45 protein-coding genes and 1 tRNA gene (2 of these 46 cut by a window edge) are annotated in these 57,671 nt (G+C 64.5%); 23 read left to right on the plus strand and 23 right to left on the minus strand.

Translation table 11 applies throughout. The features are described 5' to 3' along the window. The 3 genes from fahA to AB6724_RS02075 all read right to left on the minus strand — a co-directional run. Positions 1–1,195, minus strand: partial view of a fumarylacetoacetase gene (gene fahA / locus AB6724_RS02065; protein WP_369336837.1) — the 5' portion only. 140 nt of this gene lie to the left of the window's left edge; only the first 1,195 of its 1,335 coding nucleotides appear in the window; it begins with the start codon at positions 1,193–1,195; its stop codon lies off the left edge, out of view. Positions 1,196–1,277: 82 nt separating this feature from the next. Further along, positions 1,278–2,096, minus strand: coding sequence for a 3-hydroxybutyrate dehydrogenase (locus AB6724_RS02070; RefSeq protein ID WP_369336838.1), 819 nt, complete (start codon positions 2,094–2,096; stop codon positions 1,278–1,280). Then, positions 2,093–2,824, minus strand: a complete 732-nt coding sequence (locus tag AB6724_RS02075) for a GntR family transcriptional regulator (RefSeq protein WP_369336839.1) — start codon at positions 2,822–2,824, stop codon at positions 2,093–2,095. The genes AB6724_RS02070 and AB6724_RS02075 overlap by 4 nt, the downstream gene beginning before the upstream one ends. Before the next feature lie 233 nt (positions 2,825–3,057). Between AB6724_RS02075 and AB6724_RS02080 the strand changes: the two genes are divergently transcribed. The 4 genes from AB6724_RS02080 (at position 3,058) to AB6724_RS02095 (ending at position 7,495) form a co-directional block, all read left to right on the plus strand. Further along, positions 3,058–5,259 (plus strand): hypothetical protein, encoded by a 2,202-nt coding sequence (locus AB6724_RS02080; RefSeq protein ID WP_369336840.1) that lies wholly within the window; start codon positions 3,058–3,060, stop codon positions 5,257–5,259. Positions 5,260–5,463: 204 nt separating this feature from the next. Beyond that, positions 5,464–6,693, plus strand: coding sequence for a selenium metabolism membrane protein YedE/FdhT (gene yedE / locus AB6724_RS02085; protein ID WP_369336841.1), 1,230 nt, complete (start codon positions 5,464–5,466; stop codon positions 6,691–6,693). A gap of 24 nt (positions 6,694–6,717) precedes the next feature. After that, positions 6,718–6,957 carry a sulfurtransferase-like selenium metabolism protein YedF gene (gene yedF, locus AB6724_RS02090; protein WP_369336842.1) on the plus strand — a complete coding sequence of 80 codons (240 nt, stop codon included), beginning with the start codon at positions 6,718–6,720 and terminating at the stop codon, positions 6,955–6,957. Between the two features lie 181 nt (positions 6,958–7,138). Further along, positions 7,139–7,495: a DsrE/DsrF/TusD sulfur relay family protein gene (locus AB6724_RS02095; RefSeq protein WP_369336843.1), complete on the plus strand. Its 357-nt coding sequence runs from the start codon at positions 7,139–7,141 to the stop codon at positions 7,493–7,495. A gap of 80 nt (positions 7,496–7,575) precedes the next feature. Here the strand turns inward: AB6724_RS02095 and AB6724_RS02100 are convergent, their stop codons facing one another. The 10 genes from AB6724_RS02100 to AB6724_RS02145 all read right to left on the minus strand — a co-directional run bounded on the left by AB6724_RS02100 (position 7,576) and on the right by AB6724_RS02145 (position 24,203). Continuing rightward, the gene (locus tag AB6724_RS02100) at positions 7,576–8,559 is read right to left on the minus strand and encodes a DNA/RNA non-specific endonuclease (RefSeq protein ID WP_369336844.1); all 984 of its coding nucleotides are present in this window, start codon (positions 8,557–8,559) and stop codon (positions 7,576–7,578) included. Positions 8,560–8,652: 93 nt separating this feature from the next. Then, on the minus strand, positions 8,653–9,735 hold the full coding sequence (locus tag AB6724_RS02105) for an XdhC family protein (RefSeq protein ID WP_369336845.1): 1,083 nt from the start codon (positions 9,733–9,735) through the stop codon (positions 8,653–8,655). Positions 9,736–9,976: 241 nt separating this feature from the next. Next, positions 9,977–11,278 (minus strand): c-type cytochrome, encoded by a 1,302-nt coding sequence (locus tag AB6724_RS02110; protein WP_369336846.1) that lies wholly within the window; start codon positions 11,276–11,278, stop codon positions 9,977–9,979. Between the two features lie 23 nt (positions 11,279–11,301). After that, positions 11,302–13,596 carry a xanthine dehydrogenase family protein molybdopterin-binding subunit gene (locus tag AB6724_RS02115; protein WP_369336847.1) on the minus strand — a complete coding sequence of 765 codons (2,295 nt, stop codon included), beginning with the start codon at positions 13,594–13,596 and terminating at the stop codon, positions 11,302–11,304. A 2-nt stretch (positions 13,597–13,598) separates the two neighbouring features. Beyond that, entirely contained in the window at positions 13,599–14,207 is a 609-nt protein-coding gene (locus AB6724_RS02120) for a (2Fe-2S)-binding protein (RefSeq protein WP_369336848.1), read from the minus strand. 320 nt (positions 14,208–14,527) lie between these two features. Further along, positions 14,528–17,107 (minus strand): sensor domain-containing protein, encoded by a 2,580-nt coding sequence (locus AB6724_RS02125; protein WP_369336849.1) that lies wholly within the window; start codon positions 17,105–17,107, stop codon positions 14,528–14,530. A 932-nt stretch (positions 17,108–18,039) separates the two neighbouring features. Further along, positions 18,040–18,129, minus strand: a tRNA-Ser gene (locus AB6724_RS02130). A 439-nt stretch (positions 18,130–18,568) separates the two neighbouring features. Continuing rightward, a complete protein-coding gene (locus AB6724_RS02135) occupies positions 18,569–20,866 on the minus strand; it encodes an NADP-dependent malic enzyme (protein WP_369336850.1) in 2,298 nt (765 codons plus the stop codon). Positions 20,867–21,029: 163 nt separating this feature from the next. After that, a complete protein-coding gene (locus AB6724_RS02140; RefSeq protein ID WP_369336851.1) occupies positions 21,030–22,517 on the minus strand; it encodes a nucleobase:cation symporter-2 family protein in 1,488 nt (495 codons plus the stop codon). Between the two features lie 507 nt (positions 22,518–23,024). Next, positions 23,025–24,203 (minus strand): MFS transporter, encoded by a 1,179-nt coding sequence (locus AB6724_RS02145; RefSeq protein ID WP_369336852.1) that lies wholly within the window; start codon positions 24,201–24,203, stop codon positions 23,025–23,027. 127 nt (positions 24,204–24,330) lie between these two features. On the opposite strand from AB6724_RS02145, the gene AB6724_RS02150 reads away from it, so the two are divergent. Then, positions 24,331–25,308 (plus strand): LysR family transcriptional regulator, encoded by a 978-nt coding sequence (locus AB6724_RS02150; RefSeq protein WP_369337017.1) that lies wholly within the window; start codon positions 24,331–24,333, stop codon positions 25,306–25,308. 85 nt (positions 25,309–25,393) lie between these two features. Here AB6724_RS02150 and AB6724_RS02155 read toward each other — a convergent pair whose 3' ends face one another. From AB6724_RS02155 to AB6724_RS02170, 4 genes are read right to left on the minus strand one after another with little or no spacing between them, the layout of a single operon-like run. After that, positions 25,394–26,671, minus strand: coding sequence for a M20 family metallopeptidase (locus AB6724_RS02155; protein WP_369336853.1), 1,278 nt, complete (start codon positions 26,669–26,671; stop codon positions 25,394–25,396). Further along, the gene (uraD, locus tag AB6724_RS02160; protein ID WP_369336854.1) at positions 26,668–28,443 is read right to left on the minus strand and encodes a 2-oxo-4-hydroxy-4-carboxy-5-ureidoimidazoline decarboxylase; all 1,776 of its coding nucleotides are present in this window, start codon (positions 28,441–28,443) and stop codon (positions 26,668–26,670) included. The genes AB6724_RS02155 and uraD overlap by 4 nt, the downstream gene beginning before the upstream one ends. A 7-nt stretch (positions 28,444–28,450) precedes the next feature. After that, positions 28,451–29,407 carry an allantoinase PuuE gene (gene puuE, locus AB6724_RS02165; protein ID WP_369336855.1) on the minus strand — a complete coding sequence of 319 codons (957 nt, stop codon included), beginning with the start codon at positions 29,405–29,407 and terminating at the stop codon, positions 28,451–28,453. Beyond that, complete coding sequence (locus tag AB6724_RS02170) at positions 29,404–30,081, minus strand: GntR family transcriptional regulator (protein WP_369336856.1); 678 nt, start codon at positions 30,079–30,081, stop codon at positions 29,404–29,406. Before AB6724_RS02170 ends, puuE begins: the two co-directional genes overlap by 4 nt. Before the next feature lie 213 nt (positions 30,082–30,294). Here AB6724_RS02170 and AB6724_RS02175 point away from each other — a divergent pair, with 213 nt between their 5' ends. Beyond that, the gene (locus AB6724_RS02175; protein ID WP_369336857.1) at positions 30,295–31,647 is read left to right on the plus strand and encodes a glycerate kinase type-2 family protein; all 1,353 of its coding nucleotides are present in this window, start codon (positions 30,295–30,297) and stop codon (positions 31,645–31,647) included. Between the two features lie 258 nt (positions 31,648–31,905). Here AB6724_RS02175 and AB6724_RS02180 read toward each other — a convergent pair whose 3' ends face one another. Beyond that, complete coding sequence (locus AB6724_RS02180) at positions 31,906–32,823, minus strand: LysR family transcriptional regulator (RefSeq protein ID WP_369336858.1); 918 nt, start codon at positions 32,821–32,823, stop codon at positions 31,906–31,908. A gap of 108 nt (positions 32,824–32,931) precedes the next feature. On the opposite strand from AB6724_RS02180, the gene gcl reads away from it, so the two are divergent. From gcl to glxR, 3 genes are all read left to right on the plus strand, one after another. Continuing rightward, the gene (gene gcl / locus AB6724_RS02185) at positions 32,932–34,722 is read left to right on the plus strand and encodes a glyoxylate carboligase (RefSeq protein WP_369336859.1); all 1,791 of its coding nucleotides are present in this window, start codon (positions 32,932–32,934) and stop codon (positions 34,720–34,722) included. A gap of 132 nt (positions 34,723–34,854) precedes the next feature. Then, positions 34,855–35,658 (plus strand): hydroxypyruvate isomerase, encoded by an 804-nt coding sequence (hyi, locus tag AB6724_RS02190; RefSeq protein WP_369336860.1) that lies wholly within the window; start codon positions 34,855–34,857, stop codon positions 35,656–35,658. Positions 35,659–35,722: 64 nt separating this feature from the next. Beyond that, positions 35,723–36,637 carry a 2-hydroxy-3-oxopropionate reductase gene (glxR, locus tag AB6724_RS02195; protein ID WP_369336861.1) on the plus strand — a complete coding sequence of 305 codons (915 nt, stop codon included), beginning with the start codon at positions 35,723–35,725 and terminating at the stop codon, positions 36,635–36,637. A gap of 169 nt (positions 36,638–36,806) precedes the next feature. Here the strand turns inward: glxR and ggt are convergent, their stop codons facing one another. Further along, positions 36,807–38,639 carry a gamma-glutamyltransferase gene (gene ggt, locus AB6724_RS02200; RefSeq protein ID WP_369336862.1) on the minus strand — a complete coding sequence of 611 codons (1,833 nt, stop codon included), beginning with the start codon at positions 38,637–38,639 and terminating at the stop codon, positions 36,807–36,809. Positions 38,640–38,924: 285 nt separating this feature from the next. Here ggt and uraH point away from each other — a divergent pair, with 285 nt between their 5' ends. Next, positions 38,925–39,275 (plus strand): hydroxyisourate hydrolase, encoded by a 351-nt coding sequence (gene uraH / locus AB6724_RS02205; RefSeq protein WP_369336863.1) that lies wholly within the window; start codon positions 38,925–38,927, stop codon positions 39,273–39,275. Positions 39,276–39,439: 164 nt separating this feature from the next. On the opposite strand, the gene AB6724_RS02210 is transcribed toward uraH, so the two are convergent. Further along, entirely contained in the window at positions 39,440–39,829 is a 390-nt protein-coding gene (locus AB6724_RS02210) for a DoxX family protein (RefSeq protein ID WP_369336864.1), read from the minus strand. 368 nt (positions 39,830–40,197) lie between these two features. Here AB6724_RS02210 and AB6724_RS02215 point away from each other — a divergent pair, with 368 nt between their 5' ends. Then, positions 40,198–40,782, plus strand: coding sequence for a BPSL1445 family SYLF domain-containing lipoprotein (locus tag AB6724_RS02215; protein ID WP_369336865.1), 585 nt, complete (start codon positions 40,198–40,200; stop codon positions 40,780–40,782). 87 nt (positions 40,783–40,869) lie between these two features. Here the strand turns inward: AB6724_RS02215 and AB6724_RS02220 are convergent, their stop codons facing one another. Next, positions 40,870–41,349: an energy transducer TonB gene (locus AB6724_RS02220; protein ID WP_439329816.1), complete on the minus strand. Its 480-nt coding sequence runs from the start codon at positions 41,347–41,349 to the stop codon at positions 40,870–40,872. A gap of 194 nt (positions 41,350–41,543) precedes the next feature. Here AB6724_RS02220 and xdhC point away from each other — a divergent pair, with 194 nt between their 5' ends. From xdhC to AB6724_RS02280, 12 genes are all read left to right on the plus strand, one after another. Then, positions 41,544–42,383 carry a xanthine dehydrogenase accessory protein XdhC gene (gene xdhC / locus AB6724_RS02225; RefSeq protein WP_369337019.1) on the plus strand — a complete coding sequence of 280 codons (840 nt, stop codon included), beginning with the start codon at positions 41,544–41,546 and terminating at the stop codon, positions 42,381–42,383. Between the two features lie 301 nt (positions 42,384–42,684). Further along, positions 42,685–43,974 (plus strand): urate hydroxylase PuuD, encoded by a 1,290-nt coding sequence (locus AB6724_RS02230; RefSeq protein ID WP_369336866.1) that lies wholly within the window; start codon positions 42,685–42,687, stop codon positions 43,972–43,974. 128 nt (positions 43,975–44,102) lie between these two features. Then, a complete protein-coding gene (locus AB6724_RS02235) occupies positions 44,103–44,738 on the plus strand; it encodes a Crp/Fnr family transcriptional regulator (RefSeq protein WP_439329817.1) in 636 nt (211 codons plus the stop codon). 124 nt (positions 44,739–44,862) lie between these two features. Beyond that, positions 44,863–47,049, plus strand: a complete 2,187-nt coding sequence (locus AB6724_RS02240; RefSeq protein ID WP_369336868.1) for a sensor domain-containing diguanylate cyclase — start codon at positions 44,863–44,865, stop codon at positions 47,047–47,049. A 159-nt stretch (positions 47,050–47,208) separates the two neighbouring features. Beyond that, positions 47,209–48,141 carry a LysR family transcriptional regulator gene (locus tag AB6724_RS02245; RefSeq protein ID WP_369336869.1) on the plus strand — a complete coding sequence of 311 codons (933 nt, stop codon included), beginning with the start codon at positions 47,209–47,211 and terminating at the stop codon, positions 48,139–48,141. A 76-nt stretch (positions 48,142–48,217) separates the two neighbouring features. Further along, complete coding sequence (locus AB6724_RS02250; RefSeq protein ID WP_369336870.1) at positions 48,218–49,771, plus strand: ABC transporter ATP-binding protein; 1,554 nt, start codon at positions 48,218–48,220, stop codon at positions 49,769–49,771. Beyond that, on the plus strand, positions 49,764–50,858 hold the full coding sequence (locus tag AB6724_RS02255) for an ABC transporter permease (protein WP_369336871.1): 1,095 nt from the start codon (positions 49,764–49,766) through the stop codon (positions 50,856–50,858). Before AB6724_RS02250 ends, AB6724_RS02255 begins: the two co-directional genes overlap by 8 nt. 2 nt (positions 50,859–50,860) lie before the next feature. After that, a complete protein-coding gene (locus AB6724_RS02260; protein WP_369336872.1) occupies positions 50,861–51,781 on the plus strand; it encodes an ABC transporter permease in 921 nt (306 codons plus the stop codon). Between the two features lie 56 nt (positions 51,782–51,837). Then, entirely contained in the window at positions 51,838–52,983 is a 1,146-nt protein-coding gene (locus AB6724_RS02265; protein WP_369336873.1) for a BMP family ABC transporter substrate-binding protein, read from the plus strand. Between the two features lie 197 nt (positions 52,984–53,180). Further along, positions 53,181–54,338 carry a BMP family ABC transporter substrate-binding protein gene (locus AB6724_RS02270; RefSeq protein ID WP_369336874.1) on the plus strand — a complete coding sequence of 386 codons (1,158 nt, stop codon included), beginning with the start codon at positions 53,181–53,183 and terminating at the stop codon, positions 54,336–54,338. A gap of 69 nt (positions 54,339–54,407) precedes the next feature. After that, complete coding sequence (locus AB6724_RS02275; RefSeq protein WP_369336875.1) at positions 54,408–55,382, plus strand: aromatic ring-hydroxylating dioxygenase subunit alpha; 975 nt, start codon at positions 54,408–54,410, stop codon at positions 55,380–55,382. Further along, positions 55,382–56,428 (plus strand): adenosine deaminase, encoded by a 1,047-nt coding sequence (locus tag AB6724_RS02280; RefSeq protein WP_369336876.1) that lies wholly within the window; start codon positions 55,382–55,384, stop codon positions 56,426–56,428. Before AB6724_RS02275 ends, AB6724_RS02280 begins: the two co-directional genes overlap by 1 nt. Before the next feature lie 108 nt (positions 56,429–56,536). Here the strand turns inward: AB6724_RS02280 and AB6724_RS02285 are convergent, their stop codons facing one another. Further along, positions 56,537–56,986, minus strand: a complete 450-nt coding sequence (locus tag AB6724_RS02285) for an HIT family protein (RefSeq protein WP_369336877.1) — start codon at positions 56,984–56,986, stop codon at positions 56,537–56,539. A 50-nt stretch (positions 56,987–57,036) separates the two neighbouring features. Continuing rightward, positions 57,037–57,671: the 3' portion of an alpha-hydroxy acid oxidase gene (locus AB6724_RS02290; RefSeq protein ID WP_369336878.1), read on the minus strand. Its footprint extends 604 nt past the window's final position; only the last 635 of its 1,239 coding nucleotides appear in the window; its start codon lies off the right edge, out of view — the gene reads right to left on this strand; its stop codon occupies positions 57,037–57,039.

The raw sequence follows: 57,671 nt of genomic DNA on the forward strand, positions 1-57,671 counted from the left end.
TCAAGGGCTTCTTGCCGCCTTCGGTGATCTCCAGCAGCGCGCCGGCTTCGGCCATGGTGGGGCCGGACAGCGTGCCCGTGCCCATCAGGTCGCCGGGCTGCAGATCGCAGCCGTTGACGGTGTGGTGGGCCACGAGCTGGGCCATGGTCCAGTAGGCATGACGGTAGCTGGTCTGGGTGATCTGCTCGGCGGCCTGGCCGGCGGCGCGCATCTTCTCGGTCTGGATGGCCACGCTCAGCTGCACATCGAGCGCGCCGCGCTGCGAGTTGGCGGCGGAGCTCAGATAGGGCAGGGGCTGGGGATCTTCGGCGGGGCGGGTGAAGGCCGTGCGATAGGGTTCCAGCGCCTCCAGCGTCACGATCCAGGGCGAGATGCTGGTGGCGAAGTTCTTGGACAGGAAGGGGCCCAGGGGCTGGTATTCCCAGGCCTGCACATCGCGGGCCGACCAGTCGTTGAGCAGGCACAGGCCGAAGATATGGTTTTCGGCGTCCTCGATGCCGATGGCATCGCCCCAGGGATTGCCGGCACCCGCGTAAATGCCCATCTCCAGCTCATAGTCGAGGCGGTTGCAGGGCTTGAGCACGGGGTCGGCATCGGGAGTCTTGAGCTGGCCGTTGGGGCGCTTGAAGTCCACGCCCGAGATGCGGATGCTCGACGCACGGCCGTGGTAGCCGATGGGCACCCACTTGTAGTTTTCCATCAGCGGGTTGGTGGGGCGGAACAGCTTGCCCACATTGGTCGCGTGATGCACGGAGGTGTAGAAGTCCGTGTAGTCGCCCACCTGCACGGGCACGGTGTATTCGACTTCGGACTGGGGCACCAGGCAGGCCTTGAGCGCCGCTTCTTCCGCGGCGCCGGCGCGCAGCGCGCGCGACAGGGCCAGACGCAGGGCCGACCATTGCGCGGGGCTCATGGCCATCAGCGCGTTGAGCTGGCTTGCCGCCGCGGCTTCGACCTGGGCCTGCACATCGCCGCCCAGCACCTTGGCCGTACCCAGTTGATGCACGGCCGCCATGTCCAGCACCTGGTCGCCAATGGCCACGCCGCCGCGGAAGGACTCGCTACCGTTCTGTTCGTTGCTCTTGCGGCGGAAGACCGCGAACGGCAGGTTCTGGATGGGAAAGTCGCTCTTGCCCGTATTGGCCGAGGCGACCCAGCTTTGCAGGCCGGCGTCATGGGTTTCGTTCAGTGCCATGTTGATCTCCTTGGATTGATTTGCATGAAACAAGCTGTCAGCGCTTTATCCATCAGCGCTATAAGCTCTTGATTTAATAGCTTCAGGCCGCCGTGAAGCCGCCGTCCATATTCCACTGCGCTCCGCGCACCTGGGCCGCGTGGTCGCTGGCCAGGTAGCTGGCCAGCGAGGCCACCTGCTCCACCGTCACAAAAGCCTGAGACGGCTGCTTGGCGCCCAGCAGCTTGGCGCGGGCCGCAGTTGGGTCCAGGCCTTCGCGGCTGGCCAGCGCATCGATCTGCGCCTGCACCAGGGGCGTGAGCACCCAGCCCGGGCAGATGGCGTTGCAGGTCACGGGCGTGGTCGCCAGCTCCAGCGCTACGGACTTGGTCAGGCCCAGCAGCCCGTGCTTGCTGGCCACATAGGCGGGCTTGCGGGCCACGCCCACCAGGCCGCTGACCGAGGCCATATTGATGATGCGGCCCCAGCCGCGCTCCAGCATGGCGGGCGTGCAGGCCTGGATGGTGCGGAACGGCGCCGAGAGATTGACGGCCAGCATGGCCTCCCATTTGGCTGGCGGAAACTGCAGCACCGACTCCACATGCTGCATGCCCGCGTTGTTGACGAGTATGTCCACCGCGCCCAGCTCGGCCTCGATGCGCGCGGCCAGCGGCGCAATCGCCTCGCCCTCGGCCAGGTCCAGCGCGTAGTAGCGGGCGGCCACGCCCAGGGCGTGCAGCTCGGCCAACTGGGCCTCGGTTCTGGCCGAGGCGGCTTCGCGTCCATGCAGGGCGATGGCCGCGCCTTCGGAGGCCAGCTGCCGGGCTATGGCCCAGCCTATGCCGCTGGTCGAGCCTGTGACCCAGGCCACGCGGCCGGCATGCGGGCGGCCCGCAGAGGATGGGAGGACGGCGGTGGTCATTTGAGCAAATCCATTTCCATATGCACGTACTCGCTGATAAAGCGCACCTTGGCCCAGTAGACGATCAGCCCCTGGGGGTTGCAGGCCCAGCGCAGCGCCTGCATCAGCGGCGTGCCCAGCGCCACGCCCAGATGCTCGGCGATCAGCTCGTCGGCCGGCACCACGCTCAGGTACTGGCGCGCGGTGGCGATGCGCGAAGGGTCGCTGCCCAGCGCCTGGGCCAGGGTGGCGCGTTCCAGCTGCGCCTGCAGCTGCGGGTAGAGCTGCTGCTCCAGGTACAGCTCGGACAGGCAAAAGCGTGCCTTGCCATGAGTATGCACGCGCAGAAAATGCACATAGGCGGCCGCCAGCTCTCCGGGCAGCGGAAAGCCGGCGGGAATCGGCGGCACGCAGTCATCGGCCGTGTGCAGCGTGAGCTGCCGGATCTGCTCGCCAAACGCCACCAGTTCCTGCCAGCTGGTAGGCAGCAGAAACGAGGGCGGCCGGTAGGGCTGGCCCATGACCCGGGTGCCGCCGCGCTTGCGGGTCTCCAGCAGGCCTTCATCGACCAGGGCATGCACTGCCATGCGCACCGTGGTGCGCGAGACGCCGTGCAGGGTCTCAAGCTCCTCGACGGTGGGAATGCTCTGCCCCACAGTCCATTCGCCGGTCGCGATCTTGTTGCGGAACAGCCGGGCCAGCTGCAGATGCAGCTTGTCGCGGGTTTGGGCTGCGGCGCTGGTGCTCATGGCCTGGTTAAATAAAGTATCTAAACAATAACTTTATTTTTGCACAAATTGCGGAGCCGGGGCACAAAACCCCGGGACGGCAAGGCCTGGCGTTCGCCAAGAGTTCACAAATGTCACCAATTCCGGGGTCGGAATGACTTTTAAACTCCTGGTTTTGATAGCGCTCGGTACCGGCAGCAAAAGCTGCCGACCGCGTCGACAGAGGCCGAGAACGCCTGGGAGTTGGTAGTTTCATGCAGCAGCAGTACGCGTGGCAGTTTTTCCGTGCCGGAGATGTGGACCAGGTGGTCATACGCACGGGCCAGGACATTGCCCACATTGGTGAGTTGGATCAGAAACTGTGGGTGGCCCTGGCCTGTCCCACCAGAGGCATCGAATTTGACGGCGCGACGCTGGATTTGATCGACGAGAGCAAGGACGGGCGCATCCGTCCGCCCGAGCTGGTGGCCGCCTGTGCCTGGGCGGTGGCGCGGGTGCGCGACCCCCAGGTGCTGGCCGATGGCGGCGATGTGCTGCAGCTGGCCAGCATCAACGACCAGAGCGAGGACGGCGCGTTGCTGCTGGCCGAGGCCAGGCGCGTGCTGGCGCTGGCGGGGATGCCGGAGGCGAACTCCATCACTCTGGCGCAGGTGCAGCAGCGCCTGGCTTCGCTGCAGGCGCTGCGCTTCAACGGCGACGGCGTGGTGTCGGCGGCCACGGCCGCGGACGATGCGGCGTTGGCCGCGCTGATCGCGCGCATCCAGGAAACCTATGGCGCCGTGGACGGCTGCGACGGTGTGCCCGGCATAGACCGGGCCAAGGCCGAGGCCTTCTGGGCCGATGTCCAAAGCCTGCGGACCTGGTTTGCCCAGGCGGCCGAGCTGGGCTGCCATCTGCAGCCGCGCGCGCTGGCGCTGGCGGCGGCCGAGGCGGTGAACGCCGTGCAGGCCAAGGTCGACGACTTCTTTGCGCGCACGCGGCTGGTGGAGTTCGATGCCGGCGCCAGGGCGCCGCTCAACCCCACCGAGCAAGGCTATGCGGCGCTGGGCGCCCAGGTGCTGAGCCAGGCCTCCGAAGCCATTGCCGCGCTGCCGCTGGCCGCGGTGACGGGCGAGCGCAGCCTGCCCCTGGTCTATGGCGTCAACCCCGCCTGGGCTGCAGCCCTGCAGACGCTGCGCGAACAGGCGGTGCTGCCGGTGTTCGGCGAGGCGCTGACGGCGCTGAGCGAGACGCAGTGGGAACAGCTCAAGACCATGCTGGCCAACTGCCAGCAGTGGCTGGCGGCCTGCCCGGCCACACCGCTGGGCACGCCGACCGAGGCCGAGGTGCAGCAGCTGCTGGCCAGCGGCCAGCAGGCCGCGCTGACGGCGCTGCTCGATCATGACGATGCCGAGAAGGAGCATGGCCGGCAGGCCGTGGCGCTGGAAAAGCTGATCCGCCTGCAGCGCGACCTGCTGCCGCTGCTCAACAATTTCGTCTCGTTTTCCAGCTTCTACCGCCGCGAGGGTGCGGCCTTCCAAGCGGGGACTCTATTCCTGGACGGGCGCAGCTGCGACCTGACCGTGGAGGTGGCCGATGCGGCCGCGCACTCGGCGCTGGCGGCCATGGCCAAGACCTATCTCGCCTATTGCGAATGCAGGCGCCAGGGCGAGAAGAAGACCATAGTCGCGGCCTTCACGGCCGGCGATGTGGACTTTCTGTTCGTGGGCCGCAACGGCGTGTTCTACGACCGCGCGGGCAAGGACTGGGATGCGACCATCGTCAAGCTCATAGACAACCCGACCAGCATCGGCCAGGCCTTCTTCTCGCCCTACAAGAAGTTTGTGCGCATGGTCGAGGAGCAGGTGGCCAAGCATGCGGCCGCCAAGAACGATCTGGTCAACGCCAGCCTCAGCGACAGCGCTGGCAAGCTGGTGTCGGCGCCCAAGGATCTGGCGCCCGCCGCGGCCTCGACCCCGCGCAAGACCGATGTGGGCACGGTGGCCGCGATCGGCGTGGCCCTGGGTTCCCTGAGTGCCGTGGCGGTGGGCATTTTCGGCAAGTTCATCGAACTCGGCCCCTGGATTCCCGTGGCCATTCTGGGCATCATCCTGGCCATCTCGGGACCCAGCATGCTGATCGCCTGGCTCAAGCTGCGCCAGCGCAGCCTGGGCCCCATCCTCGACGCCAGCGGCTGGGCCATCAACGGCCGCATGAACATCAACCAGGGCCTGGGCCGCAGCCTGTCGCAGACGGCCAAGGTGCCGCTCAATGCCAAGCGCAATCTGGCCGACCCGTTTGCCGAGACCCATGGCTGGCGCAACACGCTGTGGCTGCTGGCGTTGCTGATGCTGGGCACGCTGCTGGCCTGGCGCCTGCATTGGCTGGATGCCGCGCTGCCCGCCGGCTGGCAGCCTGCCGCCACGGCGCAGGCGGCCCCCGCGGCGCCGGCGGCCGGTGGCGCAGCAGTCCAGTAAGGTAAGTCCGGAGCCGGCACGCTGGCCGGCCTGCAGGTGGATAATTGTTAGCTTATGTGAATCGTTGGGCCCTAGGGCCCGGATTCTCGGCCCATGGACGGGCCACTTTTTGTAGCCGTCCACCAGAACCCTGAAAACGCAAAGACCCGGCGGGTGTTTGCGTTTTTTGTCTGGTGCGATCGGAAATAGCCCACGCAGACCCGCGTGGCAAGAAAGCAAGGCATGAGCTGGCAAGACTTCAAGCACCAATACCTGGTGCGCTTCTGGTCGCCCGTACCCGCAGTGATTGCGGCCGGCGTCCTATCCGCGTATTACTTCGGCATCACCGGCACCTTCTGGGCCGTGACCGGCGAATTCACCCGCTGGGGCGGCCATCTGCTGCAGTTTGCCGGTGTGGATCTGAGCGACTGGGGCTACTTCAAGATCATAGGCCTGCAGGGCACGCCCTTGAGCCGCGTCGACGGCCTGATGATCATAGGCATGTTCGCGGGCTGTTTCTCGGCCGCGCTATGGGCCAACAACGTCAAGCTGCGCCTGCCCAACCACCGCATACGCGTGTTCCAGGCCATAGTCGGCGGCATCATCGCGGGCTTTGGCGCGCGTCTGGCCATGGGCTGCAATCTGGCGGCCTTCTTCACGGGCATTCCCCAGTTCTCGCTGCACGCCTGGTTCTTCGCCATCGCCACGGCCATAGGTTCGCTGGCCGGCGCCAAGGTCAGCCTGCTGCCCATCTTTCGCATTCCCGTCAAGCTGCAGAAGGTCAGCGCCCCCAAGCCGCTGGAGCAGCGCGAGGCCCAGGCCAAGCGGCGGTTCCGCATCGGCATGGCACTGTTCCTGGCCTGTGTGGCCTGGGGCATCTGCAAGGCCGCCGAAGCGCCCAAGCTGGGCATGGCGATACTGTTCGGCCTGGCCTTCGGCCTGATCATCGAGCGGGCCCAGGTCTGCTTCACCTCGGCCTTCCGCGACCTCTGGATCACGGGCCGCACGCAGATGGCCAAGGCCATCATCGCGGGCATGGCCGTGGGCACCATAGGCATCTACAGCTATGTGCAGCTGGGCATGGACCCCAAGATCTTCTGGGCCGGCCCCAATGCCGTGATCGGCGGCCTGCTGTTCGGCTTCGGCATCGTGCTGGCCGGCGGCTGCGAGACCGGCTGGATGTACCGCGCCGTCGAAGGCCAGGTGCACTACTGGCTGGTGGGCCTGGGCAATGTGATCGGCTCCACGCTGCTGGCCCTGGTCTGGGACGACATCGCGCCCGTGATCGCCACCAACTACGACAAGGTCAATCTGCTCAAGCAGATGGGGCCGCAGGGCGGCCTGCTGGCCACCTATGTGATGCTGGGTGTTTCGCTGGCGCTGGTGCTGTGGTGGGAAAAGCATTTCTTTGCCAGGAAGGCCCGCCGCACCGCTGCGGCGGTCAGCATCGCCTGATCTCCGATGTCCAAGGATTCGACCATGAGCCACACCAAATACGTTCCCGATTTCCGCCTCGACATGCTGGGCGAGCCCTGCCCCTATCCCGCGGTAGCCACGCTGGAGGCCCTGCCCCAGCTGCAGCCCGGCCAGATTCTGGAAGTGGTTTCGGACTGCCCGCAGTCCATCAACAACATCCCCCTGGATGCCAAGAACCATGGCTACGAGGTGCTGGAGATCCAGCAGGACGGCCCGACGATTCGCTACCTCATCCGTCGATGAGGTAGCTCCCCCTGAGCGGCTTTGCCGCTTCCCCCTAGCCGGGCGCCCCTCTCTCTACGCGCTTCGCGCTAGGGGAGGGGGACGACAGCTTTGCTGCGAGGCGGCGCTTGCTGGCTGTCCCTTTGTTGGGTTGCGCCAGTTTTAGGCGCTGTGCCCTGAATACCAATTCGAGAATTTCGCCATGACACAAAAAATCGTTATCGTTATTCACGCCGCGCCTTATGGCAGCGAGCGCTGCCTGTCGGCGCTGCGTGTGGCCACGGCCCTGGCCGCCCACGATGGCAGGCCCGAGGTCAAGGTGTTTCTGATGTCCGACGCCACTGTGGTCGGCCTGCCCAACCAGCGCGATGGCGCGGGCACGGGTCTGCAGGCCATCGTCGAGACCCTGGTGGCCGAGGGCGTGACCCTCAAGCTGTGCCGTACCTGCGCGCTGGCGCGCGGCCTGGCCGAGCTGACGCTGATTCCGGGCGTGGAGATCGGCACCCTGCCCGAGCTGGCCGACTGGACGCTGGCCGCCGACAAGGTCCTGAGCTTCTAAAGCCGCAGCGCTTGACGTTCAAGCGCTTAGCGCCGCGATTTTCGAGAGCCTGCGGCTTATGCCCGCAGGCTTTGTTTTTTTCAGCTCCTGACCCGGGACAGCAGCGGCATGCCCGTGCGCCGCGTGAACTCCTCGTAGCTGATGGGCGTGTCCATGCGCGTGTCGGCGCTGTTGGCTTGCCAGTGCACCCAGCTCTTGCCGGTGCTGGCGTCGTAGACCAGCTTGAAGATGTAATCGGGTACGGCCACCTTGCCGCCGCCTATGGTCGGGGCGTTCTTCGCAAACACCGGGCCGGTGAAGACGAACACATCGCCCTGGGCGCGCAGCGCGTATTTGCGCGTGGCCTGCTCGACCTGGCTCCAGGCGCCGGCATTGTGCACTTGGTTCTGCGGCACCATATTGGCCAGGCTGAAGCTTTGCGCCATGGCCTCGGGCGTGCTCATATCGCCAGCGGGAGCCATATGGCCGCGCGAATAGCCGGAGTGCTTGTAGTCGTCCAGCTCCGAGCGCTCGGCGCGCGGCAGGCGCGCGTCGGCATAGAACTTGTCGGTGCGTTTCAGGCCCTGGCCCTGCTGCAGGGAGTGGCGGTTCAGGCGTTCGGCGACAAACACCGGAGTCTTGGTCTCGCCGTTGTGCAGCACGGCAAAGCTGCTGAAGCACAGCTCGCGCTCGTGGGGATGCAGCTGTAGCGCCGGCGCCAGGCCCGAGGGAAAGAACTGCGGGCAGCTTGCGAACCGCGTGGGTTGCGCAGCGGCCGTGACATCGGCCTGGCCGACCCTGCCGCCGACGGGCGTGGTGTGCGCGCCCGTACCGGCCAAGTCGGGCCAGCCGTTCTTGCGGAAAGCGTCCAGCGCCGGCATGTGCAGCGCCGCCAGGGTCTGGTTGAGCAGCCTCTCCGCGGACCAGGCCGGGTTGAAGCTGCAGCTGGCGATCTGGAAGCTGGCCAGTGCGGCGGCACCCGCAGACAGCGCAAAGCGTTTGGCGCGGGACAGGCCGAAGGCCAGGGTTTTGGAGGCGGTGCCGCGCTTGCGCGCCGGCGTCTTCTTTTTCTTGGCGGACGTCATTCAGGCGGCAATGGTACGCCGCCTGAATGCTTCCAAAAGCATAGTGCAGCCCTGGGGCTGCACTTTATGGCCACAACGATGCAAGCACTTGTTTCAGCGCCGCGGTGCTGCACTAGCGGGGCTGACGATCTCGGGGATAGCGCAGTGCGTGTTGGCCGCGCTCATGGCGATATCGTGCTCCTGCTTGGCGCTTTCCACGGACATGGCCTGGGGCAGGGCGACGCCGTTCTTGACGGCCAGAATCTCGGCCATCACGCTCACGGCAATCTCGGCCGGCGTCTTGCTGCCGATATACAGGCCGATGGGGCCGCGCAGCCTGGCCAGCGAAGCCTCGGTCTCGTCGAAATGCTCGATCATGCGCTCGCGCCGCGCATGGTTGTTGCGGCGCGAGCCTATGGCGCCCACATAGAAAGCCGGGCTGTGCAGGGCTTCGAGCAGGGCCAGGTCGTCGAGCTTGGGATCGTGGGTGAGCGCGACTATGCAGCTGCGGGAATCGGGCCTGAAGGCCGTGACGGCATCGTCGGGCATGTCCGTGACCTTGTGGACCTGTTCCACCGACCAGCTGCCCATGTATTCCTCGCGCGGGTCGCAGACCGTGACCGTGAAGCCGTTGAACAGAGCCATGGTGGCCAGGTACTCGGCCAGAGCTCCGGCGCCTATGAGCAGCATGCGGTAGCCCGGGCCCAGATGATTGCTCAGCCTGTGGCCGTCGAATTCCAGGGCTTCGGGCTGCTGCGCCAGAGTGAGCGTGACGGCGCCGCTGTCGCAGTCGACGCTGCGCTGCACCAGGCTGCCGGTTTCGAGCTGCGTCACCAGCTGCTGCAGGCTGGCGGCATCGGGGTTGAATTCCAGCAGCAGCTCCAGCGTGCCGCCGCAGGGCAGGCCGAAGCGGTGGGCTTCGTCGGCACTGACGCCATAGCGCACCAGTTGCGGCGGGCCGTCCGGAATGCCCAGGTTCTGGTTCAGTGAGCGGGTATGGCGTGCAATGAGATCGTCCTCGATGCAGCCGCCCGAGACGGAGCCTATGGCGCGGCCGTCCTCGCGCAGCGCCATCATCGAGCCCATGGGCCGGGGGGATGAGCCCCAGGTTCGCACCACGGTGGCGAGCAGGGCACGCTGGCCGGCCAGGCGCCAGTCGCGCAAGGCCTTGAGCACCATGACATCGATGTTGTCCATTTGTGGTCCTTTCAGCAGATGCCGCAACGGCCTGGCCGTGGGCATCCGATATTTTCCTTCACCCCGAGTGGCCATGTGCGCAGCAGCCGAGCGGCCGGGTAAAGGCTTTCCCGGGCGAGGCGGTGCGCTGGCCCCTGAGGGCTGAATAAAAAAGCCTTTCCGCCGGCTCCGGTGCGCTGCTGCTCAGCGCCCGGGCGGTGGAAAGGCCGTGTGCCGCCCCGGCTTGCGGGGCAGGCCGGGCTCAGTGCTCGGAGGCTGAGGTCTGCTGGCGCAGCTGGCCGACCTTGGCCGACAGATCCTTCCACTCCTGCAGGCCATACTGCGCACGCATGGTGTTGAGCAGGGTGGCGATCTGGGCGTCGCTCAGATTGTGGCGGAAGGCCGGCATGGTGCCCAGCTCGGGGTGAGCGGGCTTCTGTATGCCTTCCAGCACGGACAGGATGGCATTGTCGGGCGCAGCCGCATGCAGGCTGGTGTTCAAGGCCAGCTGGGGACGCACGCCGAAGGTGCTGCCCGAAGGGTCGGCACGGTGGCAGGCCATGCAGGCGCCCTGGTAGAGGCGGTAGCCTTCGGAATCCAGTGCCAGCTTCGGTGTGGCGGTCTTTTCCTTGATCAGGGCCTGGGCGTCGCCGGGAGCGGCGTTGGCGTCGCGGTAGCTCATCAGATAGGTGGCGATGGCGTTCAGGTCCGCCTCCGACTGCTGCGCCAGGCCGTGGGCCACGGGAGCCATGGGGCCGGCGGCCACGCCGTGGCGTGGCGAGTAGCCGTCCTTCATATAGGTGACCAGATCCGCATGCGTCCAGGGCAGGGGCGAGGCCGACCTGGCGGTCAAGGCCGGTGCATCCCAGCCTTCGGCGCTGCCGCCCGCAAAGTGGTCAGCGCCGGTCTTCTCGGCGGCCAGCCCGTTGCGCGGCGTGTGGCAGGCGCTGCAGTGGCCCAGGCCTTCGACCAGATAGGCGCCGCGGTTCCACTCGGGCGCTTGCGCGGCGTCGTCCTTGACCACGCCGGGCTTCAGGTACAGCCAGTTCCAGGCCGCAATGCCGCGGCGCACGTTGTAGGGGAAGTTCAGCTCCGTCTTGGGCGGGGTGTACTCCACGGCCGGCTCGCTCATCAGGTAGGCGTAGAGCGCCTTCATGTCCTCATCGGTCACGCGGCTGAAGGCCGTGTAGGGAAAGGCCGGGTAGAGGTAGTTGCCTTCGCGGTCCACGCCATGGCGCATGGCGCGCTCGAAGGCTTCAAAGCTCCAGCCGCCGATACCGGTCTGCACGTCGGGCGTGATATTGCTGGTGTAGATGGTGCCGAAGGGGCTGGGCATGGCCAGGCCGCCGGCATTGGTCTTGCCGTTGGCAGCCGTGTGGCAGACCGCGCAGTCGCCCATGGCCGCCAGCAGCTTGCCCTTGGCGATCTGCTGGGGCGAGAACTCGGCAGTCGGAATGCTGGCCTGCGGTGCAATTTCACCTTGATGCGTGAGGGCCAGGCCGGCAGCGGCCAAAACCACCACGAGTGCGGCACCACCCAGCACGATTTTCTTGAAGGTTTTCATCTTGATCGTCTCTGTTCTGCGGGTCACTTGGATGCGGCTTGGCCGGACTTGGCAGCCTTGAGCGCGGCCAGCACGCGGCTGGGCGTGAACGGCACTTCCAGCAGGCGCACGCCGGTGGCGTCAAAGATGGCATTGGCCACGGCCGCAGCGCTGGGCACGGAGGCCGATTCGCCGGCGCCCATGGGGGCTTCGTTGGGGCGCTCGACCAGCAGCGAGTCGATCTCGGGCAGCTCGTCAAAGCGTAGGATGGGGTAGCCGCCCCATTCCACGGAGGTGACGCCGCTCTTGTCGAAGGTGACGAATTCCTTGAGCACGCGGCTGGTGGACTGCACCACGTTGCCGTGCACCTGATGGCGCACGCCCGCAGGGTTGACCATGGCGCCGGTGTCCTGGGCGACAAAGACCTTGTCGACCTTGACTTCACCGGTTTCGCGATCCACGGTCACATCGACCACCCAGGTCGCCCAGGCCGCACCGTAGCCGGGGAACTTGCTGTGGAAGTAGCGCGCATAGGCAAAGCCGCGGCCCTTGACTAGACGCTGGTCATCGGGCGCCGCATTGCGGCGCGCAGGGCCTTCCTGCCAGTGGCACTGCTTCTTGGCTTCGGCAATCAGCGCCACGGCGCGTGGGTCCTTGAGGTAGCGCAGGCGGTATTCGATGGGGTCGGCCTTGGCCAGATAGGCGCATTCGTCGATCCAGGACTCATGGGCGAACACATTGGGCAGGGCGGAAACGCCGCGCATCCAGGAAGCGCGCACGATGGGCACGGCGTCCTGGGAGATCACGCGCATCTTGGGATATTCGTACTGCGGAATGGCCGTGCGGTCGCCCATTTGCTGGGCCTCGATCTTGGCGGACACCTTGCCCGTGAGGATCAAGGCCAGTGCCGTGGCGTTGTTCGAGGGGTAGCAGGTGCGCAGCTCGTAGGCGGCCACATTGTTTTGCTCGTCCAGGCCGCCGCGCACGCGAATCAGCTGGCCCGTGCCCTTGGGCTCCCAACCGGCTTCCTGCTCGCGCATCAGCTGCACGCGCACGGGCTTGCCCACGGCGGCAGACATCAGCACGGCATCCGAGCAGACGTCGTCCGCGCAGTTGCGGCCGTAGCAGCCCGAGGCTTCGAGGCGGGTGACGTTGATGTTGTCGGCCTTCACGTCCATGAGCTTGGCAATGTCCTTGCACACGTCGTGAGGGTTTTGCGAGCCGGTCCAGACCTGGATCTGGCCGTCACCCACTTCGGCAATCGCGCAGGACGGGCCGATGGAGCCGTGAGCGTGATAGGGCCAGACATAGTCGCGGGTCAGTGCAGTCTTGACCTGCTCGATCGCCTGCAGCGCGCCCTCGTCTTCCTGCAGCACGCGGTCGGTCTTGGCGTGGTCCACCAGGGTCTGGTGCAGGCCGCTCAGCGACATATCGGGCAGGCCGCTCCATTCCTTCCAGGTGACCTTGAGCTGGCGCATGGCAGCGATGGCCTGCTCTTCACGCTCTGCCACCACGCCCACGAAGTCGCCCTTGACCACCACCTTGACGATGCCGGGCAGGTGGGCAATGGATTTTTCATCCACGGACACCAGGCTGGAGCCCAGCGGTGCCGTGGCATCGGCGCCGGTGTAAGGAGGACGGATCACGCGGCCGTGCAGCATGCCGGGCACGCGCAGGTCGTGGATATAGGTCAGCGCGCCCAGCACCTTGTTGGGGATGTCCACGCGCTGCACCGATTTGCCGACATATTCGAAGCCGGACTTGCGCAGCTCGATCTTGTCGTCGACCTCGATCTGCAGATCCTGACCCTGGACCAGCTCGCCATAGCCGTAGCGCTTGCCGCCGGCGATGACAAAGCCTTTTTGCGTGGTGATGCGATCGGCGGGCACGCCGGACTTCTCGCTGGCCAGCTTGATCAGCAACTGGCGCACCTGCGCTGCGGCATGGCGCATGGGCAGGGACGAAACCTGGATGGTGTTGCTGGCAATGGTGGGGCCCAGATCCGGGGTGCGGGCGGTGTGGCCCAGCACCATGGTCACTGCGGCAAAGTCCACGTACAGCTCGTCCGCCACCAACTGGCCGAGTGCCGTGCGCACGCCCGTGCCCAGGTCCACGTGGCCATTGTAGGCCGTGACGGAACCGTCGGCGCCAATGGCGATAAAGCTGTCCACCAGCTTGGCCGAAGGAATGGCGAAAGCGCCCTTGGCGGTCGCTTCGGGGGCGGTCTGGGCCATCAGCAGATGTCCGCCTGCCACGGAGCCGACCATGAGCATGCCGCCGGCCTTGAGCAACTGGCGACGTGTGAGCTGGGCTTGATTGTCTTTGGTGAAGAATTTCATGATCAGGCAGCCTTCTGTTCCGTGGATGCAGCGGGAATGGCGGCGCTGCGGCCCTGCGCAATCAGCTCGCGGGCGCGGGCCGCGGCCTGCATGATTTCCACATGGGTGCCGCAGCGGCACAGGTGGCCGGACAGCGCCTGCTTGATCTCGTCGTCGCTGGCCTGGGGCTTCTGGTTGAACAGGCCCACCAGAGCCATGATCATGCCGTTGGTGCAGTAGCCACACTGCGCGGCTTGCGCGTCGATGAAGGCCTGCTGCACCACATGCAGGGTATGGGTGCGGCGAGGCGCCTGGGCCTTGCCATCGCCGGCTGCGGCGCTGACGTCGAGCACGGCGCGGTTGTGCAGCGCCTGTTCGCTGGCGTCCTTGCTGGCGTCGGGCGACAGGCCTTCCAGCGTCGTGACCTTCTTGCCGGCCACCACGCTCACGGGCACGGAGCACGAGCGCGCCACCTTGCCGTCGATCAGCACCGCGCAGGCACCGCATTCGCCCAGGCCGCAGCCGAACTTGGGACCGTTGAGCTGCATGTCGTTGCGCAGCACGTAAAGAAGAGGAGTGTCGGGAGCGGCGCTTTGCGCATCCACTTCCTGGCCGTTCAGAGTGAATTTCATGACTTCAAAGGAGCTTAGGGTTCGAGAACTCTTATATATGTATAGTCAATTATATGACTATACAAAATTTTGTCTTACGGGGGTGCTGTTGCCGCAGCGGGATGGCCGGCGGCTACGCTGCGACCCGCGCAGGCTAAGACCGAGGCGATTGCCCGAACGTGGCGGCTATTCAGCGGTGAAGTGATTGAGGGGGCGGCAACGGGCTCTGTCCGGCCCGGATGGCAGTGAGCAGCTACCGGACCGCAGGCCGCGGCGGCCCGGCCGGGCCTCGGATGCATCACATCCGGAGCCTCAGGAGCGGCGGAGAAAGCTCGGCCGATTCAGGCGCTGACCTGGCGCTCGGCCAGCCAGCGCTCGAGTTCCTCGGGCGGCAGCGGGCGGGAGAATAAATATCCCTGCGCCACGGGATAGCCCTGTTCGCGCAGCATCTGGTTCTGGGTCGGAGTTTCCACGCCTTCCGCCACCACGGTCAGATACAGGCTTTTGCCTATGCCCAGAATCGCACTGCTCAGGGCCCGTGCCGCTTCGTCATATTCGAGATCGGCGACAAAGCTGCGGTCGAGCTTGAGTTCGCTGACCGGCAGGCGGCGCAGATAGCTGAGGCTGGAGTAGCCGGTGCCGAAGTCATCCATGGACAGGCGCACGCCACGCGCATGGACTTCCTCTATGGTTTGCATGGTGCAGGGGTTGGTGTCCAGCAGAATGCTCTCGGTCAGTTCCAGCGTCAGATCCTGAGGGACTAAAGCGTTGCGGTCCAGTGTGTCCACAATCATGCGCGGCAGGTCCAGATTGTGGAAGCTGGTCGGCGAGAGATTGACCGATACCGCGGGCACCTCCAGCCCCTGAGCCCGCCATTGCGCGAGCTGCTGGCAGGCTTGGTTCAAGGCCCAGCGGCCGAGGTCGGCGATCAGCCCGCATTCCTCGGCCAGAGGGATGAAGCGTGCGGGCGAGATATCTCCGAATTCGGCATGCGTCCAGCGCGCCAGGGCCTCCACGCCATACAGCCGGCCCGTGGCCAGATCGATCTGGGGCTGGTAGTGCAGATGCAGCTCCTGCGCCTGCAGCGCCTTGCGCAAGGCGTTTTCCAGCGCCAGCCGCTCCTGCGCCAGCCGGTTCATTTCGCTGCTGAAGAAGCTGAAACCGCTGCGGCCCTTGCTCTTGGCCTGGTACATGGCCATGTCGGCGCGGTGCAGCAGCGTATCCATGTCCCGGCCGTCGACCGGGAACATCGCAATGCCTATGCTGGTGGAGATGGTGAGCGAGGTGTCGGCAATGAGCATTGGCATGGCCAACTGCTCCTGGAAGCGCTCTATGGTATTGGTCACATGCTCGGCGTCGCAGCGCGGCAGCACGGCCACGAATTCATCGCCGGACAGCCGCCCCGCGATATCGGAGGCGCGCAGCGTCTGCTGCAGGCGGGTGGCCACGTTGCGCAACAGCTCGTCCCCGGCCTGATGGCCCAGGGAGTCATTGACCTGTTTGAATCGGTCCAGGTCGATGAACAGCACCGCCAGCTGTTCGTCATTGCGTGCGGCGAGGTTGATGGCCAGGTCGGCCTTGGCCTGCAACAGGCTGCGGTTGGGCATGCCGGTCAGGCCATCGTAGAACGCCAGCTGGCGGATGCGGGCGCGGTCGTGCTCGCGCTCCAGCGCCAGCGCGCACAGATGGGTGCAGGCGTTGACCAGCTGCTGGTGGAATTCCGACGAGGCGCTGGTCCGCGGCTCGCGGTAGTAGAAGGCAAACGTCCCTATGGGTTTGCCCTGGCTGTTGCGTATCGGGGTGGACCAGCAGGCGTGGTAGCCCAGCGGCAGGACCAGATGTTTGTAATCCTGCCACAGCGGGTCCTGCGCGATATCGTCGACCAGCACCGGAGCATTGCGCCAGGCGGCCGTGCCGCAGGAGCCTGCGCTCGGCCCCATCGCCAGTCCGTCCAGCAGTGCGGAATAGGTCTGCGGCAGGCTGGGGCTGGCCAGGGGATGGAGCAGGCCCTGGTCATCCACTTCGAGAATCGAGGCAGTCACCTCGGGTGCGATCCGCTCCACCTCCCGGCAGACCATCTCCAGCACCTCGGTCAAGGGGCGCTCGCGCGCCATGGCTTCCAGCACGCGATGCTGCAGCGCCTCGTGCATCTTGGAGCGCGTAATGTCGGTCAGCATGGACACCGTGTAGCGCCACTGCCCGTCGGTATCGAGGATGGAGTTGCTGATGACTTTGGCCCAGTAGCGCTGGCCGTTCTTTCCGACCACGATCTCCTCGCGCTCCACGGGCCTGCCGGCGCGCAGCTCGGCATGGTAGAGATCGGAGAACTCCTGCGGCAGATGGGGCGCAAGCAGGTCTATGGGGGCTCGCCCCGTGGCCTCCTCGGGCTGCCAGCCAAACATGCGGATGAAGCCGCCGTTGACATGCACGATGCGCGAAGCGCTGTCGCTGATGATGACTGCGGTGTCGGAGGCGTTTGCCACCAGCGACAGGCGGCGCAGATGTTCCTGCTGTGCCTGTTCCCGCGCGCGGCGCTCCGTGATGTCGGTGGCGACTTTCAGAATCTGTATCACCTGGCCCTGGGCGTCCAGCACCGGGGAATAGGTGGTGTCCAGCCAGCAGCTGCTGCCATCGCTGCGCAGCCGCTCCACGACGTCCGAATAGGCATGGCCCGCGCACAAACGGGACCAGATGGCTTCATACCGATTGCTGTCCAGCAGTGCGGGAGTGCAGAAGCTGCGGTGCGAACGCCCCTGGGCCTGCTCCTGCGTGAGTCCCAGCAGCTGCAGGTAGTTGGTATTGGCATGGCATAGCGTGCCATCCACCGCGAACGCGGCCATGGCCATCGCCCGATCGAGGGCCTGGAACTGAGCCAGTCGCAGTGACTCCGATAGTGCGCTATGCGCCGCTCCCTCTTGCATATTGACTCCTTCTCCCTTTTGCTTCATCCAGTGGTCCGGCGGTAGGACAAGAGGCAGAGGCCTTTCCTTGGAAAGTTCACCTAGCCAATGTTATTAATGGCAACAATGATAACAATGTGAAACGTAATGAGATAGAAAGTTTTGCGCAAATTAATAGCACCGGGAAGACAAGCATGTCACTAAGCAGCTCCCAGTTGGTGGGGCATCGCGCAACTCTCGCTGTAGTCTGAAAAACTATCCAATAATTATTTTTAAAAATTTTGGGAGATTTAGATGTAATTGAGCTTCAAGCATTTGGTAATTTAATAGAGAGAGGCTCTCCGTTATTTTTTTTTGAACTCGAAGAGGAAAATTTAAATCGGTTTCAAAATTGGATAAATGAATGGAATGACCAAGCCAATACGAGGTTGCAATAACCTGCAAATAAGAGGTGGATTGACGCCTTTATAAATCATTGTCTTCAATGATTTTTCTCGATATTCTTGTATTCGCTGTATGAATCTTCGAGCTGGGTGTGAAAGGTCAAGAAAATGGCTCGAAAAAATCGAGATGAATACTCCTTGGGCTCGTCAGTTGTTAGGTGAAATATCATCCGGTGAATAAGATATTTTTGCATGCCAAAAGTATGAATCACCATTCAGATATTGAAAATTCCTAACTAAGAATTTGAACCCGAAGTTTGAGTTTGTCGTAAGGATTTTTTCCAGATACCAGAGATTTACTGAATCACCGAAGATAGATATATCTTTTTGAAGCCTGTATTCGCAAGATTGATCGTGATCAAGATCGGGCTTGTAGCAGGCAGATTCCTGTAGAAGTACAGCGGGCCCGCATTCCATTCATAGCTTCAGGCTTCCTGCCAGCCGCAAGCAACTTGGCGACTGAGACGGCAAGAAAAAAGCGCCTCGAAGGCGCTTTTTTTGGGGGGTATCTGGCGGAGGCTGTGAGATTCGAACTCACGGAAGGATCACTCCTTCGGCAGTTTTCAAGACTGCTGGTTTAAACCACTCACCCAAACCTCCGGATAGCGGGATTCTACACAAGGAATCCAGTGCCAGCTGCGTTCCGGGAGTTTTGTTTTTGCTCATTTAAAGATAGCATTCAACGGTTACACCGTGAGCGCATGAGCCTGTTTTCTGTGATCGAGGTTCGAGTCGGCCAGCCTGCTAGATTCCTGGGTACCAGACCCGCTCCTGATGCTGGGGCTCCGTGGGCCAGGCTGTGAACGGCGGGCTATGTTGGCAGCTGCACGCCATAGAGCCTAGAGATATGGGTAAGGGAGGCTTCATCGTGCTGGTGGACGAAGCAGCCAAGTGGGGATTGATACTGGTGAATCAGGGGCCTATGCACGAGTCGAGTACCGCTTTGCCGTCGCTTCCACCATAGAGTGCCGGCGGTCGCATTGAAGGCAGAAACAGAAAACGCCCCGAAGGGCGTTTTCTGTTTTCAGGCCGAAGCCGATCAGCCGCGCAGGGTGATCGCCTGGGCAGCGGCCAGGGCCGTCATATTGACCACGCGGCGCACGGTGGCCGAGGGGGTCAGCACGTGGGCCGAGGCGGAGCCGCCCATCAGGATGGGGCCGATGGTGGTGCCATGGCCGCCCGTGGTCTTGAGCACGTTGAACAGAATGTTCGCGGCGTCCAGGTTGGGGCAGATCAGCACATTGGCGGTGCCGCTGAGCGAGGATTCCAGCAGCGAATGGCTGCGGACCTCGGCGGACAGGGCCGCGTCGCCGTGCATCTCGCCGTCGCACTCGATATGCGGGTTGGCGGCGGCAAACAGGTCGCGTGCGGCGCGCATCTTGCGGGCCGAGCCACGGGTGGAGGAGCCGTAGTTGCTGTGCGAGAGGAAGGCCACCTTGGGCGGCAGGCCGAAGCGGGCCACCTCGTCGGCGGCCATCTTGGCGATTTCGGCCAGCTCTTCGGCCGTGGGGTCTTCGTTGATATAGGTATCGGCGATGAACAGCGTGCCCGATTCCAGCATGACGGCGTTGACGGTGGCGAACTCCTTGGCGTCCTGCTTCAGGCCCAGCACGTCCTGCAGATGTGCGAGGTGGCCGTCGAACTTGCCGACCAGACCGCACAGCATGGCGTCGGCATCGCCCAGATGCACCATCAGCGCGGCGATCAAGGTGTTGGAGCGGCGCACGGCGGCCTTGGCGGCTTCGGGCGTCACGCCGTTGCGGCCCATGAGGCGGTGGTAGGTTTCCCAGTACTGGCGGAAGCGCGGATCGTCTTCAGGGTTGCAGATTTCCACGTCCTTGCCCAGCTGGATGCGCAGGCCGGCCTTGGCAATGCGGGCCTCGATCACGGCGGGACGGCCGATCAGGATGGGCTTGGCCAGGCCGTCGTCCACGGCCACCTGCACGGCGCGCAGCACGCGCTCGTCCTCGCCTTCGGCATAGGCCACGCGTTGCTGCTTGGCCTTGGCGGCCGCAAACACGGGGCGCATGAACATGCTGGTCTGGTAGACAAAGCGGGTCAGGTTCTCGCGATAGGCGGCGATGTCCTCGATGGGGCGGGTGGCGACGCCGGATTCGGCGGCGGCCTGGGCCACGGCCGGAGCGATGCGCAGGATCAGGCGCGTGTCGAAGGGCGTGGGGATCAGGTAGTCGGGGCCGAAGGTCAGCTCCTTGCCCTGGTAGGCGGCGGCGACCTCATCGCTGACGTCCTGCTTGGCCAGGGCGGCGATTTCGCGCACGCAGGCCAGCTTCATGGCTTCGGTGATCTTGGTGGCGCCGCAGTCCAGCGCGCCACGGAAGATGTAGGGGAAGCACAGGACGTTGTTGACCTGGTTGGGGTAGTCGGAGCGGCCGGTGGCCACGATGCAGTCCGGACGGATGGCCTTGGCCAGCTCGGGGCGGATTTCGGGCTCGGGGTTGGCCAGGGCCAGGATGATGGGCTTGTCGGCCATGGTCTTGACCATGTCGGCGGTCAGCACGCCGGGAGCCGAGCAGCCCAGGAACACGTCGGCGCCGTTGACGGCGTCGGCCAGGGTGCGGGCCTCGGTGTTTTGCGCGTACTGGGCCTTGGAGGCATCCAGGCCACCGGGGCGGCCTTCGTAGATCACGCCCTTGGAGTCGCACATGAAGACGTTTTCACGCTTGACGCCCAGGCCCACCATCACGTTCACGCAGGCAATAGCGGCAGCGCCGGCGCCGGAGACAGCGACCTTGACCTTGTCGATCTGCTTGCCCACCAGTTCCAGGCCGTTGAGCAGGGCGGCGCTGGAGATGATGGCCGTGCCGTGCTGGTCGTCGTGGAACACCGGGATGTTCATGCGCTTGGAGAGTTCCTGCTCGATGTAGAAGCACTCGGGCGCCTTGATGTCTTCGAGGTTGATGCCGCCGAGCGTGGGCTCGAGCGAGGCGATGATCTCGATGAGCTTGTCCGGATCGCGTTCGGCCAGTTCGATGTCGAACACGTCCACGCCGGCGAACTTCTTGAACAGGCAGCCCTTGCCTTCCATCACCGGCTTGCCGGCCAGCGGGCCGATGTCGCCAAGGCCCAGCACGGCCGTGCCGTTGGTGATCACGCCCACCAGATTGCCGCGTGCGGTGTACTCGGCAGCGCAGGAGGGATCGGCCTGGATGTCTAGGCAGGGGTAGGCCACGCCGGGCGAGTAGGCCAGTGACAGGTCACGCTGGTTGGACAGGGGCTTGGTGGGCGTGACGGAAATCTTGCCCTTGACGGGGCTGCGGTGGTATTCGCGGGCCGCGTCGCGCAGGGCTTGTTCGGCGGTGGACAGGTTTTGTGTCATACAAAAATATCAGCAAGTTGCTTCTGAGAGCTTACCGGATGGCCAGAAGATTTTGGGTCAGGTCTGTTTTGCCTGAACTGCACCGACAACAAGCCCCCTGGCACATCTTGATGTGGCAGGGGGCTCGGGCCAGCCGGTAAGCTGGCGATTCATGGCATTACGCTTAGTGTGCGTCGGCCTGGCGCGCCGCGTTGATGGCAGCGCTGTTGTCTTTGGCAGCTCCGTTGAAGAAAAGGTTCAGAACCACTGCGGTAATCGAAGCCAGCAGGATACCGGATTCAATCAGGGGATGAATGGAGTGGGGCATCCATTGGCGGAAATTGGGCGCCACCAGAGGAATCATGCCGACGCCTATGGACACGGCCACGATCATGGCGTTGTGCTTGTTGTCGCGGAAGTCCACGTTGGACAGGATGCGGATGCCGGTGGAGGCCACCATGCCGAACATCACCAGACCCGCGCCACCCAGCACCACGGTGGGCAGGGACTCGATCAGCGCGCCCATCTTGGGCAGCACGCCCAGGATGACCAGGATGGCGCCGCCGGCCACGCAGACCCAGCGGCTCATCACGCCCGTCACCGCGACCAGACCCACGTTCTGCGAGAAGCTGGTGTAGGGGAAAGTGTTGAAGATGCCGCCGATCAGCGTGCCCAGGCCGTCGGTGCGCAGGCCGCGGGTCAACTCGTCCTGGGTGATCTCGCGCTTGGTCATGTCGCCCAGAGCCAGGAACATGCCGGTCGATTCGATCATCACCACGATCATCACCAGACTCATGGTCAGGATGAGGACGGGATCGAACACGGGCATGGCGATCTGGAAGGGCAGTACCACGGTGAACCATTCAGCTTTGGCGACCTTGTCAAAGTTCATCAGGCCCATGGCCACGGAGATCACACCGCCGATCAGAATCCCCATCAGCACCGAGATATTGGCGATGAAACCCTTGGCAAAGCGGGCGATCAGCAGGATGGACAGCAGCACAATGCCCGAGACTGCGGCGCCTGACAGGTCGGCGTACTTGGGGTTAGGCACGGTGGGCAGCACCGTGAAGCCCTTGGGTACGGGCGGCAGGGCCGAACCCGGAGCGCCGGCCATGGCCTGGGCCTCGGCCAGCCACTTGGTGTATTCGGGGTTCACCACGTTGGGAGCGGTCGGGCCCACGGGGTTGCCGAAGATCCAGTTCACGCCCACGCGCATCAGGCTGATGCCGATGACGGCAATGATGCTGCCGGTCACCACGGGCGGGAAAAAGCGCAGCATGCGGCTGATGACGGGCGCGATCAGAATGGAGATCACGCCCGCGCCTATGACCGAGCCGAAGATCAGCCCCGCGCCCGCATTGCCGCCCGTGGACTGGGCGATGGAGACCATGGGGGCAACGCTGGCAAAGGTCACGCCCATCATCACCGGCAGCTTGATGCCGAACCACTGGGTGGCGCCCAGGGCCTGGATCAGCGTGACCAGGCCGCAGACGAACAGGTCGGCTGAAATCAGGTGCGCGACCTGCTCTGGTGGCAGGTTCAGCGCGCGGCCCACAATCAGCGGCACGGCCACGGCGCCGGCATACATGACCAGCACGTGCTGCAGGCCAAGCGCGGTGAGCTTGCCGAAGGGCAGAACCTCATCCACGGGATGCACTTGGGATGTCATAAAACTTGTCTCCTCACTCCATATAGGGAAGGGATTGCCTTGATCTGCTCTTTGCAGCAATCCATACAAAAAGTGTATACAAGGTATAAATGACTGCTTCTACCGGTAAACCCTGCTCAAATTTCATCAGCCGGCGACATTGGGCTGGAGTTATGCGGCAAACGCATGGGATGGCCTGGGATCAGGCTTCAGCTATCAAAAGAATAGCTGTATGCAATTGTTACATCAAGATTTTTTATAAGTTTCGGGTTGATCCATATATTTTTTGGGTGTAATAAGCTATATTTTTAATAGCAAACTTTGCACAATATGCAATATGCGGCCATGGGCGGTGGCTTATGCGTATTTCGGTTGAGGCAGTTAAGACCTGGCGGTAGAGAACGCCCGATGCTGGATGCGGGGCAGAAAAGGGCCGCCATCGCCTTTCATGCGGTCGCCGGATTGCCCTGCAGCAGCAAAAAAGCGCAGCCCGCGGGATGCGGCTGCGCTTGCTTGACGCCGAATATCTCAGGCCCGGGCCGGAGCCGGCTGGCTCAGGGAGGCGGCGGGTTCCCGGCTGCCATAGGCCAGCAGCAGGCCGGCTGCGGCCAGGGCCGATGCGGTCCAGCCGAGGGTCGTCAGTCCTAAGCCATGGCCGATGACGGCACCGCCCAGCCAGGCGCCCAGAGCATTGCCGATATTGAAGCTGGCGATATTGAGGCTGGACGCGAGACTGGAGGAGCTGCCCTCCGTGGCCTGCAGCACATACATCTGCATGGGGGCGACGGTGGCAAAGGCCGCAACACCCAGCACCAGCACATAGACCATGGCGACCCAGGCTTGGTTGAAGGTCCAGTGCCCGGCCAGCAGCACCAGCAGCAGGGCCGCCAGTGTGGCCAGCAGCGAGCGCTGCGTGCCGAAACGGTCGGCCAGCTTGCCGCCCGCGTGGTTGCCCAGGGCCAGGCCGGCGCCAAACAGCAGCAAGGTGGTCGCTACCTGCTGGTTGTCCATCCGCGTCACCTGGGTCAGCAGCGGCTCTATATAGGTATAGAGAGCAAAGACCCCGGCAAAGCCCACGACCGTGATGGTCAGGCCCAGCCAGAGCCTGGGCTGGCGCAGCACCACCAGCTCCTGTGCCAGCGTCTGCGGGCCCGAGCCCGCAATCCGGCTGGGCACCAGCAGTGCCACGATGGTGAATGCGAGCAGGCCTACCACGACCACCGCTGCAAACGCCATGCGCCAGCCGAACTGCTGGCCTATCCAGGCGCCCGCAGGCACGCCCAGCAGGGTGGCCAGGGTCAGGCCCGAGAACATCAGCGCAATGGCAGAGGCCTGTTTCTCCCGGGCCACCAGCCCCGTCGCCACCACGGCACCCACGCCGAAAAAAGTGCCATGCGTGAGCGAGGTCAGCAGCCGCGCCGCCATCAGCCAGCCATAGCTGGGGGCAAACACGGCGGCGGCATTGCCCGCGATGAAGATGCCCATCAAGGCCAGCAGCAGGCGCTTGCGTGGCCAGTGGCGGGTCAGCAGGGTGAGCACGGGCGCGCCGACGGCCACGCCCATGGCATAGCCCGAGATCAGCGTCCCCGCCGTGGGAATGCCGATGCCCAGATCCTGGCTGACCTGGGTGAGCAGCCCCATGATGATGAATTCCGTGGTGCCGATGCCAAAAGCTCCGGCGGCCAATGCAAGCAAGGCTGCAGGCACGATGAGGTCCTTCGTGAAGATTTCCGAGAACCCAGACTGTGAGCCGCCCGCGTTGTGGGCGGTAGCCCGTCAGAAGGAAATGCATTTGTGCCGTACAGGAAACAGTCGAGGTAATACCATGCGGTTCATGATGGAAAAACGCGCCAGGGATGCGCTGCCCGCTCCCGCCCCGGGTCAGGAAATCAACCGCTTTACCGAGCTGCAGACCTTTGTGCAGGTCGCGCAGCTGGGCAGCTTTTCGGCGGCCGCGCGTCAGCGCGAGGTCTCGCCCTCGGCTGTGAGCAAGATCGTGGCGCGGCTGGAGGCCCGTCTGGGCGTGCAGCTATTGCGCCGCAGCACGCGCCGGCTGGAGCTGACCGAGGAAGGGCAGCAGTTGCTGGAACAGGGCAGAACGTTGCTGGCCGACTGGATGGCGCTAGAGTCCGCCGTGACTCGCTGCGGCCAGCCCAGCGGGCTGGTGCGCATCAATGCCAGCTCCAGCATCGGGCAGAGGCTGCTGGTGCCGCTGGTACCGGCCCTGCTGCGCCAGCATCCGGAGCTGCAGCTGGACCTGAGCTTTACCGATCAGGTCGTGGATCTGATCGCTGCCCGCGCCGACATCGCCCTGCGCTGGGGGCGGTTGCCGTCATCGGAGATGGTGGCGCGCCTGCTCGGTCATACCAGGCAGGTCATCGTGGCCTCGCCCGCATATCTGCGGCAGCAAGGGACGCCGGCTCGGCCGAAGGACCTGCAGCGGCATGTGCGCATAGGCTGGAATTACCCGCGTGCCGTGCCGCACTGGCCGTTTGCGGTGCAGGGTCACAAGCAGGCGGTCTCCATGGGGGAGGTGCTGCGCGTCAATGACGGGGAAACCATGCGCGCGCTGGTGCTTGCGGGTGCCGGCCTGGCACGGCTGTCGCTCTATCACGCCTGGGAAGACTTGCAGTCGGGCCGGCTCAGGGTGGTGCTGGAGGATTTCAATACCGGCGATCTCGAACCGATTCATGCCGTCTACGTGGGCAAACCCGGCCAGTTGCCGGCGCGAACGCGGGCCGTGCTGGACTTCCTGAAGGCGCACGTGGACCTGGGCTATGCGCAGGCGGTGCCGGCCGGATGGTGCACATGAAAAAAAGGAGCCTGGACGGGTCCAGGCTCCTTGAAAACCCTTGCCTTGATAGGCGAAGGTCAGGCATTCAAATAGTGCTGCGCGTTCAGGCCAGCAGGTCTGCCAGCGAGCGGGCCACGACCTTGGTCGCGCGGCGCAGGTCCTCGAGCACCAGGCGCTCGTCGGAGCGCTTGGCGTGCGATTCCAGCACGGTGCGGGGGCCGGCGCCGTAGATCACGCCGGGGATGCCGCGCTCGACATACAGGCGCACGTCGGTGTACAGAGGCGTGCCCACTGCAGGAGGCTTCTCGCCGAAGACCGCTTCGCCGTGGGCCTGGATGGCGTCGACCAGGGGCTTGTTGCCGTCCAGGGGCGTCATGGCATTGGCCAGCAGCAGGCGCTTGATGTCCACGCGCACGGCGTCTTCACCGGTGTAGCCGCCCTGGGTGTTGAAGTCGGCAATCGCCTTGGCGATCACGGCACGGATGCTGGCTTCCACTTCCACGGGATTCTCTTCGGGAATCATGCGGCGGTCGATTTTCAGCATGACCTTGCCGGGCACCACATTGGTGTTGGTGCCGCCGTCGATGCGGCCCACGTTCAGGTAGGGATGCTTGATGCCGGGCACCTTGGAGGTGACTTGCTTGTACTTCACGTTCTCGGCGTACAGAGCCGTCAGCAGCACCGCAGTGGCTTGCAGCGCGTCCACACCGGTGTGGGGCACGGCGGCGTGAGCCATCTTGCCCTGCACGGTGATTTCCATCTGCAGGCAGCCGTTGTGAGCGGTAACTACTTCGTAGCTGAAGCCCGCTGCGATCATCAGGTCGGGCTTGGTCAGGCCTTTTTCCAGCAACCAGCCGGGGCCCATGATGCCGCCGAACTCTTCGTCGTAGGTGTAGTGCAGTTCCACCGCGCCCTTGCTGGGCTTGGCCACGGCTTCCAGGGCACGCACGGCGAAGGTGAACGAGGCGAAGTCGCTCTTGCTCACGGCAGCGGCGCGGCCGTACAGCTTGCCGTCTTCGATCTCGGCGCCGTAGGGGTCCTTGGTCCAGCCTTCGCCCGGAGGCACCACGTCGCCGTGGGCGTTCAGGGCGATGGTCTTGCCGCCGTCGCCATAGGGGCGGCGCACGATCAGGTTGGTGATGGACTCCATGCCGTAGGCCTTCACATCGGCTTCGGGCACGGCGTGCTTCTCGGCATCGAAGCCGAAGGTCTTGATCAGCTCGGCCGTGCGCTCGGCATGGGGAGCGTTGTTGCCGGGAGGCGTGTCCGTGGGGACCTGCACCATGGCTTGCAGGAACTTCACTTCCTCGTCGAAGTGCTGGTCGATCCAGGCGTCGAGGGCCGCGTAGGTGGCTTGCTTGTCTTGGTTCATATTGGTCATTGCTGTTCTTGAGCCAGTTGGTTGAGAACGTGGGTGAAGGCATCCACGGACAGTTGCATATCGTCGGAAGTCGAGGACTCGAGCGGGTTGTGGCTGATGCCGGCGTTGAGGCCGCGCACGAACAACATGGCCTGGGGCATGATTTCGTGCAGCTTCATGGCGTCGTGGCCGGCGCCGCTGGGCATGCGGAACAGGGGCACACCCAGTGCGTCCACAGCGTTTTCCCAGCGCTTTTGCCATGCGGGGGCGCTAGGGGCAGCAGCCGCCTTCATCGACAGCTCGGTGGTATAGCGCAGGCCACGGCGCTCGGCGATCGCTGCCATCTCGGCCATGATGTCGTTGATCATGGCGTCACGCTGCTCGTTGGTGGGGGCGCGCAGGTCCAGCGAGAACTGGCAGCGGCCGGGCACCACGTTGACCGAGCCCGAGGGCACGTTCAGCTGGCCGATGGTGGCCACGCTGTCGCCATCCTGGCCGGCACGCTTTTCGATGTACAGCGACAGCTCGGCCACGCCTGCGGCCGCATCGCGGCGGCGGTTCATGGGCGTGGTGCCGGCGTGGCTGGCCATGCCGATGAACTCGCAGACATAGCGGGCGCTGCCGTTGATGGAGGTGACGATGCCCAGGGGGATGTCGAGCTCGTTGAGCACGGGACCCTGCTCGATGTGCACCTCGACAAAGCCCAGATATTTGGCGGGGTCGCGCTCCAGCTTGGGAATGTCGTCTATGCACAGGCCGGCGTGGGTCATGGCTTCGCGCAGCGTGATGCCGTCGGCGTCCTTTTGCTCCAGCCATTCCTGCTTGAAGTCGCCGACCAGGGCGCCAGAGCCCAGGAAGGTGGCCTTGTAGCGCTGGCCTTCCTCTTCGGCAAAGCCCACGACTTCGATGTTGAAGGGCAGGCGCTTGCCTTGCTGGGCCAGCTGCTTGACGCAGGCCATGGGCACGAAGATGCCCAGGCGGCCGTCGTACTTGCCGCCGTTGCGCACGGTGTCGTAGTGGCTGCCGGTCAGCAGGGTCTTGGCGCCTTCGGTGGCCGCCTTGTAGCGGCCGACCACGTTGCCCACGGCGTCGATCTCGACTTCGTCGAAGCCGATTTCACGCATCCAGTGGCTGATGCGCTGGGCGCAGGCACGGTGGGCATCGGTCAGATAAGTCACCGTGAGCTGGCCTTTTTCGGCGTAGCCGGGGTCGCTGTTGGTGGACAGGCGCTCCTGCCAGTCCCAGACTTCGTTGCCTGCGACGGGCTCGTAGCCGAACTTGTCGTTGAGGCGGATCTCGGCAATGCGGTGGATGTTGCGCAGTGCCTCGGCCTGTTCGTAGTCGGGGTGGTTGAACATGCGACGCTCGAAGGTCGCGATGATCTCGGCCTTGGACAGGCCCAGGCCGCGCGCGCCGCGCACTGCCAGGATGAAGGGGAAGCCAAAGCGCTTGCCGTATTCGGCGTTGAGCTTGCGGATGTGCTCCAACTCCTCGGGCGTGCAGTTTGTGAGGCCCGCCTTCTTTTGCTCATTGGTCGATTCGGCCGTGAGCGTGTTGGTTTCCATCTGCTTGCCGGCCAGCTCCGGGTGAGCGCGGATCAGATCGAGCTTGGCCTGCTCACTGGCTTCGGCCAGCACCTTGGCCATGGCGTGCTTGATGTGGGCCATGGATTTGAAGGGGCGCTGCTCCAGCGCCTTGGCGGCAATCCAGGGCGAGTGCTCGTACAGGCCATCGAGCAGGTCGGTGGCGGTGGCCGCGTCGGCGGCGTTCAGTTGTTCCAGGGTCAAAGCCATGTCGCAATCAATCCTTGCAGGGGAAACGCTCGGCCCAGTGGCGAGCCAGGTCAATACGGCGGCACACCCAGACCTTGTCGTGTTTCTGGATGTGGTCGAGGAAACGCTGCAGCGCCGTGATGCGGCCGGGGCGGCCCAGCAGGCGGCAGTGCATGCCGATGCTCATCATCTTGGGCGCGTTGTCGCCGGACGGATCGCCTTCGGCGTACAGGGTGTCGAAGGTGTCCTTCATGTACTGGAAGAACGGGTCGGCATGGGAGTAGCCCTGGGGCAGGGCAAAGCGCATATCGTTCACATCGAGCGTGTAGGGCACGATGAGCTGGTTGCGCGTGCCGCCGTCGGTTTTGGCGACCTTCATCCAGAACGGCAGGTCGTCGCCGTAGTAGTCGCTGTCGTAGCTGAAGCGGCCGGCATCGGCCACCAGGCGGTGGCTGTTGGGGCTGTCGCGGCCCGTGTACCAGCCGAGGCCGTGGTCGCCGTCATGGCCGTACAGCTCGCCGAAGATCTCCAGGCACTGCTGCATATGGGCGCGCTCGATTTCTTCGGGCACGTTCTGATAGTGAATCCACTTCAGGCCATGGCAGGCCACTTCATGGCCGAGCTCGGCAAAGGCCTGGGCCAGCTCGCGGTGCTTTTGCAGGGCCGTGGCCACGCCGAACACGGTCAGCGGCAGGCCGCGCTTCTCGAATTCGCTCAGGATGCGCCAGACGCCGGCGCGCGAGCCGTATTCATAGATGCCGTCCATGCTCATATGGCGCGCGGGATACGCGGCCGGGTTGAACATCTCGGACAGGAACTGCTCGCTGGCGGGGTCGCCATGCAGCACATTGTTCTCACCGCCTTCTTCGTAGTTGAGTACGAATTGCACAGCCACGCGGGCTTTGCCGGGCCATTCAGGGTTGGGCGTGGTGCGACCGTAGCCGATCAGGTCGCGGGGGTAGGAGGCGGTGGAGTCGTAAATCATAGTGAGATGGAGGAAAGTGCCATCGAGAGGTCGTTCGTTGGCAGATCGCGGTCAAAGGTCAGGCCTGCTTCCACGTGGTCCAGGTGCTGCTGCATCAAAAGCACGGAGCGCTCGGCATCGCCTTCGGCCAGGGCCGCGACGATGGAGGCATGCTCCTCGTGGGAGTGCTCGGCCGCCGACGCCGACTGGTACATCAGCGTGATCAGTGCGCAGCGCGAGATCAGCTCGCCCAGCAGCTGAGCCAGCACCTCGTTGCCCATGAGCTCGGCCATGCGCACGTGAAAGTCGCCCAGCAGCTCGGTGCGCTGGCCCACGTCATTGGCTTCCATGGCCTTTTTCTCGGCGGCCACATGGGCTTTGAGCGCGCGGATCTTGGCGGGCGTGCTCTGGGTCACAAAGCTGCGCACCATTTCGGCTTCCAGCATGCGGCGCACGGCAAACACCTGGCGCGCCTCGTCCACGGACGGCGTGGCCACAAAGGCGCCGCGCGCGGGCTCGAGCTTGATCAGCTTGTTCTGCGAGAGCTGGAACAGGGCCTGGCGTACCAGGGTGCGGGAGACACCAAAGTGGTCGGCCAGCTTCTGTTCGGCCAGCTTGGTGCCGGGCATCAGCCGATGCTCGACGATGGCCCTGGTCAGGCTTTCGACAATGAAACTGGTGGTGGAAGTTTCCATAAATCCATCATAGCGGTTGAAGACAAGTTTTGTATACAGTTTCTGTCGACCAAACATGGTGTTTGCCCCAGGACTGCATGTGCAAAGCGGATGCTGGTTCAGGCAAATCTAGGCGTGGCAAGGATTTGCGCCATTGCTGCAGCAAATATCAGCAGTGTTGTGACCGGCGGGCGCCTGTGAGGCAAAAATGCCGGAATGCACAATGAATGAACTATGCAAGCACAGAATACCTCCTCGCACGCGCAGGATCCCGCTGCGCCCTCGCCCCAGCAGGATCCGGCAGGCTTTTTGCGCCACCTCTACGACGTGGCCGTGCGCAACGCCCTGCCCATCGAAGGCCTGGCACGCTACCTGCCCAGTCCGCCCAAGGGCCGCACCGTGGTGCTGGGCGCCGGCAAGGCCGGCGGCTCCATGGCCCAGGCGCTGGAAGCGCTGTGGCCCGCAGATGCACCGCTGTCGGGCCTGGTGGTCACGCGCTACGGCCATATTCCGCCGCGTCCCGCAGGCCTGGCCCAGCGTCTGGAAGTGGTGGAGGCCGCCCACCCCGTGCCCGATGCCGCAGGCCTGGCCGCGGCCGAGCGCATTCTGGCGCTGACCCAGGGGTTGACCGAGGACGATCTGGTGCTGTGCCTGATCTCGGGTGGTGGCTCGGCCCTGCTGACCCTGCCGGCCGCAGGCATAGACCTGCAGGAAAAGCAGCGCATCAACAAGGCCTTGCTCGAAAGCGGCGCGGCCATCAGCGAGATGAACTGCGTGCGCAAGCATCTCTCGCGCATCAAGGGCGGGCGCCTGGCCGCGGCCTGCCATCCGGCCAAGGTTGTGACGCTGACCATCAGCGACGTGCCCGGCGACGATCCCTCCATCATCGCCAGCGGCCCCACGGTGCCCGATGCCTCGACCTGCGCCGACGCGCTGGCCATTCTTGACCGCTACCAGATCGGCGTGCCCGATGCCGTGCGCGCCGCGCTGCTGGACGGCACGCTGGAGACGCCCAAGCCCGGCGATGCGCGCTTTGCGGGCCATGAGGTGCATCTGATCGCCACGCCCCAGCAGTCGCTGGAAGCGGCTGCGGCAGCGGCGCGTGAGGCAGGCATTGCCGTGCATGTGCTGTCCGACGAAATGGAAGGTGAATCACGCGAAGTGGGCAAGGTGCATGCGGCTCTGGCCCGCGCCGTCGCCAAGCGTGGCGAGCCCTTTGCCAAGCCTTGCGTGATTCTCTCGGGTGGTGAAACCACGGTGACGATTCGTCCTCGTCAACCGGGCGCAGCCAAGGGCCGTGGCGGTCGTGCGGGCGAGTTCTGCATGGGGCTGGCCCAGGCCTTGCAGGGCCAGGAAAAGGTCTGGGCGCTGGCTGCCGACACGGATGGCATCGACGGCGTGGAGGACAACGCCGGAGCGCGCGTTTCGCCCTGCACGCTCCAGCGTGCAGCGGAGAAGAATATGCGCATCAGCGACTATCTGGACCGCAACGACGCCTATGGCTATTTCGAGGCGCTCGGCGATCTGGTGGTCACGGGGCCCACGCATACCAATGTGAATGACTTCCGCGCGATTTTGATTCTCTGAAAACTTCAAATTGGATAGCTGCTTGCGCTGGCTATCCAAAGATTTCAGCGTGAAAACAATCTGCAGCTACCGCTCATCAAGCGGTAGCTGCTCTTTTTTTTATATCCGCAGCGCATGAATCTGGCGCGACCCAAATAGGGGCCGCCGAGCAAGAGCCGCCTCGCGGCGAGGGCTGCGTCCCCTTCCGTTAGCGCGTAGCGCGTACAGAGAGGGGGAAGGCGCGGAGCCGCGAGGCGAAGCGACTCAGGGGGAAGGGTTTCACCCACCGCGCGGCAGGTCTTCCCACCAGGCCTCGTCAAACTTGCCCTGCAGAAAAGCGATGAAGGACTGGACCTTCTGCGGCACCAGGCGCGGCGAGGGGTAGACCGCGTGAATCTCCTGCTCGGGCAGGCGGCAGGTCTTGAGCACCTCGACCACGCGGCCGTCCTTGAGCGAGTCCTGGGCCACGTAGCGGGGCAGGGCCGCAATGCCCATGTGCGAGCGTGCGGCGGCCAGCAGGGCCGAGAGGTTGTTGGAGCGCAGCCGCCCCGTGACGGGGACGGACACGGGCTCGCCGCTGGGATTGCGCAGCCGCCAGATGTCGTTGCCCTGCACGCTGCTGTAGATCAGCGTGGAATGCTCCTTGAGGTCCGAGGGCCGGCGCGGCGTGCCGTGCTTGCGCAGATAGGTGTTGGAGGCCACCAGCACCCAGGGATTGACGCCCAGCATGCGTGCGCCCAGAGACGAGTCGGCCAGCTTGCCCAGGCGCAGCGCCACGTCTATGCCGTTGGCCACCAGGTCGGTGTAGCGGTCCTCGAAGCTCAGGTCTACCTGGACCTGGGGATTTTGCTTCATGAACTCCATGGCCAGCGGGATCAGCACCCGGCGCCCGAAGGCCACTGAGCTGCCGATGCGCAACTGCCCCTGGACCTGAGACTGGCGCACCTTGACCACGCTTTCGGCCTCGGCCACGTCGTTGACGATGACCTTGCACTTCTCGTAGTAGAGCGCGCCGGCCTCGGTCAGGCTCACGCCGCGCGTGTTGCGATTGAGCAGGCGCACCTTGAGCCGGGTTTCCATGGCCGCGACCTGCTTGGTCACCGTGGGCTGGGTGGTGGCGAATTCCTGCGCCACCTTGGTGAAGCTGCCGGTCTCCACCACGCGCACAAACATGTGCATGGCATCGAGTCTGTCCATGGTTTTGTCTCCTATTTATTCTTCAGTGGAATAAATTTTATGGTCCGCAAGCGGCTTCCAGCAAGCATGGGTCTTGAATAAAGTCGATTCCAGTTTGAAGGAGACCTCATGGCCAAAATGAAAGCGATCGAAGCCGCAGTCCGCGTGCTCGAAAAAGAAGGTGTTAGCGTTGCATTCGGCGTTCCCGGTGCTGCGATCAATCCGCTGTACGCAGCGCTGAAGGACCACGGTGGCATCGGCCACATCCTGGCCCGCCACGTCGAAGGCGCCAGCCACATGGCCGAAGGCTATACCCGTGCGGTGGCCGGCAACATCGGCGTGTGCATCGGCACCAGCGGCCCCGCCGGCACCGACATGATCACCGGTCTGTACTCGGCCAGCGCCGACTCCATCCCAATCCTGTGCATTACCGGCCAGGCACCTCGCTCGCGTCTGCACAAGGAAGACTTCCAGGCCGTGGACATCGCCTCCATCGCCAAGCCCGTGACCAAGTGGGCCACCACCGTGCTGGAACCCGCCCAGGTGCCGCGCGCCTTCCAGCAGGCTTTTCACCTGATGCGCTCCGGCCGTCCCGGCCCCGTGCTGATCGATCTGCCTATCGACGTGCAACTGGCCGAGATCGAATTCGATATCGACACCTACGAGCCCCTGCCCGCCTACAAGCCAGCGGCTTCGCGCAAGCAGGCCGAGAAGGCCATCGAGATGCTCAACGAATCCGAGCGTCCCCTGCTGGTCTCCGGTGGCGGTGTGATCAACGCCGATGCCTCCGAGCTGATGGTCGAGCTGGCCGAAATCCTGAACGTGCCCGTGATCCCCACCTTGATGGGCTGGGGCACCATCCCCGACGATCACCCCCTGATGGTCGGCATGTGCGGTCTTCAGACCAGCCACCGTTACGGCAACGCCAACATGCTGGCTTCGGACTTCGTGTTCGGCATCGGCAACCGCTGGGCCAACCGCCACACCGGCTCGGTCGAGGTCTACACCAAGGGCCGCAAGTTCATCCACGTGGACATCGAGCCCACCCAGATCGGCCGCGTGTTCGCGCCCGATTACGGCATCGTTTCCGACGCCAAGGCGGCTTTGGAGCAATTCGTTGCCGTGGCCAAGGAGTGGAAGGCTACCGGCAAGCTCAAGTGCCGCAAGGCCTGGGTGGCCGAGTGCCAGGGCCGCAAGAACAGCGTCGAGTACCTGCGCAAGACCAACTTCGACAACGTGCCGATGAAGCCGCAGCGCGTCTACCAGTGCATGAACCGCACTCTGGACCGCGACACGACCTATGTGTCCACCATCGGTCTGTCGCAGATCGCCGGTGCCCAGTTCCTGCACGTGTACAAGCCCCGCAACTGGATCAACTGCGGCCAGGCCGGTCCTCTGGGCTGGACCACTCCCGCCGCCCTGGGCGTGCGCGTGGCCGACCCCAAGCGCAAGATCGTGGCCCTGTCGGGTGACTACGACTTCCAGTTCATGATCGAAGAGCTGGCCGTGGGCGCTCAGTTCAAGCTGCCCTATGTTCACGTGCTGGTGAACAACAGCTACCTGGGCCTGATCCGCCAGGCGCAGCGCGCTTTCTCGATCGACTATTGCGTGCAATTGGCGTTCGACAATATCAACATGGATGAGGGTGATGCCACTCGCGGCTACGGGGTCGACCATGTTAAGGTCGTTGAAGGTCTGGGTTGCAAGGCCATCCGCGTGCACCGTGCCGAAGACTTTGCCCCCGCCATGGCACAGGCCGAAGCCTGGATGGCCGAGCACAAGACCCCTGTGGTGATCGAGTGCATCCTGGAGCGTGTGACCAACATCTCCATGGGCGCCGAAATCGACAACGTGGTCGAGTTCGAAGACCTGGCGACCGAGAAGGCCGACGCGCCCAGCGCTCTGGCTCTGCTGGACTGAGAGAGAGCTCCCCCTGAGCGGCTGCGCCGCTTCCCCCCTCTCTCTTCGGGAGGGGGACGACGCCTTCGCGGCGGGGCGGCCCTTGCTTGGCGCCCGCCAGCCCCACATCAACGATTACCGGAGACTTTTACCATGCCCCGTTTTGCAGCCAACCTGAGCATGTTGTTCACCGAGGTGCCTTTCCTCGAGCGTTTCGAGCGTGCCGCAAACGCAGGCTTTGAAGCCGTGGAGTTTCTCTTCCCCTATGCCCACACCGTGGAAGAGATCAAGAAACGTCTGGACGCCACAGGCCTGAAGATTGTTCTGCACAACCTGCCTGCGGGCGACTGGGATGCGGGCGAGCGCGGCATTGCCTGCGACCCCAAGCGCGTGGACGAGTTCCGCGCCGGCGTGGCCAAGGCCGTGACCTATGCCCACGCCCTGGGCGTGCCCCAGCTCAACTGCCTGGCTGGCAAGGTTCCTGCCGGCGTCGACGCCGCCGTGGTGCGCCGTACCTTTGTCGAGAACCTGCGCTTTGCTGCGGCCGCTCTGAGCGCCGCCAACATCCGCCTGCTGATCGAGCCCATCAACCCCTTCGACATCCCCGGCTTCTACCTGAACCGCACGGACGATGCTCTGTCCATCCTGGACGAAGTGGGCGCGCCCAACGCCTTTGTGCAGTACGACATCTATCACGCCCAGCGCGTGGAAGGCGAGCTGGCCGCGACCATGCAAAAGCAGCTGGGCCGCATCGGTCACATCCAGCTGGCCGACAACCCCGGCCGCAACGAACCGGGCACCGGCGAGATCAACTACCCCTTCCTGTTCGCGCATCTGGACCGCATCGGCTACCAGGGCTGGATAGGCTGCGAATACAAGCCCGCCAACGGCACCGAGTCGGGCCTGGGCTGGCTGACCAAGATCGGCGGCTGGACAAAAGCTGCGGTGGCTGCATAAGCCTTGATAGGCACGCGCAGCCAGCTATCGAATTTAGATTGAGAAGAAAGATTAGGAGTACATCATGAACGCATCGTCCCTCAAGCTGGGTTTCATCGGCCTGGGCATCATGGGCGCCCCCATGTGCGGCCATCTGATCTCGGCCGGCCACCAGCTGTTCGTCAACACCCACGGCAAGGTGCCTGCACCTATCGCCGAGAGCAGCGCCACCCAGTGCACCACGGCCCGCGGCGTGGCCGAGCGTGCCGACATCATCTTCATCATGGTGCCCGACACGCCCGACGTGGAAAAGGTGCTGTTCGGTGAAGACGGCGTGGCCGCCGGCCTCAAGGGCAGCTCGGGCAAGATCGTGGTGGACATGTCTTCCATCTCCCCCGTGGCCACCAAGGACTTCGCCAAGCGCATCGAAGCCGCTGGCGCCCAGTACCTGGACGCTCCCGTCTCCGGCGGCGAAGTCGGTGCCAAGAACGGCACGCTGTCCATCATGGTGGGCGGCCCCGACGCGGCTTTTGCGCGCGTCAAGCCCCTGTTCGAGAAGATGGGCAAGAACATCACCCTGGTGGGCGGCAACGGCGACGGCCAGACCGCCAAGGTGGCCAACCAGATCATCGTGGCGCTGAACATCGAAGCCGTGGCCGAAGCCCTGCTGTTCGCCTCGCGTGCCGGCGCCGATCCGGCCCGCGTGCGCGAAGCCCTGCTGGGCGGCTTTGCCTCTTCCAAGATCCTGGAAGTGCATGCCGAGCGCATGATCAAGCGCACCTTCGATCCGGGCTTCCGCATCGCCCTGCACCAGAAGGACCTGAATCTGGCCCTGTCCAGCGCGCGCCAGCTCGGCGTATCGCTGCCCAACACGGCCCAGGCGCAGGAACTGTTTAACAGCTGCGTGGCCCACGGCGGCGCTGCCTGGGATCACTCCGGCATGGTGCGTGCCCTGGAAATCCAGGCTAACTTCGAAATCGGCCAGAAGGTCGAAGACTGATCCGTTTGGTGGGGTGGGCGGCGGCGGCCGGGCGCATCAATGCGTGCTGCGTCTTTGGAGCGTCGTCGTCCTGCTAGCAAAAAGCCGCGCTCGGTGAGCGCGGCTTTTTTATGGGCTCCGTCGCGGCTTCCGAGGCGATGGCTGCCCGCGCCAGCGGCTCAGGGCGGCCTCAAAACCCCATGGTCTTGCCGTCGGGGTTGCGCGGATCGGAGGCGCCGTACAGCATGCCGTTCTTGATCTCTATGGTCTGGGTGCGGCCCATGGCGGGCTTGAGCACCACGTTGTGCCCCCATTGCCTGAGCAGGGCCACGGTGTCGGCGCTGAAGCCTTTCTCTATGCGCAGTTCATCGGGCGTCCACTGGTGGTGGAAGCGCGGCGTGGCCGCAGCCTCCATAGGGTTCATGCCGTGGTCTATGTAGTTGACGACCTGCTGCAGCACCGTGGTGATGATGCGCGCGCCGCCGGGGCTGCCCGTGACCAGCACGGGCTGGCCGTCCTTGAGCACCAGCGTGGGCGTCATCGACGACAGCGGGCGCTTGCCCGCCGCCACGGCATTGGCATCGCCGCCCACCAGGCCGTAGGCATTGGCCACGCCGGGCTTGGCCGAGAAATCGTCCATCTCGTTGTTGAGCACGATGCCCGTGCCCTTGGCCACGATGCCGCTGCCGAAGTTGGTGTTCAGCGTATAGGTCACGGCCACGGCATTGCCGGCCTTGTCCACCACCGAGTAATGCGTGGTCTGGTCGCTTTCGTAGGGCTGGGGTTTGCCGGGCTTGATCTCCCGGCTGGGGCGCGCCTTGCCTGGCTGGATGGTGGCGACCAGCTCGCTGGCGTAGCTCTTGGAGATCAGACCCTGGAGCGGAATCTTCACGAAGTCCGGGTCGCCCAGGTATTCGGCGCGGTCGGCATAGGCCAGCTTCATGGCCTCGGTCATGTAGTGCACGCTTTGCGCGCTGTCGGCGCGCCACTGTTTCATGGGCCAGTGCTCCATCTTGTTCAGGATCTGGATCAGATGCGCGCCGCCCGACGAGGGCGGCGGCATGGTCACGATCTGGTAGCCGCGGTAGCTGCCGCGCACGGGCTCGCGCTCCACGACTTGGTAGTCGCGCAGATCCTGCAGCGTGATGGCATGGGCGTGAGGCGTCATTTCGGCCGCGATCTTCTGTGCGATCGCGCCCTGGTAGAAGGCCTTGGCACCTTGCTGGCTGATCAGGCGCATGGACTGGGCCAGGTCTTTTTGCACCAGCTGCTCGCCGCTCTTCAGCGGCGCGCCGTTCTTCCAGAAGATGGCCTGGGTGGCGGGCCATTGGCCCATATTCTTTTTTTCCTGATCCAGGGTCTTGGCCAGGGTCGCGCTCACGGGATAGCCTTTTTCGGCCAGCGCGATGGCCGGTGCCATCACCTTGGCCAGCGGCATGGAGCCCCAGCGCGAGAGCGCGTGCGTCATGCCGGCCACGGTGCCGGGCACGCCCACCGCATGGTGGGTGTAGAGGGATTTGCCATCGATGACATGGCCCTGGGCGTCCAGGTACATATTGCGCGAGGCGCCCTTGGGCGCGACTTCACGGAAGTCCAGCGCGATGTCCTTGCCGCTCTTGGCGTCGTGCACCATCATGAAGCCGCCGCCGCCGATATTGCCGGCATTGGGCAGGGCCACGGCCAGTGCAAAGCCCACGGCCACGGCCGCATCCACGGCATTGCCGCCGGCCTTCAGAATGTCCACGCCGATCTGGGTGGCCAGTTCCTGCTCGGAGGCGACCATGCCGCTCCTGGCTTCGACGGGATGGAACACATCCATGTCGAAGTCATAGGCGGAGGCGGCGGCCTTGGCTGCATTGGACTGGGTGATGGGGGCGGCTGCGGGCGCTGCGGCGGCTGTGGCCACTGGCACTGCGGTGTTGCTGCCGGGATCGGCGGGCGTGCTGCTGCAGGCGCTCAGGCCGGCCAGGCCGGCAATGGCTATCGCCAGGCAGGCCGCTTGTGCGGTGGCGCGCAATTGCATGATGGTGTCTCCGGAGTTTGTGGTTGGAATACAGCCGCTCGCGGGCTGGCGGAATAGCGCGCAGTGTAGGTGCGCCGGTCGGCGCCACCCTGAGGATTGCTGACCACTGCGGATATGTACCTAGAAGTCAGGTCTGTAGAGCCTTGGTTTGAGTACATAAACTGTATACACTTTGTGTTGGCAAAGACTGGAGCGCCGCGAGGCTGCGTGCGGCTTCGGAGCTTTGGCATGTATTGACGTTTGACACAACCAAGGCGGGCCTGGTCCGCCTCCGAGGAGATTCCCATGGGCCTGAGCACCCACGTTCTCGACACCATGAATGGCTGCCCCGCCGCAGGCATGGCCGTCGAGCTGTTTTCCACCGAAGGCGACAAGGCCACGCTGATCAAGAGCCTGGTGCTGAACCATGACGGCCGCACCGATGCGCCGCTGTTCGACAACAGCACGCTCAAGGTCGGCACCTACCGCCTGACCTTCGACGTTGCGGCCTACTTCAAGGCCCGCGGCGTGCAGCTGCCCGAACCCAGCTTTCTGAACAAGGTGAGCCTGGACTTCGGCGTGGCCAATGTCGACCAGCACTACCATGTGCCCCTGCTGGTCAGCCCCTGGAGCTATTCCACCTACCGCGGCTCCTGAGCGCGGACCAGGACGGGCTTGTCGCTCGTACTGAGGAACATGGCAAAAATGAAAGCGGCTTGCGCCGATTTATCCTTGATTTCAGATTGAAATATGTCTGAGGTTCAAAGATGAAAGGCGCAGGCCGCTCATTTATTTGAAGGCCCGCGCGGGGCCTGTAGCACTTATTTGCTCTTGGAATGGCTCATGGCCACGACCAGGGCCGCGACGAAGAGCAAAAGCTGCAGCTCCAGCGCCCAGCCGCCCGAGCTATGCAGCATCAGCACCTGCCGGGTGTGCACCAGCAAAAAGGCCACCAGCATATTGATGGCGATCACCAGCGCCGCCGGCACCACCCACAGTCCTACCAGCAGCAGCAGCGGCGCCACCACCTCGCCCAGATAGACCGCATAGGCCAGCCAGCCCGGGCCGCCCTTGGCCTCGATCATGTGCGCTATGCCGCCGATGCCGTAGCGGATCTTGGCCCAGCCATGAAACAGCATGAGCACGGCCAGCGTGACGCGCAGCAGCACCATGGCTGCCTGTGGATGGTGAAAGTAACTCCAGAACCTCATGAACTCCCCGTTGTCGACGCTGTTGTTGTGGCGGGAATGCTAGCGCCGAAATTCTCTGCGTTCTGTCATCTTCCGCTCATCAAGGCATGGCAGCAAGCGCTGCCGTTTCGTTCAACAGCGGCTGCATGCCTGCAGATCGCCGCCAGTGCTTTTTGCGGCACAGACCCGCTTTTTGTAGGTCAAGAGCGCAAGCTGCCGCTATAGTGTTTATTCCGTAACCAGCTGCACTAGGATCGGGACAGCCCTGTCTTGAGGCTGTCAGTGTGTGGAGGATGAGAGCGGTGACCGTATGGTTGCCGTGCGAGTCCTTCCGTCCTTTTATAACTTTGGAATGTGCGAGCACATTCATCCTAAGAAAGGGTATTGGTATGCGTCAAAATTCTCTGCGTTCTCTGGCAATGGCCGCTGCAGTGGCCGTGGGTGCTCTGTCCATGGTCGCCTGCACCACGACCGGTCCCGACACGGCTTCGGCTCCGCGCGCAGATGCAACGACTCTCAACACCCGCGCCAATTCCGCGCTGGAGCGCCTGTACCAGACGGCTCCCGGCTCCAAGGAAATGGTGCAGCGCGCCAGGGGCGTGCTGATCTTCCCGTCGGTGATCGGCGGCAGCTTTGTGGTCGGTGTCGAGCATGGCCGCGGCGTGTTGCGCATCAACGGCCGCAACCACAGCTACTACAGCACCACGGGCGCTTCCATCGGCTGGCAGGCCGGCGGCCAGTCCAAGGCCGTGATCTATGTGTTCAACACCCAGGAGGCGCTGGACAAGTTCATCAACAGCAACGGCTGGTCCGTGGGGGCTGACGCCACGGTGGCGGCCGGCAAGATCGGCGCCAACGGCAGCATCGACACCACTACGGCCCAGGCACCCGTGACCAGCTATGTGCTGACCAATGCGGGTCTGGAAGCCGGCGTGTCGCTGCAGGGCTCCAAGATCACCAAGGTCGTGGAGTAATCCTGCCCCAGGGAGGAATCACTTCCCCCTCCATAAAAAAACCGGCATGCGCCGGTTTTTTTATGTCAGCAGGCGCTGCGGCCGGAATCACTGGCTCAGCTGTCCCTCGGTCAGGGTATCGAGCTGGAATCTGCCGGACTCGTCCCAGAGCCAGGTATCGGTATAGCTCACGGCTCCCGTGCGCCCCGGAGCCGGGAAGGGACTGGCCGCGCGCACCGTGCGCTCGATCTCGGCGACCACTTCGGGAGCGTGCGTGGGCTTGCGCATCCAGTGCAGGTTCTTGACGCGTCCCTGGGCATCGAGCTGGACCTGCAGCACGCCGATCGCATACAGCAGGGGTGGCAGCTTGCCCTTGTAGATACGGTCTGCGTTGCGCGCATAAATATGCTGGGCCGCATCCTGGCGATAGAGCTTGTTGACCGTTGCCGAGGCCTGGGGCGCGGAGCTGGGTGGCGTCTGGCAGGCGGAGAGCAGGGCTGCGACGGACAGGGCCATACCGGCCCAGAGCCAGGCTTTGGTGCGTGGCGCGGATGCAATGCTGGTGGAGGGGGCTATGGGTTCGGGCATGCCGCCGAGCGTATCCTGAAAAGCGGCGGCCCTGCAGAAACCCCGGGCGGCAGCTGGCAAGCAGATGCAACAGATGCGCAGCGGGCGTTATCGACTATGCGTGCTTTGTTAGCCAGTCCATACCGGGACAGATCTATGGCCGGGGTGGAATTCGGCGAATATTGATCTCCCTCTCTATCAAGACAGTCATGGCCATGTGGAGCGAAACCTACAAACAGATTCTGGCGCGGCTCGAGCATGAACCGCTGTGCTGGGTATGGGTGCATGCCGCGCGCGGCTCCGTACCCCGCGAGCCGGGAGCCTGGATGGCGGTGTTCGCCGACCGGATGCTGGGGACCATAGGCGGCGGCCATCTGGAATGGCAGGCCATGGAGCAGGCGCGGCAATTGCTGCGCCAATGGAGTGCGGCCGGGCATGGCTCGGGCCAAAGCCATGTGCAGCGCTATGCTCTGGGCCCGAGTCTGGGCCAGTGCTGCGGCGGCAGCGTGGAGCTGCATTATTCGTGGTTCGGCGCCGGGGAGGGCGCCAGGCTGCGCGGCCAGCTGCCCGTGCCCACGAGCTGTGTGGCGCTGTTCGGTGCGGGGCATGTGGGCCATGCGCTGGTGCGCATTCTCGGCAGCCTGCCTTACCGCGTGATCTGGGTGGACAGCCGCGATGCGGTGTTTCCGGAGCAGGAGCAGATCGGCGTGGAGTGCGAGCATTCCGACCCGGTGCAGGCCGCGGTCGCCGATCTGCCGGCCCGCAGCCAGGTGCTGATCATGAGCTTCAGCCATGCCGAGGATCTGGAGATCGTGGCCAGCTGCCTGCTGCGCCAGCGCCAGCATGGGGATCTGCCCTATATCGGCCTGATCGGCAGCAAGACCAAGTGGGCCACCTTCAGCCGCCGTCTGCGCGAGCGCGGCTTCAGCGACGAGGAGCTGGCACAGGTCACCTGTCCCATAGGCGTGCCCGGCATCGACGGCAAGGAGCCCGAGGTGATTGCGGTTGCCGTGGCGGCGCAGCTGCTGCAGCAGCGCCAGAGCCAGCAGCTGTAGGCGCACCTTATCGGGCATGAGTGCCGGTTTGTGGTGCAGGGTGGGCGTCGTCAAGATGGGCCGGCCGGAAATCGCTGGCCCGGAACTTGCAGCTGATCTCGACCTAGGGAAATCACTGGGGCGGGATACCCTTGGATCGGATGTTTTGGCAGCAAAAATTGCATACACTTTCGGTCGACAGAATGGTCGCAGCGGTGCCCCGTGTTTCAACGTGCGGGAGCGCGGCCTTTTCTTCTGCTCAGAGCGCCCGCAGTGGTGAGCAGGTTTGTTCGGCAGCCCCGCGCTGCCAAGGTTGAGAGCTATGGAAAGCTACATTCTCGACTGGGCCGGCCTGCTGTTGCGGTGGCTCCACGTCATCACCGCCATCGCCTGGGTCGGTTCCTCCTTCTACTTCGTGTTCCTGGACAGCAGCTTGACGCCACCTATTGACGACGACCTGAAAAAGCAGGGCGTCAGCGGCGAACTCTGGGCTGTGCACGGCGGTGGTTTCTACCACCCCGTCAAGTTCAACGTGTCGCCTCCCAAGATGCCGGACCACCTGCACTGGTTCTATTGGGAAAGCTACACCACTTGGCTGTCGGGTTTTGCGCTGCTCACGGTTTCCTATCTGTGGAACGCGAACATCTACTTGGTCACCCCTGGCGACCCCAATGCCATGAGCACGCCTGCGGCGATTGCCTCGGCGCTGGCCTTCCTGGTGGTGTTCTGGCTGCTGTATGACTTCATCTGCCGCACCTTTGGCCAGAAGAAGAATGGCGACGCCACCGTCGGCGCCATGGTGCTGGTCCTGGTGTGTATCGCAGCCTACCTGGCTTGCCACATCTTCCCCGGCCAAGCCGCCTTCCTGCTGATGGGCGCGATGATCGCGACCTCCATGAGCGCCAATGTGTTCTTCTGGATCATCCCCGGCCAGCGCAAGGTGGTGGCCGCTTTGAAGGCCGGCCAGCCCGTGGACCCCCGTCACGGCCAGCGTGCCAAGCAGCGTAGCGTGCACAACACCTACTTCACGCTGCCCGTGCTGTTCGCCATGCTGTCCAATCACTACGGCTGGCTGTACAGCCACAAGATGAACTGGCTGGTGCTGATCGGCATGATGTTTGCCGGCGCCGCTATCCGCCAATTCTTCGTGATGCGTCACGGCTACAAGCTGGGTCGTAACAGCCATCCCTGGCCTTACGCCGCTGTTGGCGTGGCTGCTCTGCTGGCCGTGTTCGTCTGGCTCAAGCCCGCTCCCGTGGCTGCCCCTGCTCCCGTGGCTGCGGCACCCACTGCCCCCTCTGCCGAGCAAGCCGCAGCCCCCGCGGCCCCTGCTCCTGAAGTGGCTGCTCCCGCAGCCCCTGCGGCCGGTGGCGAAGGCTTTGCCAAGGTCAATGCCATCTTCCAGCAGCATTGCGTGGTCTGCCACGGAACGGCGATTCAGCAGAAAGGCGTGCGCCTGGACTCTGCCGAGGCCGTGAAGTCCCATGCCCAGCAGGTCTACCAGCAGGTGGTTCAGCTGCGCAAGATGCCGTTCGGCAATCCTGGCGCGCTGTCGGAAGACGAGCGCAATCTCATCAAGCAATGGTATGAATCCGGTGCTTCGGTGAACTGATTCGCTCTGATTCCATGAGCCCCAGAAGGCTGCAGTTGCGTACTGCAGCCTTTTTGCTTTTTGCGCTGCGTGCCTTGTTGATGTGGCTCAATGTACGGGGCGGCAAAGAACGGCACATTGCGCAGCATATGTTCACCATGCCCTCCATGTCGCAAATCGTTTCCACGTTTGGGCAGCCCGAGAGCTTTGCTCCGGGCTCATGGCTCAGGCTGCGCCGTCAACCCATAGCTTCCGTGCTGTACCTGGAAAGCGGCAGCGTGCTGCTGGGGGTGGGGCAGGAGTCCACACTGCGCCACCAGCTGGGGCAGGTGGAGGGACCGGCCTGGCTGGATGCGGCTTTTGCGCTGCAGGAGCGGCCGTCCTGCCTCGATATGCAGGCCCAGAGTGCGGGACGCCTGTATGCGATTCCCATGGCGCGCTTTCAGAAGGCGGTGGCGGATCTGCCTCAGCCCGCTCAGCAGCTGCTCAAGGATCTGGCCAAGGCCTATTGCTCCCAGACCGAGCTGGCCGTGAGCCGGCTGGCGCAGGACGCCGAGGCACGTTGTGCCCAGTGGCTGCTGCACCATGCCAAGCCGCATGCCGAAGGCGGGCTGCGCGTGATCCTCCAGGCCCGCAAGCGCCTGATCGCCGCCCAGCTCGGCATTGCGCCCGAGACCTTCTCGCGTGTGCTGCGCCAGCTGCGCGAGCATGGTCTGATCGCCGGCCGCGGCAACGTCATCGATCTGCCCAAGCCCAGCGCGCTGGAGGTTCTGGCGCTGGGCTGAGTTCGGGGCAGGTGATTGAGCACTTGCCTTCCGGATGAGAGCGGCGGATAGGGGTTTGGGCGCCGCCGCGCTCCCGGGGTTCCTCCGATTGGACAATTCGGACGGCTCTCTATACTGAGCGCACATGTCCGATGACGCTTCCTCAATGCCCGCTGAGCCGCCCTGGGTTGTGCCAGAGCGTTCGGAGCTCGGCAACCAAACGCCGCGCGTGCCCTGGCTGAGCCGCGGGCCCGGCCCCATGCTGCGCAGCATGCTGCTGATCGTGACGCTGGCGGTCTTGCTGGTCGGGAGCGGCGTGGCGGCCTGGGTGGGCTATTCCATGCGCAAGGCGGCTGCCGACGGCGCCCTGCCGGCCCAGACCCGGGCCCTGGAATATGTGGCGCGCTCCCTGGCCTTCAGGGTGGAGCAGCAGCAAAAGCCCTTGCCCATCCTGGCTGCCGTGCTTTCCGAGCATATGCATGAGCCCCGCGAAACACTGGAGGCCTTGCTGCTGCAGCCCAGCTCCATGGCCCGTCAGTTCGACCAGCTGCAGCTTGCCGATGGCAAGGGGCAGTTGCTCCTGAGTCTGCAGGAGGGGCAGAGCAGACCTTTGACGCAGCTGGCCGAGCCCGTGCGCGATGCGCTGCGGCGCGGCTTGGTCGAAGGCAAGCCCCTGGTGCAGAGCTCGGTGCGTTCCAGCGATGCCGGGCTGCAGCTGGAATTCCAGAGCGTGGTGCCCATACGCAATGCCCAGGGCAAGCTGCTCGGGGTGCTGGGCGCCAGTCACAGGGCGGCCATGCCGGCCTTGTTGCCGCTGGAGGATGAGCAGGCCGGCGTCGCCGGCGATATGTTTCTTTTCGACAAGGACGCCCGGCTGCTGGCCGAAGGCCATAAGGGGCAGTGGCAGGCTGCAGGCGGCGAGGCTGCGGCTTTTGAGAATCTCGATCCGGCCTGGCTCAGGTCGGCCCAGGCCGGAACGCTCAGCGAGAGGCGCGGCTCCAAGCTCTGGAGCGTCGTGCCCCTGCCCTGGACGCAGTGGGCGCTGCTTCGGGTTTCCGATGTACAGGAGTGGGTGCCCGGCTTTGGCGCACAGCTGATCTGGACGCTGGCCGCCGTGCTGCTGCTGACGGTCGTGGCGCTGGGGATTGTGCTGACCCTGATCGCCCATCCCCTGACCGCGCTGTTTCGCAAGGCCGAGCGTGCGGCCCGGCGCGGCGTGCTCGGCGAAGTGGATGCCAAGGTCTATGGTGCCAACTGGTGGCGGCGCCTGTCGGAACACGACTGGGGCGAGGCCCAGGTCCTGCGCACGGCTTTGCAGGCGCTGGGGCGCAGCCGTGAAGGTCATAGCGAGCAGGAGCGGCAGCTGCAGCTGCAGCTGCAGACCCTGATGGATTACGCGCCCGTGGGCCTGGTGGTCACCCGGGGCCAGCGCGTGCTGAGGGTGGGCATGCAGGCCGCGCGCATGCTCGGCTACCAGCCCCGCGAGATGCAGGACCTGCCCATACGCGCGCTCTGCGCCACCGGGCCGGGCTATGAGGAGCTGGTGGCCAGGGTCAGCCGCGATCTGGATATTTACGGCCAGTTCGATAGCGAGGTGTGCTTTGTGCGCAAGGATGCCAGGCAGGTCTGGGTGCGGATCCACGGCCAGAGCATGCAGCGCATGAGCCGGTCCTGGGGCCTCAGCAGCCAGGAAGGCGACGAGGAGGACTATCTGGTCTGGGAGGTGGAGGATGTCACGACCCAGCGCCTGATGCGCGAGCAGTCGAGCTGGAAGGCCATGCACGACCCGCTCACGCGTCTGCCCAATCGTGCGGCCTTTGCCATGCGTCTCAAGGAATGGCTGCAGGAGTGCGGATCGTCGGCCAATCTGGCGGCCGCGGCGGGCATGGACTCCGAGGACGCCACCGAGGCCCAGCTGAAGACCCATGGCGTGATCCTGTATGTGGATCTGGATCATTTCTCCCAGGTCAACCGCCAGGGCGGGCGCGAGGTGGGGGATGAGGTCCTGGGGCATATCGCGCGCCTGATCGAGTCCTCGCTGCGCCCCCATGGCTGGGTGGCCCGTGTGGGCGGCGACGAGTTCGCGGTGCTCATGCCCGGCGTCAGCCGCGAGCAGGGCATGCGTCATGCGCAGCTGCTGTGCATGGCGATCCAGGACTGGGAAGGCTCTTACCAGGGGCAGCGCTATATGCTGAGCGCCAGCATAGGCATGCTGGTGCTCGATGCCAGCTATCACTCGGTGGCCACGGCCTTCAAGGGCGCTGACATGGCCTGCTATGCGGCCAAGCGCAAGGGGCGCAACCGCGTGGAGGTCATCACGGCCGCGGCCTGAGGCGGCCTCCCGCGCATCGGCAAGCACAGCCTAGTCTTTCTAGGCTAGGGGCAAGTCCTTGGCTGTGCAAAGCCCGGGCTGGGTTACGCTCGCCATCATTTTGTATACAAAATTTCCCCGTGCCGTTGCCGACCATGCGTAGGCCGGCACCCATGGCCTATGCGCGACCAGACCCTGTTCGACAAGATTGACCTGCACCTGATCCGGGTGCTGCACACGGTGCTGACGGAACGCAGCGTCTCCCGCGCCGCGCTGCGCCTGGGCATGCACCAGCCCGCGGTATCGGCGGCACTGCGCCGCCTGCGCGATCTGGCGGGCGATCCGCTGCTGGTGCGTTCGGGCACGCAGATGCAGCCCACCGAGGTGGGGCAGCGCATGATGCAGCCCGCCGCCGACATTTTGCGCGCGGCGGAGGGCCTGTTCAGCGATGCGCGCCAGTTCGATCCGCGCACGGCGACGCGCACCTTCAGCATTGCGGCCAGCGACTACCTCGATCCCCAGTTTCTGCCGCGGCTCATGGTCGCGCTCAAGCAGCAGGCGCCCAACTGCCCCGTCGATGTGCAGGCACTGAGCGCCGAGTCCCACTACGAGGGCCAGTTGGCCGAGGGGGAGGTGGATGTGGTCATAGGCAACTGGCCCCAGCCGCCGCAGGGCTTGCACATGGCCAAGCTGTTCGAGGACGAGGTGGTCTGCCTGGTCAGCCCCAAACATCCGGCCGTGCGCCGCGGCTGGGATGTGGAGCAGTGGCTGGAGGCCGAACATATAGCCCCCACGCCGGCCTACCCGGGGGCCATGGGGGTGATTGACGAGCAACTGGCCGGCATGGGGTTGAGCCGCAAGGTGACGGCGCGCTGCGCGCATTTCAGCCTGATCCCCGACATGGTGGCATCAAGCTTGCTTGTCATGACCTCGGGCCGCTTGTTCTGCGAGAGGTTTTGCGAGCGCCTGCCTTTGACCATCTTGCCCTGTCCTGTGGAATTTCCGCCACTGACCTATTACCAGCTTTGGCACGCCCGTTCGCATGCCGGTGCGGCTACCCGCTGGTTGCGCGATGCTGTACGAAACGTGGCTTTAACGCTTCGAAATCAATAGCTTGTGGCGCAATGCTGTTCAATGCAGAGAGCCTGTTTGAGTCAATTTGTTATTGAAATTGAGAGACAATCCAGCGATGAATCCCCCCCCCACACACTCTCCATCAGCGGATGCGCCTGCGCGTTTGCAGCTGGTGGGTATTACAAAGCGATACCCCGCTGTTGTAGCAAATAATCAGGTATCGTTGGATGTGCGCCCCGGCGAGGTGCATGCCATCCTGGGTGAGAACGGCGCTGGCAAGTCCACGCTGATGAAAATCATCTATGGCGCCGTCAAGCCCGACGAGGGCGCCATGCTGGTCGACGGCAAGCCGGTGCAGATCCGCAACCCGCAGGAAGCGCGCCAGCTCGGCATCGCCATGGTGTTCCAGCATTTCAGCCTGTTCGACACGCTGACCGTGGCCGAAAACGTGTGGCTGGGTCTGGACAAGAGCATTCCGCTGGCCGAGGTGGTCGGGCGCATTGAGGCCACGGCGCGCGACTATGGCCTGGAGGTCGATGCCCACCGCCCGGTGCACACCCTGTCCGTGGGCGAGATGCAGCGCGTGGAAATCATCCGCGCCCTGCTGACCAATCCGCGCGTGCTGATTCTGGACGAGCCCACCTCGGTGCTGACACCCCAGGCCGTCGAGAAGCTTTTCGTGGTGCTGCGCCGGCTGGCGTCCGAAGGCTGCTCCATCCTCTATATCAGCCACAAGCTGCATGAGATCCGCTCGCTGTGCACGGCCTGCACGGTGCTGCGCGGCGGCGTGGTGACGGGCGCATGCAATCCGGCCAACGAAACCAATGCCTCGCTGTCGCGCATGATGATAGGCTCCGAGCCGCCGGAGCTGCAGCACCACCGCGCCCATACCGGCGATACCGTGCTGCGCGTGCAGGGGCTGTCGCTCAAGAGCCAGGACCCGTTTGGCGTGGACCTGCATGACATCGCGCTGCAGCTGCGCGCCGGCGAGGTGCTGGGGATTGCCGGGGTGTCGGGCAATGGCCAGAAGGAGCTGATGTATGCGCTGTCCGGCGAAGACACGCGCGCCGCGCCCGAGATGGTGCAGTTGCTGGGCAAGGGCGTGGGCCGCATGGGCCCGGGTCGCCGCCGCGGCATGGGCCTGCACTTCGTGCCCGAAGAGCGCCTGGGCCGCGGTGCCGTGCCCAGCATGGGCCTGGCACACAATCTGCTGCTGACGCGCAAGGATGCGCTGGGCAAGGGCGGCTGGATCCGCATGGGCCAGCTGCAGGCCCAGGCCAGGAGCATCATCGGCCGCTTCAACGTCAAGGCCGGCGGGCCGCATTCGGCAGCCCAGTCGCTGTCGGGCGGCAATCTGCAGAAATTCATTGTGGGGCGCGAGATCGATGCCAAGCCGCGCCTGCTCATCATCTCCCAGCCCACCTGGGGGGTGGACGTGGGGGCGGCCGCGCAGATACGCGGCGAAATCCTGCAACTGCGGGATGCCGGTTGCGCCGTGCTGGTGCTCAGCGAGGAGTTGGACGAATTGTTTGAAATCTGTGACCGCCTGCATGTGGTGGCCAAGGGGCGGCTGAGCCCGTCGGTGGCGCGTGCCGATGCCACGGTGCAGCAAATCGGTGAATGGATGAGCGGCCTGTGGGCTGCAGCACCGGGAGCTGCCCATGCTTAAGCTGGAACAACGTCCTCAGGCCTCCAGGTTCTGGACCTATGGCTCGCCGGTGCTGGCGCTGCTCATCACCGTGCTGATCGGTGTGGGCCTGTTCGTCCTGCTGGGCAAGGACCCGGTCAAGGGTCTGCAGGCCTTCTTCTGGGAACCCGTGAAGTCCGGCTATGCGCTGGGCGAGCTGGCCGTGAAAGCCACGCCGCTGCTGCTGATCGCGCTGGGCCTGGCCGTGTGCTTCCGCTCCAATGTCTGGAACATCGGTGCCGAAGGCCAGTTCGTGATCGGCGCCGTTGCCGCTGGCGGCATGGCCCTGCTGGCCGACAAGACCACGGGGCCGTGGATCGTGCCCGCGATCCTGGTCGCGGGCATGCTGGGCGGCATGCTCTGGGCGGGCGTCGTGGCCCTGCTGCGCGACCGCTTCAACGCCAACGAAATCCTAGTCAGCCTGATGCTGGTCTATGTGGCCACGCTGGTGCTGGGCTATCTGGTCTATGGTCCCTGGAAGGACCCCATGGGCTACAACTTCCCGCAGACCAAGACCTTCGAGCGCGTTACCCAGATTCCGCGCCTGGTGCAGGGCATGCGCATGAATATCGGCGTGATCATCGCGCTGCTGGGTGCCGGCGTGCTGTGGGCCTTTCTGTTCCGCACCCGTGCTGGCTTTGCGCTGCAGGTCGGCGGCCTGGCACCGGCGGCTGCGCGCTACGCGGGCTTTTCCTCCCGCAAGGCGCTGTGGACCGCGCTGCTGATCTCCGGCGCCACGGCCGGTCTGGCGGGTGCGCTCGAAGTCGCGGGCCCGCTGGGGCAGCTCACTCCCTATGTGCCTGCGGGCTACGGCTTCGCGGCCATCATCGTGGCCTTCGTTGGCCGTTTGCACCCCGTGGGCATGGTTTTCTCGGCGATTCTCATGAGCATGTTCTATATCGGTGGCGAGCTAGCGCAATCGCGCCTGGGCCTGCCCAAGGCGCTGACCGGCGTGTTCCAGGGTCTGCTGCTGTTCACCCTGCTGGCCTGTGACACGCTGGTGGCCTATCGCATCCGCTGGGTCGCGCACAAGGCCGGTATCGCCGGTGCCGCAGTGAAGGGAGCCTGAACATGGAATCCTATGCACTGCTTCTGGGCTCCACGCTCAGCGCCGGCACCGTTCTGGCGCTCGCGGCACTGGGCCTGCTGATCAACGAGAAATCCGGCATCGTCAACCTCGGCGCCGAAGGCATGATGCTGTGTGCGGCGATTGCGGGCTTCGCGACCACGGTGCACACGGGCAGCACCTGGCTGGGCTTTGGCGCGGGCATGCTCGCGGGCGCGCTGCTGGCCGCCATCTTCGGCCTGCTGGTGATCTGGCTCAACACCAACCAGTACGCCACGGGTCTGGCGCTGTCGCTGTTCGGCGCGGGCTTCTCGGCGTTTGTGGGCCTGGGCTATGTGCAGGCCAAGCTGCCCGAGCTGCCCAAGTACGCGATCCCCGGCCTGTCGGAGCTGCCCGTGATCGGCCAGGCGCTGTTCACGCTGCACCCCCTGGTCTATGGCGCCATCGTGCTGGCCGCGCTCATGGTCTGGTTTCTGTACCGCACGCGTGCGGGCCTGGTGCTGCGCGCCGTGGGCGAGTCGCCTTCGTCGGCCCATGCGCTGGGCTATCCCGTGCGCCGCATCCGCCTGCTGGCCGTGATGTTCGGCGGCGCCATGTGCGGCCTGGCCGGGGCTTTCATTTCCGTGGTCTATACGCCGCTGTGGGTGGAGAACATGGTTTCGGGCCGCGGCTGGATCGCGCTGGCGCTGACCACGTTTGCCACCTGGCGTCCGGCCCGCGTGCTGCTGGGCGCCTATCTGTTTGGCGGCGTGACCATGCTGCAGTTCCATCTGCAGGCCACGGGGGTGCAGGTGCCGAGCCAGATGCTTTCCATGCTGCCCTATCTGGCCACCATCGTGGTGCTGGTGCTGATCTCGCGCAACCCCACCTGGATTCGCGTCAACATGCCGGCCTCCCTGGGCAAGCCTTTCTACCCTGGCTCTTGATGCCCGGCTGTGCTGCAATCCGCTCTCTACCAATAATTACTTAAGAGGACATCTCCATGACGACCCTGCGCAAGCGCGCCCTGATCAAGATGATTGGCCTGTCGGCCGTTTCGCTGGCAGCCCTGACGGCCTGCGGCAAGAAGGAAGAGGCGCCCGCGCCCGCCGCCACACCTGCGGCCCAGGCACCGGCTGCCGACAAGCTCAAGATCGGCTTCATGTATGTGAGCCCCATCGGTGATGGCGGCTGGACTTTCCAGCACGAGCTGGCGCGCAAGGCCATTCAGGAAAAGTTCGGCGACAAGATCGAGACCTCCATGGTCGAGAGCGTGCCCGAGTCCGCCGATGCCGAGCGCGTGATGCGCGACATGGCCGGCCAGGGCAACAAGCTGGTGTTCGCCACCAGCTTCGGCTACCAGGACTTTGTGCAAAAGGTCGCGGCCGACCTCAAGGACGTGAAGTTCGAGCACGCCACGGGCTACAAGACGGCCGACAACGTGGCCGTCTACGACACCAAGACCTTTGAAGGCGCGTATCTGGCCGGCATCGTGGCCGGTGCCATGACCAAGACCAAGACCGTGGGTGTGGTGGCTTCCGTGCCCATCCCCGAAGTGGTGCGCAACATCAACAGCTTTGTGCTGGGCGCGCAAAGCATCGATCCTTCGATCAAGGCCAAGGTGGTCTGGGTCAACGAATGGTTCGCGCCTCCCAAGGAGTCCGAAGCCGCGACCAGCCTGATCAACGGCGGCGTGGACGTGATGTACCAGAACACCAACTCGCCCGCCGTGCTCAAGACCGCCGAAGAGCGCGGTGCCCGCGCCTTCGGCAAGGACGGCGACATGAGCGCCTTCGCGCCCAAGGCCCACCTGGGCTCGGCCGTAATCGACTGGACGCCTTACTACACCAAGGTGGTGGACGACACGCTGGCTGGCAAGTGGCAGACCGGCAACTTCTGGTGGGGCGTGAAGGAAGGCGCGATCGACCTCAAGAAGATTGCCGACGACGTGCCCCAGGAAATCAAGGACAAGGTCGAGAAGGCCCGTGCGGGTCTGAAGGACGGATCGTTCGCGGTCTGGACCGGCCCCATCAAGGACAACAGCGGCAAGGAAGTGCTGGAGGCCGGCAAGGTGGCAGACGACGCCTTCCTGCGCGGCATCAACTTCTATGTCAAGGGCATAGAAGGCACGGTGCCCGGTGCCAAATAAGCAAGGCTGAACGCTGCCGCGTTCGCTCAAGGCCCTGCGGGGCCTTTTTGCTGGGCCGGGCCACGGCTGTCGTTTTCTCGATACCCCGCCGCATCTTGGCCCGGTTTATGCATATATTGCACGGAGGCGGGGAGGCATGGCGCCACGCCACAGCTCATTGACCCATTCACATACCTATCTTTCACCAAGGAAAACCGATGACTGATTTGAACAAGCGTTCGCTGATCAAGGTGGCTGCACTGTCGGCTGTAGCCACCGCCGCTCTCGTGGGCTGCGGCAAGAAGGAGGAAGCTCCGGCACCGGCAGCCGCTCCCGCCGCAGCTCCGGCTCCCGCGGCGGCCGAACCGCTGAAGATCGCTTTCGCTTATGTGGGTCCCGTGGGTGATGGCGGCTATTCCTATGCCCATGACCAGGGCCGCAAGGCCCTGGAAAAAGAGCTGGGCGACAAGGTCAAGACCATGTACGTGGAAAGCGTGCCCGAAGGCGCCGATGCCGAGCGCGTGCTGCGCGACATGGCGGCCCAGGGCAACAAGCTGATCTTCGGCACCACCTTCGGCTACATGGACACGATCCAGAAACTGGCCCCCGAGTTCGCCGACGTGAAGTGGGAGCACGCCACGGGCTACAAGACCGCGGCCAATGCCAGCACCTACGACTTCCGCACCTATGAGGGCGCGTACCTGGCCGGCGTCATCGCGGGCGCCATGACCAAGACCAACACCCTGGGCGTGGTGGGCTCGGTGCCCATCCCCGAGGTGCTGCGCAACATCAACAGCTTCACGCTGGGCGCCCAGTCCGTGAACCCCAAGATCAAGACCAAGGTGGTCTGGGTCAACGAGTGGTTTGCTCCGCCCAAGGAAACCGAAGCCGCGACCAGCTTGATCAACGGCGGCGCCGACATCCTGTTCCAGAACACCGACTCCCCCGCCGTGCTCAAGACGGCCGAGGAAAAGGGCAAGCGCGCCTTTGGCTGGGATTCGGACATGACCAGCTACGGCCCCAAGGCCCACCTGGCATCGGCCATCTTCAACCCCTCGGGCTACTACATCCAGACCGCCAAGGCGGTGCTGGACGGCAGCTGGAAGAGCCAGCAGTCCTGGTGGGGCGTGAAGGAGGGGGCGATCGACATCGTGTCCGTGGCTGAAGACGTTCCCGCCGAAGTCAAGGCCAAGCTTGAGGACGTGAAGAAGGGCCTGAAGGACGGTACATTTGCGATCTGGAAGGGGCCCATCGTCGGCCAGGATGGCAAGGAACTGGTCGCCGCCGACAAGGTGGCGGACGACGCTTTCCTCAAGGGCATCAACTTCTACGTCAAGGGCGTGGAAGGCAAGGTTCCCGGCGGCGAGGCCAAGTAATTCGCCTGCCCGGTAGTCGTAGAGAAGCCGCCGCAGGGCGGCTTTTCTTATCCAAGAATGAGTATCCCCATGATCGAGAAAACCCAGTGGCACCCCGTTGCCCAGGCCCATGAAGTGGCCGACAAGCCCGTGTCCGTGCAGCTGCTGGAGCAGGCCCTGGTGCTGTGGCGCGATGCCGATGGCCGGCTCCAGGCCTTCTGGGACCGCTGCCCGCACCGCGGCGCACGTCTGTCCATGGGCCGTGTCGAGAACGGCCATCTGGAATGCCCGTATCACGGCTGGCAGTTCGCCAGCGGCGGCCAGTGCGTGAAGGTGCCGGCACTGCCCGAATTCACGCCGCCGGCCAGGCAGTGCGTGAAGTCCTTCGAGGTGCAGCAAGCCTATGGCCTGGTCTGGGTGCGCCTGGAATCCGGGGACGGCCTGCTGCCCGTGTTTGCGGCCGAGACGGACGCACACCTGCGCAAGGTCAACTGCGGCCCCTATGACGTCGCCGCCAGCGCGCCGCGCATCATCGAGAATTTCCTGGACATGTCCCACTTCGGCTTTGTGCACGAAGGCTGGCTGGGCAGCCGCGATGCCACGGCCATCGCCGCCTACGAGGTCGAAGCCACGGCCAACGGCGTGCTCGCCACGGGCTGCAAGGCCGTCCAGCCCCAGTCCAATCTGCACTCCACCCAGGCCGCAGAGGTCGAGTACACCTATGAGGTGACGGCAGCGTACACGGCGGTGCTCACCAAGATTCCCGAGGAGGGCACGTCCAAGCAGGGCTGGCGCGAGCAGATCGGCCTGTTCATCTGCCCTCTCACGCCCGAGACCAGCCGCGTCTGGTTCCGCCTGGCTGTGGCAGACTTCGAATCCAGTGACGAGCAGTTGCAGAGCTTCCAGCACACGATTTTTGTGCAGGACCAGCCGGTGCTGGAGTCGCAGCTGCCCAAGGCGCTGCCGCTGGACCCGCGTGCCGAAATGCACTCGGCCGCGGACCGCATGTCCTCCGCCTACCGCCGTTTCCTCAAGGCCCAAGGCATCACGTTTGGAGTCTGCTGATGAATACCGTGCCCCGGATCGAAGCTTCGCGCCTGCCGGCGCTGCTGCAAGCCATGCCCAAGGCCGAGCTGCACATGCATATCGAGGGCTCGCTGGAGCCGGAGCTGATTTTTGCGCTGGCCCAGCGCAACGGCGTCCAGCTCGCCTACGACAGCGTGGAGGCGCTGCGCGCGGCCTATGCCTTCACCGACCTGCAGAGCTTTCTGGACATCTATTACGCGGGTGCCAGCGTGCTGCTGCATGAGCAGGATTTCTACGACATGGCGCGCGCCTACCTGGACCGCGCCGTGGCCGACAATGTGGTGCATGCGGAGATCTTCTTCGATCCGCAAACCCATACCGAGCGTGGCGTGGGCATGGAGACCGTGATCAACGGCCTGTACCGTGCCTGCCGCGATGCGCAGATCGAGCAGGGCATCTCGGCCTCGCTGATCCTGAGCTTTCTGCGCCACCTGAGCGAGGAAAGCGCCATGCAGACGCTGGAGGCCGCGCTGCCGCTGCGCGACCGCTTCATCGGCGTGGGGCTGGACAGCAGCGAACTCGGCAATCCGCCCGAGAAGTTCGCGCGCGTGTTTGCGCGCTGCAAGGAACTGGGCCTGCGTCTGGTGGCCCATGCGGGCGAGGAAGGGCCGCCCGCCTATATCTGGGGCGCGCTCGACACTCTGCAGGTGGAACGCATAGACCACGGCGTGCAGTCCGAAAAGGATGAGCGGCTGATGCAGCGCCTGGTGCGCGAGCAGGTGCCGCTGACGGTCTGCCCGCTCTCCAATCTCAAGCTCTGCGTGGTCAAGGATCTGGCCGAGCACAATCTGCCGCGTCTGCTGGCGGCCGGGCTCAAGGTGATGATCAACTCGGACGATCCGGCCTACTTCGGCGGCTATGTGAACGAGAACTACACCCAGCTGTTTGCAGCCACCGGCATGGGCGCGCCAGAGGCCTACCAGCTGGCGCGCAACAGTCTGGAGGCCAGCTTTGCCGACGATGCGCAAAAAGCCGAATGGATTGCCCGCCTGGACCAGAGCTTCGAGCAGTTTGCGCAGTCGTGACCAGTTATTTTGATAGCTGATGGCGCTGGATGGACATGGTTTTCAAGGGTTTTTCCACCAAAAACATGGGGCTGATGGCGCCGCCAGCTATCACTATTGATAGCTGGCTCAGGCCGCGCCCTGCAGCTCGGTGCGTAGGCGTGCTGCCAGTTCCTCGAGCACGGCAAAACCCGGCTCCTGACGCTTCCAGACTATGGACAGGCCATCGCCCACAAAGCGCGGCAGCACATGCAGGTGGAAGTGGAATACCGTCTGCCCCGCGGGCGCGCCATTGGCCTGGAAGATATTGATGCCGTCGGGATCGAAGGCCTTGTTCACGGCCGCGGCCACGCGCTGGGCCGTCTGCATCACGGCGCCGGCTTCCTCGGGCGTGAGTTCCAGCAGATTCACCGCATGGCGCTTGCTGGCCACCAGCACATGGCCTTTGGTCGCCTGGCCTATGTCCATGAAGGCGATGCTCAGCTCGTCCTCATAGATCTTGGCCGAGGGGATCTCCCCTTTGACGAGCTTGCAGAAAATGCACTCGCCAGGGGGCGAGTGGTCTACAAACATGGGCATGACGCTCTCCTTTTTTGGTTCAAGCGTCCTATCTTAGGCCCAGCCGCAAATCAGCGCGGCGTCGAGCGCAGGCAGTCGCGGGTGATCTCGGCCATGGAGTTGGCGCCCAGCATGGCCATATTGCGATCCACCTCGTCGCGCAGCAAGGTAATGGCATGGTCCACGCCCTGCGCACCGCCCACGGCAGCGGCGTACATGAAGGGACGGCCCAGAAACACCATGCGTGCGCCCAGGGCCACGGCCTTGAGCACGTCGCTGCCGCGGCGTATGCCGCTGTCCATCATCACGGCCGTGCGGTGGCCCACGCGGTCCACCACCTGGGGCAGCATCTGCAGCGGCGCGACCACGCCATCGAGCTGGCGGCCGCCATGGTTGGAGACCACGATGCCCTGGGCGCCGATATCGGCGGCCATCGCGGCGTCGTCTTCATTGAGGATGCCCTTGATGATGAGGTTGCCCTGCCAGCGTTGACGAATGCGCTCAATGTGCTTCCAGTTCAGGTGGTCGCGGCCCGTGGTGTCGCGGATGGCGGTGCCCGACAGCAAAGGCGCGCCGCGCGTGGCAAACGAGTTCTCGAAGTGCGGCATGCCGTGGTTGATCAGGGTGCGCAGCATGGTGCCCAGCATCCAGCGCGGGCGGATGATGCCGTCATAGGCCAGGCGCAGCGAGGGGCGCAGCGGCATGG

The sequence above is a fragment of the Comamonas guangdongensis genome, assembly GCF_041079535.1.
GTDB classification, from domain to species: domain Bacteria; phylum Pseudomonadota; class Gammaproteobacteria; order Burkholderiales; family Burkholderiaceae_C; genus Comamonas; species Comamonas guangdongensis.

Coding starts and splice junctions, on each gene's coding strand:
- AB6724_RS02070 (WP_369336838.1), bottom strand. CDS start 2,096: ATGACCACCGCCGTCCTCCCATCCTCTGCGGGCCGCCCGCATGCCGGC.
- AB6724_RS02075 (WP_369336839.1), bottom strand. CDS start 2,824: ATGAGCACCAGCGCCGCAGCCCAAACCCGCGACAAGCTGCATCTGCAG.
- AB6724_RS02080 (WP_369336840.1), top strand. CDS start 3,058: ATGCAGCAGCAGTACGCGTGGCAGTTTTTCCGTGCCGGAGATGTGGAC.
- yedF (WP_369336842.1), top strand. CDS start 6,718: ATGAGCCACACCAAATACGTTCCCGATTTCCGCCTCGACATGCTGGGC.
- AB6724_RS02095 (WP_369336843.1), top strand. CDS start 7,139: ATGACACAAAAAATCGTTATCGTTATTCACGCCGCGCCTTATGGCAGC.
- AB6724_RS02100 (WP_369336844.1), bottom strand. CDS start 8,559: ATGACGTCCGCCAAGAAAAAGAAGACGCCGGCGCGCAAGCGCGGCACC.
- AB6724_RS02105 (WP_369336845.1), bottom strand. CDS start 9,735: ATGGACAACATCGATGTCATGGTGCTCAAGGCCTTGCGCGACTGGCGC.
- AB6724_RS02110 (WP_369336846.1), bottom strand. CDS start 11,278: ATGAAAACCTTCAAGAAAATCGTGCTGGGTGGTGCCGCACTCGTGGTG.
- AB6724_RS02115 (WP_369336847.1), bottom strand. CDS start 13,596: ATGAAATTCTTCACCAAAGACAATCAAGCCCAGCTCACACGTCGCCAG.
- AB6724_RS02120 (WP_369336848.1), bottom strand. CDS start 14,207: ATGAAATTCACTCTGAACGGCCAGGAAGTGGATGCGCAAAGCGCCGCT.
- AB6724_RS02125 (WP_369336849.1), bottom strand. CDS start 17,107: ATGCAAGAGGGAGCGGCGCATAGCGCACTATCGGAGTCACTGCGACTG.
- AB6724_RS02135 (WP_369336850.1), bottom strand. CDS start 20,866: ATGACACAAAACCTGTCCACCGCCGAACAAGCCCTGCGCGACGCGGCC.
- AB6724_RS02140 (WP_369336851.1), bottom strand. CDS start 22,517: ATGACATCCCAAGTGCATCCCGTGGATGAGGTTCTGCCCTTCGGCAAG.
- AB6724_RS02150 (WP_369337017.1), top strand. CDS start 24,331: ATGATGGAAAAACGCGCCAGGGATGCGCTGCCCGCTCCCGCCCCGGGT.
- AB6724_RS02155 (WP_369336853.1), bottom strand. CDS start 26,671: ATGACCAATATGAACCAAGACAAGCAAGCCACCTACGCGGCCCTCGAC.
- uraD (WP_369336854.1), bottom strand. CDS start 28,443: ATGGCTTTGACCCTGGAACAACTGAACGCCGCCGACGCGGCCACCGCC.
- puuE (WP_369336855.1), bottom strand. CDS start 29,407: ATGATTTACGACTCCACCGCCTCCTACCCCCGCGACCTGATCGGCTAC.
- AB6724_RS02170 (WP_369336856.1), bottom strand. CDS start 30,081: ATGGAAACTTCCACCACCAGTTTCATTGTCGAAAGCCTGACCAGGGCC.
- AB6724_RS02175 (WP_369336857.1), top strand. CDS start 30,295: ATGCAAGCACAGAATACCTCCTCGCACGCGCAGGATCCCGCTGCGCCC.
- AB6724_RS02180 (WP_369336858.1), bottom strand. CDS start 32,823: ATGGACAGACTCGATGCCATGCACATGTTTGTGCGCGTGGTGGAGACC.
- gcl (WP_369336859.1), top strand. CDS start 32,932: ATGGCCAAAATGAAAGCGATCGAAGCCGCAGTCCGCGTGCTCGAAAAA.
- hyi (WP_369336860.1), top strand. CDS start 34,855: ATGCCCCGTTTTGCAGCCAACCTGAGCATGTTGTTCACCGAGGTGCCT.
- glxR (WP_369336861.1), top strand. CDS start 35,723: ATGAACGCATCGTCCCTCAAGCTGGGTTTCATCGGCCTGGGCATCATG.
- ggt (WP_369336862.1), bottom strand. CDS start 38,639: ATGCAATTGCGCGCCACCGCACAAGCGGCCTGCCTGGCGATAGCCATT.
- uraH (WP_369336863.1), top strand. CDS start 38,925: ATGGGCCTGAGCACCCACGTTCTCGACACCATGAATGGCTGCCCCGCC.
- AB6724_RS02210 (WP_369336864.1), bottom strand. CDS start 39,829: ATGAGGTTCTGGAGTTACTTTCACCATCCACAGGCAGCCATGGTGCTG.
- AB6724_RS02215 (WP_369336865.1), top strand. CDS start 40,198: ATGCGTCAAAATTCTCTGCGTTCTCTGGCAATGGCCGCTGCAGTGGCC.
- AB6724_RS02220 (WP_439329816.1), bottom strand. CDS start 41,349: ATGCCCGAACCCATAGCCCCCTCCACCAGCATTGCATCCGCGCCACGC.
- xdhC (WP_369337019.1), top strand. CDS start 41,544: ATGTGGAGCGAAACCTACAAACAGATTCTGGCGCGGCTCGAGCATGAA.
- AB6724_RS02230 (WP_369336866.1), top strand. CDS start 42,685: ATGGAAAGCTACATTCTCGACTGGGCCGGCCTGCTGTTGCGGTGGCTC.
- AB6724_RS02235 (WP_439329817.1), top strand. CDS start 44,103: ATGTTCACCATGCCCTCCATGTCGCAAATCGTTTCCACGTTTGGGCAG.
- AB6724_RS02240 (WP_369336868.1), top strand. CDS start 44,863: ATGTCCGATGACGCTTCCTCAATGCCCGCTGAGCCGCCCTGGGTTGTG.
- AB6724_RS02245 (WP_369336869.1), top strand. CDS start 47,209: ATGCGCGACCAGACCCTGTTCGACAAGATTGACCTGCACCTGATCCGG.
- AB6724_RS02250 (WP_369336870.1), top strand. CDS start 48,218: ATGAATCCCCCCCCCACACACTCTCCATCAGCGGATGCGCCTGCGCGT.
- AB6724_RS02255 (WP_369336871.1), top strand. CDS start 49,764: ATGCTTAAGCTGGAACAACGTCCTCAGGCCTCCAGGTTCTGGACCTAT.
- AB6724_RS02260 (WP_369336872.1), top strand. CDS start 50,861: ATGGAATCCTATGCACTGCTTCTGGGCTCCACGCTCAGCGCCGGCACC.
- AB6724_RS02265 (WP_369336873.1), top strand. CDS start 51,838: ATGACGACCCTGCGCAAGCGCGCCCTGATCAAGATGATTGGCCTGTCG.
- AB6724_RS02270 (WP_369336874.1), top strand. CDS start 53,181: ATGACTGATTTGAACAAGCGTTCGCTGATCAAGGTGGCTGCACTGTCG.
- AB6724_RS02275 (WP_369336875.1), top strand. CDS start 54,408: ATGATCGAGAAAACCCAGTGGCACCCCGTTGCCCAGGCCCATGAAGTG.
- AB6724_RS02280 (WP_369336876.1), top strand. CDS start 55,382: ATGAATACCGTGCCCCGGATCGAAGCTTCGCGCCTGCCGGCGCTGCTG.
- AB6724_RS02285 (WP_369336877.1), bottom strand. CDS start 56,986: ATGCCCATGTTTGTAGACCACTCGCCCCCTGGCGAGTGCATTTTCTGC.